This window comes from Pseudomonas fluorescens, from assembly GCF_005938625.1.
GTDB lineage: Bacteria > Pseudomonadota > Gammaproteobacteria > Pseudomonadales > Pseudomonadaceae > Aquipseudomonas > Aquipseudomonas fluorescens_BD.
Genome location: NZ_VCNJ01000073.1, coordinates 1 through 56,746, shown reverse-complemented (window position 1 = coordinate 56,746; position 56,746 = coordinate 1). Strand labels below are relative to the sequence as shown.

General features: G+C 58.9%; 52 protein-coding genes (1 of these 52 cut by a window edge). 25 read left to right on the top strand and 27 right to left on the bottom strand.

Annotated features, from left to right (window positions below; translation table 11 throughout):
* The 4 genes from FGA82_RS29030 to rpsU all read right to left on the bottom strand — a co-directional run.
* Positions 1–146 carry the beginning of a bifunctional diguanylate cyclase/phosphodiesterase gene (locus tag FGA82_RS29030; protein WP_141129749.1) on the bottom strand. The gene continues 3,601 nt to the left of window position 1, outside the view, so only the first 146 of its 3,747 coding nucleotides appear in the window; the start codon lies at positions 144–146; its stop codon lies beyond the left edge, outside the window.
* A gap of 126 nt (positions 147–272) precedes the next feature.
* Positions 273–2,117 (bottom strand): RNA polymerase sigma factor RpoD, encoded by a 1,845-nt coding sequence (rpoD, locus tag FGA82_RS29025; RefSeq protein ID WP_141129748.1) that lies wholly within the window; start codon positions 2,115–2,117, stop codon positions 273–275.
* A gap of 67 nt (positions 2,118–2,184) precedes the next feature.
* Positions 2,185–4,149, bottom strand: a complete 1,965-nt coding sequence (dnaG, locus tag FGA82_RS29015; protein WP_077574774.1) for a DNA primase — start codon at positions 4,147–4,149, stop codon at positions 2,185–2,187.
* Positions 4,150–4,635: 486 nt separating this feature from the next.
* Positions 4,636–4,851: a 30S ribosomal protein S21 gene (rpsU, locus tag FGA82_RS29010; RefSeq protein ID WP_002551877.1), complete on the bottom strand. Its 216-nt coding sequence runs from the start codon at positions 4,849–4,851 to the stop codon at positions 4,636–4,638.
* A 199-nt stretch (positions 4,852–5,050) separates the two neighbouring features.
* Here rpsU and tsaD point away from each other — a divergent pair, with 199 nt between their 5' ends.
* Complete coding sequence (tsaD, locus tag FGA82_RS29005; RefSeq protein ID WP_141129747.1) at positions 5,051–6,079, top strand: tRNA (adenosine(37)-N6)-threonylcarbamoyltransferase complex transferase subunit TsaD; 1,029 nt, start codon at positions 5,051–5,053, stop codon at positions 6,077–6,079.
* Positions 6,080–6,099: 20 nt separating this feature from the next.
* On the opposite strand, the gene plsY is transcribed toward tsaD, so the two are convergent.
* Positions 6,100–6,669, bottom strand: coding sequence for a glycerol-3-phosphate 1-O-acyltransferase PlsY (plsY, locus tag FGA82_RS29000; RefSeq protein WP_141129746.1), 570 nt, complete (start codon positions 6,667–6,669; stop codon positions 6,100–6,102).
* 74 nt (positions 6,670–6,743) lie between these two features.
* Here plsY and folB point away from each other — a divergent pair, with 74 nt between their 5' ends.
* Entirely contained in the window at positions 6,744–7,100 is a 357-nt protein-coding gene (gene folB, locus FGA82_RS28995; RefSeq protein ID WP_141129745.1) for a dihydroneopterin aldolase, read from the top strand.
* Positions 7,091–7,606, top strand: a complete 516-nt coding sequence (gene folK / locus FGA82_RS28990; RefSeq protein ID WP_141129744.1) for a 2-amino-4-hydroxy-6-hydroxymethyldihydropteridine diphosphokinase — start codon at positions 7,091–7,093, stop codon at positions 7,604–7,606. Before folB ends, folK begins: the two co-directional genes overlap by 10 nt.
* Before the next feature lie 91 nt (positions 7,607–7,697).
* Here the strand turns inward: folK and FGA82_RS28985 are convergent, their stop codons facing one another.
* The 11 genes from FGA82_RS28985 to FGA82_RS28935 all read right to left on the bottom strand — a co-directional run bounded on the left by FGA82_RS28985 (position 7,698) and on the right by FGA82_RS28935 (position 21,794).
* Positions 7,698–8,921, bottom strand: coding sequence for a multifunctional CCA addition/repair protein (locus FGA82_RS28985; RefSeq protein WP_141129743.1), 1,224 nt, complete (start codon positions 8,919–8,921; stop codon positions 7,698–7,700).
* A gap of 63 nt (positions 8,922–8,984) precedes the next feature.
* Positions 8,985–10,547 carry a SpoVR family protein gene (locus FGA82_RS28980; RefSeq protein ID WP_141129742.1) on the bottom strand — a complete coding sequence of 521 codons (1,563 nt, stop codon included), beginning with the start codon at positions 10,545–10,547 and terminating at the stop codon, positions 8,985–8,987.
* On the bottom strand, positions 10,544–11,815 hold the full coding sequence (locus FGA82_RS28975; RefSeq protein WP_137217359.1) for a YeaH/YhbH family protein: 1,272 nt from the start codon (positions 11,813–11,815) through the stop codon (positions 10,544–10,546). The genes FGA82_RS28980 and FGA82_RS28975 overlap by 4 nt, the downstream gene beginning before the upstream one ends.
* Positions 11,816–11,936: 121 nt before the next feature.
* Complete coding sequence (locus FGA82_RS28970) at positions 11,937–13,859, bottom strand: PrkA family serine protein kinase (protein WP_007910115.1); 1,923 nt, start codon at positions 13,857–13,859, stop codon at positions 11,937–11,939.
* A 297-nt stretch (positions 13,860–14,156) separates the two neighbouring features.
* The gene (glpE, locus tag FGA82_RS28965) at positions 14,157–14,486 is read right to left on the bottom strand and encodes a thiosulfate sulfurtransferase GlpE (RefSeq protein ID WP_141129741.1); all 330 of its coding nucleotides are present in this window, start codon (positions 14,484–14,486) and stop codon (positions 14,157–14,159) included.
* Between the two features lie 33 nt (positions 14,487–14,519).
* Positions 14,520–15,401 (bottom strand): symmetrical bis(5'-nucleosyl)-tetraphosphatase, encoded by an 882-nt coding sequence (locus tag FGA82_RS28960; protein WP_141129740.1) that lies wholly within the window; start codon positions 15,399–15,401, stop codon positions 14,520–14,522.
* Positions 15,401–15,781, bottom strand: a complete 381-nt coding sequence (gene apaG / locus FGA82_RS28955; RefSeq protein ID WP_064119268.1) for a Co2+/Mg2+ efflux protein ApaG — start codon at positions 15,779–15,781, stop codon at positions 15,401–15,403. The genes FGA82_RS28960 and apaG overlap by 1 nt, the downstream gene beginning before the upstream one ends.
* 113 nt (positions 15,782–15,894) lie before the next feature.
* On the bottom strand, positions 15,895–16,713 hold the full coding sequence (gene rsmA, locus FGA82_RS28950; RefSeq protein WP_064119269.1) for a 16S rRNA (adenine(1518)-N(6)/adenine(1519)-N(6))-dimethyltransferase RsmA: 819 nt from the start codon (positions 16,711–16,713) through the stop codon (positions 15,895–15,897).
* Positions 16,710–17,699 (bottom strand): 4-hydroxythreonine-4-phosphate dehydrogenase PdxA, encoded by a 990-nt coding sequence (gene pdxA, locus FGA82_RS28945; protein ID WP_141129739.1) that lies wholly within the window; start codon positions 17,697–17,699, stop codon positions 16,710–16,712. The genes rsmA and pdxA overlap by 4 nt, the downstream gene beginning before the upstream one ends.
* Positions 17,696–19,012, bottom strand: a complete 1,317-nt coding sequence (surA, locus tag FGA82_RS28940; protein WP_141129738.1) for a peptidylprolyl isomerase SurA — start codon at positions 19,010–19,012, stop codon at positions 17,696–17,698. Before surA ends, pdxA begins: the two co-directional genes overlap by 4 nt.
* Positions 18,993–21,794 carry an LPS-assembly protein LptD gene (locus tag FGA82_RS28935; RefSeq protein ID WP_141129737.1) on the bottom strand — a complete coding sequence of 934 codons (2,802 nt, stop codon included), beginning with the start codon at positions 21,792–21,794 and terminating at the stop codon, positions 18,993–18,995. The genes surA and FGA82_RS28935 overlap by 20 nt, the downstream gene beginning before the upstream one ends.
* A gap of 130 nt (positions 21,795–21,924) precedes the next feature.
* Here FGA82_RS28935 and FGA82_RS28930 point away from each other — a divergent pair, with 130 nt between their 5' ends.
* Genes FGA82_RS28930 through FGA82_RS28920 form a run of 3 tightly spaced genes read left to right on the top strand, consistent with a single transcriptional unit; the run spans position 21,925 to position 24,381 of the window.
* Positions 21,925–22,944, top strand: a complete 1,020-nt coding sequence (locus FGA82_RS28930) for an aminoglycoside phosphotransferase family protein (protein WP_141129736.1) — start codon at positions 21,925–21,927, stop codon at positions 22,942–22,944.
* Positions 22,941–23,612, top strand: coding sequence for an N-acetylmuramate alpha-1-phosphate uridylyltransferase MurU (gene murU, locus FGA82_RS28925; RefSeq protein ID WP_141129735.1), 672 nt, complete (start codon positions 22,941–22,943; stop codon positions 23,610–23,612). The genes FGA82_RS28930 and murU overlap by 4 nt, the downstream gene beginning before the upstream one ends.
* 1 nt (position 23,613) lies before the next feature.
* The gene (locus FGA82_RS28920; RefSeq protein ID WP_141129734.1) at positions 23,614–24,381 is read left to right on the top strand and encodes a TerB family tellurite resistance protein; all 768 of its coding nucleotides are present in this window, start codon (positions 23,614–23,616) and stop codon (positions 24,379–24,381) included.
* A 126-nt stretch (positions 24,382–24,507) separates the two neighbouring features.
* On the opposite strand, the gene FGA82_RS28915 is transcribed toward FGA82_RS28920, so the two are convergent.
* Positions 24,508–25,491, bottom strand: coding sequence for an alpha/beta hydrolase family protein (locus tag FGA82_RS28915; RefSeq protein WP_141129733.1), 984 nt, complete (start codon positions 25,489–25,491; stop codon positions 24,508–24,510).
* 73 nt (positions 25,492–25,564) lie between these two features.
* Here FGA82_RS28915 and FGA82_RS28910 point away from each other — a divergent pair, with 73 nt between their 5' ends.
* The 10 genes from FGA82_RS28910 to trpE all read left to right on the top strand — a co-directional run bounded on the left by FGA82_RS28910 (position 25,565) and on the right by trpE (position 38,111).
* Positions 25,565–27,961, top strand: a complete 2,397-nt coding sequence (locus tag FGA82_RS28910; RefSeq protein WP_141129732.1) for a PAS domain-containing sensor histidine kinase — start codon at positions 25,565–25,567, stop codon at positions 27,959–27,961.
* An 85-nt stretch (positions 27,962–28,046) separates the two neighbouring features.
* Positions 28,047–28,676, top strand: a complete 630-nt coding sequence (locus FGA82_RS28905; protein WP_141129731.1) for a response regulator — start codon at positions 28,047–28,049, stop codon at positions 28,674–28,676.
* A gap of 348 nt (positions 28,677–29,024) precedes the next feature.
* Positions 29,025–30,149: an ABC transporter ATP-binding protein gene (locus FGA82_RS28900; protein WP_141129730.1), complete on the top strand. Its 1,125-nt coding sequence runs from the start codon at positions 29,025–29,027 to the stop codon at positions 30,147–30,149.
* A 48-nt stretch (positions 30,150–30,197) separates the two neighbouring features.
* Positions 30,198–31,241: an ABC transporter substrate-binding protein gene (locus FGA82_RS28895; protein ID WP_016983607.1), complete on the top strand. Its 1,044-nt coding sequence runs from the start codon at positions 30,198–30,200 to the stop codon at positions 31,239–31,241.
* A gap of 195 nt (positions 31,242–31,436) precedes the next feature.
* Positions 31,437–32,684 (top strand): ABC transporter permease, encoded by a 1,248-nt coding sequence (locus FGA82_RS28890; RefSeq protein WP_064119278.1) that lies wholly within the window; start codon positions 31,437–31,439, stop codon positions 32,682–32,684.
* Positions 32,685–32,696: 12 nt separating this feature from the next.
* Positions 32,697–33,521 (top strand): ABC transporter permease, encoded by an 825-nt coding sequence (locus tag FGA82_RS28885; protein ID WP_008027084.1) that lies wholly within the window; start codon positions 32,697–32,699, stop codon positions 33,519–33,521.
* 287 nt (positions 33,522–33,808) lie between these two features.
* Positions 33,809–34,957: an iron-containing alcohol dehydrogenase gene (locus tag FGA82_RS28880; RefSeq protein ID WP_141129729.1), complete on the top strand. Its 1,149-nt coding sequence runs from the start codon at positions 33,809–33,811 to the stop codon at positions 34,955–34,957.
* 114 nt (positions 34,958–35,071) lie between these two features.
* Entirely contained in the window at positions 35,072–35,746 is a 675-nt protein-coding gene (rpe, locus tag FGA82_RS28875) for a ribulose-phosphate 3-epimerase (RefSeq protein WP_141129728.1), read from the top strand.
* On the top strand, positions 35,743–36,561 hold the full coding sequence (locus tag FGA82_RS28870) for a phosphoglycolate phosphatase (RefSeq protein ID WP_141129727.1): 819 nt from the start codon (positions 35,743–35,745) through the stop codon (positions 36,559–36,561). The genes rpe and FGA82_RS28870 overlap by 4 nt, the downstream gene beginning before the upstream one ends.
* A 71-nt stretch (positions 36,562–36,632) precedes the next feature.
* Complete coding sequence (gene trpE / locus FGA82_RS28865) at positions 36,633–38,111, top strand: anthranilate synthase component I (RefSeq protein ID WP_141129726.1); 1,479 nt, start codon at positions 36,633–36,635, stop codon at positions 38,109–38,111.
* Positions 38,112–38,281: 170 nt separating this feature from the next.
* Here trpE and estP read toward each other — a convergent pair whose 3' ends face one another.
* A complete protein-coding gene (estP, locus tag FGA82_RS28860) occupies positions 38,282–40,189 on the bottom strand; it encodes an esterase EstP (RefSeq protein ID WP_141129725.1) in 1,908 nt (635 codons plus the stop codon).
* Between the two features lie 408 nt (positions 40,190–40,597).
* On the opposite strand from estP, the gene FGA82_RS28855 reads away from it, so the two are divergent.
* From FGA82_RS28855 to FGA82_RS28840, 4 genes are all read left to right on the top strand, one after another.
* Positions 40,598–41,191 (top strand): aminodeoxychorismate/anthranilate synthase component II, encoded by a 594-nt coding sequence (locus FGA82_RS28855; protein WP_141129724.1) that lies wholly within the window; start codon positions 40,598–40,600, stop codon positions 41,189–41,191.
* 9 nt (positions 41,192–41,200) lie between these two features.
* Positions 41,201–42,250 (top strand): anthranilate phosphoribosyltransferase, encoded by a 1,050-nt coding sequence (trpD, locus tag FGA82_RS28850; RefSeq protein WP_141129723.1) that lies wholly within the window; start codon positions 41,201–41,203, stop codon positions 42,248–42,250.
* Positions 42,247–43,083 (top strand): indole-3-glycerol phosphate synthase TrpC, encoded by an 837-nt coding sequence (gene trpC / locus FGA82_RS28845; RefSeq protein WP_141129722.1) that lies wholly within the window; start codon positions 42,247–42,249, stop codon positions 43,081–43,083. Before trpD ends, trpC begins: the two co-directional genes overlap by 4 nt.
* A gap of 136 nt (positions 43,084–43,219) precedes the next feature.
* Positions 43,220–43,921, top strand: a complete 702-nt coding sequence (locus FGA82_RS28840) for a lipoate--protein ligase family protein (protein WP_141129721.1) — start codon at positions 43,220–43,222, stop codon at positions 43,919–43,921.
* A gap of 9 nt (positions 43,922–43,930) precedes the next feature.
* Here FGA82_RS28840 and crp read toward each other — a convergent pair whose 3' ends face one another.
* Entirely contained in the window at positions 43,931–44,575 is a 645-nt protein-coding gene (gene crp / locus FGA82_RS28835) for a cAMP-activated global transcriptional regulator CRP (RefSeq protein WP_008088598.1), read from the bottom strand.
* 237 nt (positions 44,576–44,812) lie between these two features.
* Here crp and FGA82_RS28830 point away from each other — a divergent pair, with 237 nt between their 5' ends.
* Together FGA82_RS28830 and speD are read left to right on the top strand one after the other, a co-directional pair.
* Positions 44,813–45,235: an OsmC family protein gene (locus tag FGA82_RS28830; RefSeq protein WP_003228794.1), complete on the top strand. Its 423-nt coding sequence runs from the start codon at positions 44,813–44,815 to the stop codon at positions 45,233–45,235.
* 237 nt (positions 45,236–45,472) lie between these two features.
* Positions 45,473–46,267 carry an adenosylmethionine decarboxylase gene (gene speD / locus FGA82_RS28825; protein ID WP_016983471.1) on the top strand — a complete coding sequence of 265 codons (795 nt, stop codon included), beginning with the start codon at positions 45,473–45,475 and terminating at the stop codon, positions 46,265–46,267.
* Positions 46,268–46,377: 110 nt separating this feature from the next.
* Here speD and coq7 read toward each other — a convergent pair whose 3' ends face one another.
* The 6 genes from coq7 to hemJ all read right to left on the bottom strand — a co-directional run bounded on the left by coq7 (position 46,378) and on the right by hemJ (position 50,893).
* Entirely contained in the window at positions 46,378–47,025 is a 648-nt protein-coding gene (gene coq7, locus FGA82_RS28820) for a 2-polyprenyl-3-methyl-6-methoxy-1,4-benzoquinone monooxygenase (protein WP_034155106.1), read from the bottom strand.
* A 138-nt stretch (positions 47,026–47,163) separates the two neighbouring features.
* Positions 47,164–47,502, bottom strand: coding sequence for a histidine triad nucleotide-binding protein (locus tag FGA82_RS28815; protein ID WP_003228789.1), 339 nt, complete (start codon positions 47,500–47,502; stop codon positions 47,164–47,166).
* Positions 47,503–47,583: 81 nt separating this feature from the next.
* Entirely contained in the window at positions 47,584–48,372 is a 789-nt protein-coding gene (locus tag FGA82_RS28810) for an SDR family NAD(P)-dependent oxidoreductase (RefSeq protein ID WP_034155108.1), read from the bottom strand.
* A 61-nt stretch (positions 48,373–48,433) separates the two neighbouring features.
* The gene (locus FGA82_RS28805; RefSeq protein WP_141129720.1) at positions 48,434–49,384 is read right to left on the bottom strand and encodes a DUF805 domain-containing protein; all 951 of its coding nucleotides are present in this window, start codon (positions 49,382–49,384) and stop codon (positions 48,434–48,436) included.
* 78 nt (positions 49,385–49,462) lie between these two features.
* A complete protein-coding gene (locus FGA82_RS28800) occupies positions 49,463–50,431 on the bottom strand; it encodes an NAD(P)H-dependent flavin oxidoreductase (protein ID WP_141129719.1) in 969 nt (322 codons plus the stop codon).
* Positions 50,432–50,464: 33 nt separating this feature from the next.
* Complete coding sequence (gene hemJ, locus FGA82_RS28795; protein WP_141129718.1) at positions 50,465–50,893, bottom strand: protoporphyrinogen oxidase HemJ; 429 nt, start codon at positions 50,891–50,893, stop codon at positions 50,465–50,467.
* Positions 50,894–51,026: 133 nt separating this feature from the next.
* On the opposite strand from hemJ, the gene argC reads away from it, so the two are divergent.
* On the top strand, positions 51,027–52,061 hold the full coding sequence (argC, locus tag FGA82_RS28790) for an N-acetyl-gamma-glutamyl-phosphate reductase (RefSeq protein WP_141129717.1): 1,035 nt from the start codon (positions 51,027–51,029) through the stop codon (positions 52,059–52,061).
* Between the two features lie 168 nt (positions 52,062–52,229).
* A complete protein-coding gene (erpA, locus tag FGA82_RS28785; protein ID WP_008077999.1) occupies positions 52,230–52,580 on the top strand; it encodes an iron-sulfur cluster insertion protein ErpA in 351 nt (116 codons plus the stop codon).
* Between the two features lie 73 nt (positions 52,581–52,653).
* Here erpA and FGA82_RS28780 read toward each other — a convergent pair whose 3' ends face one another.
* Both FGA82_RS28780 and FGA82_RS28775 read right to left on the bottom strand, forming a co-directional pair.
* Positions 52,654–53,745 carry an anhydro-N-acetylmuramic acid kinase gene (locus tag FGA82_RS28780; RefSeq protein ID WP_141129716.1) on the bottom strand — a complete coding sequence of 364 codons (1,092 nt, stop codon included), beginning with the start codon at positions 53,743–53,745 and terminating at the stop codon, positions 52,654–52,656.
* A gap of 3 nt (positions 53,746–53,748) precedes the next feature.
* Positions 53,749–55,167 carry a peptidoglycan DD-metalloendopeptidase family protein gene (locus FGA82_RS28775; RefSeq protein WP_141129715.1) on the bottom strand — a complete coding sequence of 473 codons (1,419 nt, stop codon included), beginning with the start codon at positions 55,165–55,167 and terminating at the stop codon, positions 53,749–53,751.
* A gap of 212 nt (positions 55,168–55,379) precedes the next feature.
* Between FGA82_RS28775 and tyrS the strand changes: the two genes are divergently transcribed.
* Positions 55,380–56,579 carry a tyrosine--tRNA ligase gene (tyrS, locus tag FGA82_RS28765; RefSeq protein WP_141129714.1) on the top strand — a complete coding sequence of 400 codons (1,200 nt, stop codon included), beginning with the start codon at positions 55,380–55,382 and terminating at the stop codon, positions 56,577–56,579.
* The last annotated feature ends 167 nt before the right edge of the window (positions 56,580–56,746 follow it).

The window sequence follows — 56,746 nt, the reverse complement described above, 5'->3', positions numbered from 1 at the left end:
GGCGGCCACGACGCATCGACACCCAGGCGCAAGTCCGGGTGAGCCGCCAGCCAGCTACGTTCTTCATCGGTCAGAGTCAGCGCGTCAGCCGTTGCGGTCCAGATCATCAGTGACAGCAAAAAAAGCACGGACGCCAATCTGGGCATAACGCTCTCGTTATGGCTCGGGGATGATTGTTTCGAGTGTAGACGGGGTATGCGGGGGAGGGGCGTTGCGGGGGATTTAATCTGCCATATAAACAAAACCCCCGGCCTGGGCCGGGGGTTCTGGTATCACTCGTCGAGGAAGGAGCGCAGATGCTCGCTTCGCGTCGGGTGGCGCAGCTTGCGCAGCGCCTTGGCTTCGATCTGACGGATACGCTCACGCGTTACGTCAAACTGTTTGCCCACTTCTTCGAGTGTGTGGTCGGTGTTCATGTCGATACCGAAGCGCATGCGCAGTACTTTGGCTTCACGGGCAGTGAGGCCGGACAGCACTTCGCGAGTCGCTTCTTTCAGGCTCTCAACAGTGGCGACATCGATTGGCGACTGCATGGTCGAGTCTTCGATGAAGTCACCCAGATGGGAGTCTTCGTCATCACCGATCGGCGTTTCCATGGAGATCGGCTCTTTAGCGATCTTCAATACCTTGCGGATTTTATCCTCAGGCATTTCCATGCGTTCGCCCAGCTCTTCCGGGGTCGGTTCGCGACCCATTTCCTGCAACATCTGCCGGGAAATGCGGTTGAGCTTGTTGATCGTCTCGATCATGTGCACCGGAATACGGATGGTGCGGGCCTGGTCGGCGATCGAGCGAGTGATCGCCTGACGGATCCACCAGGTGGCATAAGTCGAGAACTTGTAACCACGACGGTATTCGAACTTGTCTACCGCTTTCATCAGACCGATGTTGCCTTCCTGGATCAGATCGAGGAATTGCAGGCCGCGGTTGGTGTACTTCTTGGCGATCGAGATCACCAGACGCAGGTTGGCTTCAACCATCTCTTTCTTCGCGCGGCGGGCTTTGGCCTCACCGATCGACATGCGACGGTTGATGTCCTTGATTTCTGCGATGGTCAGACCGGTTTCGGTTTCCAGCGCGATCAGTTTCTGCTGGCAACGAATGATGTCCGGCTGAACGCGACCGATGGCTTCGGCGTACTTGCTCTTGCCTTTGGCCAGGGCGTCGGACCAGCTTTCGTCGACTTCGTTGCTCGGGAACTGACGCAGGAAATCGGCGCGTGGCATACGTGCATCACGTACACACAGTTGCATGATCGCACGCTCTTGCTGACGCAGACGATCCAGGGCACCGCGAACACGCTCGACCAGGCCTTCGAATTGCTTCGGTACCAGTTTGATCGGCATGAACAGCTCGGCCAGTGCCAGCAACTCGGCAATCGCTGCCTTGTTGTTGCGACCGTGCTTTTTCAGGGCCTTGCGAGTGACTTCCATCTGATCAGCCACGGCGCCAAAGCGCTGGGCAGCGATGACCGGATCCGGACCGCTTTCGGCTTCTTCTTCGTCATCGGAAGATTCGGCTTCATCGTCGTCGGTTTCGTCGTCGGCTTTCGCCACTTTCGCTTCGACAGGCGGCGGCACCTCGGCAGGCGGCGCAATGCCGTCGTCCGGGTCGATATAACCGCTCAGGACGTCGGACAGGCGACCACCTTCGGTGGTGACGCGGGTGTACTCGGAGAGAATGTGGTCAACCGTGCCAGGGAAGTGCGCGATTGCGCTCATCACTTCACGGATGCCCTCTTCGATACGCTTGGCGATTTCGATTTCGCCTTCACGAGTCAGAAGCTCGACCGTACCCATTTCACGCATGTACATGCGCACTGGGTCAGTGGTGCGACCGATATCGGTCTCCACCGCTGCCAACGCAGCGGCTGCTTCTTCCGCAGCGGCCTCGTCGGTATCGGCGTCGGCCAACATAAGGGCGTCCGCATCCGGAGCACTCTCGTGTACGGGGATCCCCATGTCATTAATCATGCGGATGATGTCTTCCACCTGCTCTGGATCTGAAATATCCTCGGGCAGGTGGTCGTTGACCTCGGCGTAAGTCAGATACTTCTGCTCACGACCCAGTTTGATCAACTCAATAATACGAGACTGCTGTTGCGCTTTTCCGGACATAACACCCTATCCACTGAAGGTCTTGGCGGGCAAAAAACAAGCCGAGGATTATACCTGAGCTATGACCTCACGCGCCAGTTGAGGTCGGGTTTGATGCGGAAACATTGCGACTTAGTAGGTCGCGCAGTTGATTTTTCTCTTCGATACTCAGTTCGCTTTGACGCGCTTTCCTGAGCAACTGTTCCAGATTTCGCTCGCGTTGGCGGGCTGACAAGCTAGTAATGGTGTCGAAAAACTGTTGTTCAAGGTTATCTCCGTCAATCAGCCACTCCTTTTCTGCCAGTGCCTTGAGCAAACGACCCTGCTCAGTGCCGTGCCATCGCGCGATCAACTGAAATGAGTTTAGCTTGGGATTCTTCTGTACGGCTTCGAGCAGCGCCACAAGTAACTGGGCGTTGGTCTGATTCTCGTCCGCAATGTGCCCGGCATCTTCGACGCGCTCGGCCAGTTGCGGGTGATGGAGCAGGGTGCGCAGGGCAGTCAGGGTAGGCGATTCGACGCCGATAGGCGTGCGCGGGCGCTGTTGTTCGCGATCACCGCCACGTTTGCCGTTCTTGTCCCAGGGTTTCTTGTCCCATTTCTTGCCGCCAGCGCCAGGTTTCTTTGGCGTCCACTCCTGCTGCGGCACATACATGTCCTGTGCCTGCGGCTGATGGTAGTCGCTGTAGTCCGGCATTGCGTCGTAATCGATGCCCGGATCGTAGGCGGGTGGCGCTTCCTGCGGCGCACTTTGTGCGAGCTGGCTGACGGTTTCACTGCTCAGACCAGTAATTTCGGTCAGGCGCTGACGCATCAGGATGCGCAGGTTGGCGCCCGGCACTTTGTCGATCAGTGGCGCAGCGAGGGTCGCCATATGGGCTTTACCTTCGAGCGAGCGCGGATCGGCTTCTTCGGTCAGTTGCTGGAAAAAATAGTCCGCCAGCGGCTGAGCGTGCTGATTGATTCGTGCCTTGAAGGCGTCAGTGCCTTCGGCGCGAACCAATGTGTCCGGGTCTTCGCCTTCGGGCAGAAACAAAAAGCGCGCCCGGCGACCGTCCTGCAGGCTTGAAAGCGTTGCTTCAAGGGCACGCCACGCAGCATTGCGACCAGCCTGGTCGCCGTCGAAGCAGAACAAAACGTTCGGTACCACGCGGAACAGGCGTTTCAAGTGTTCTTCGCTGGTCGCGGTGCCCAGCGTCGCGACGGCATTCTTCAGGCCTTGCTGGGCGAGGGCAATGACGTCCATATAGCCCTCGACGACGATGATTTCGTCGAGGTTGCGGTTGTTCTTGCGCGCTTCATAAAGGCCGTAGAGTTCCTGGCCTTTATGGAACACCGGGGTTTCCGGTGAGTTCAGGTACTTGGGCTTGTCATCGCCGAGCACGCGACCACCGAAAGCGATGATACGTCCACGGGTGTCGCGGATCGGGAACATCACGCGATCGCGGAAGCGGTCATAGCGTTTGCCGGTTTCGGCGTTCTCGATCAGCAGGCCGGCGTCGATCATGGCTTTCTGCTGAAGCGTGTCGCTGCTCAAGTGTTTGAACAGATTGTCCCAGCCCGGCGGTGCGAAGCCGAGACCGAAATCCCGCGCAATCTCGCCCGTCAGGCCGCGGCCCTTGAGGTAATCCACCGCAGCTTTGCGCGATGGATGGCTCTTGAGGGCTTGCCGGTAAAAATCGGCGGCAGCAGTGAGTAGCGGATACAGCGGCGAATCGGTCGGCTGGCGCGGTTTGTGCGGACGGCCGCTTTCTTCGCGAGGGATTTCCATGCCGGCGGCTTTCGCCAGATCTTCGACGGCCTGGGGGAAGTCCAGGTTGTCGTGGTCCATGAGAAAACCGAGGGCGTTACCGCCGGCGCCGCAGCCGAAGCAATAATAAAACTGCTTGTCGGGGCTGACGCTGAAGGACGGGGTTTTCTCTTTGTGAAACGGGCAACAGGCGGTGTAGTTCTTGCCGGCCTTCTTCAATTGCACGCGCGAACTGACCACATCGACGATGTCGGTGCGGTTCAGCAGGTCGTCAATGAAGCTCTGGGGAATCAGCCCGGCCATGGCGTTCTCGTCGTCTGCGCTGCAATAAGTCCGATGCGTAAGGCTGCCGGACGCGGGTCATTGTTTGAAGCGCGCAAAATATGCGGCTCGACCGGTGTCGTCTGCGTAATCGCTGTCGGGAAGTGTATCTGCCGAAAATCCACTGACGTTAGTACTCATCAGCCTTCGACTATTTGAAAGTGTTGCGCTGAATCCGCTGACGGCCGGTTAGGGGCCTCGGATAGCTCAATAAAGCGGGCACGCATGCAGGTGCTTTGGGCTGATCGTCGTAAGAGGAATCAGTGGGTGTGCTCGTCAGTAGCCTTGAAAGGCTCGTCAGAAAAGACGTGCACCGCTGGCAAAAGAGCCAGGTCTGACGTGTGAAGCAGATTCGTCTAGGTCGCGTGTGCGGCTTCGACGTTGAAGCATCAAGCGTTTTACGCAAATGCCATTAGCCCGGCTGAGAGCCGGGCTTAGGCAAAGAAGCTTGCAACGAACGTCTGTGTATTAGTACAGACGAACGGCGCGGCGCTGTTCGCGCTGAACTTTCTTGGCGTGACGCTTAACAGCGGCTGCTGCTTTGCGCTTACGCTCAGAAGTTGGCTTCTCGTAAAATTCGCGGCTACGAACTTCAGCCAGTACACCGGCTTTTTCGCAGGAGCGCTTGAAACGACGCAGAGCTACGTCGAAGGGTTCGTTCTCTTTAACTTTGACGGCTGGCATCCAGAGCTACCTTCATTCATTACCGGGGTCAACATCCTCGCGGCAAAAGAGCACTTGAAGACGTCGGTTTTTAAGGGTTGCGGATGTTAACCCCTCATCGCTCGGAATGCAAAGCCTCTGATCGAAAACCGCTGGTCGGGGCATCACGCGGCGACTATTATGCGCGCCTTCGAATTCAGCCTAAACAAGGCGCAAACCCATGCTAGTACTGGGATTAGAAACCTCCTGCGACGAAACCGGCGTCGCATTATATGACAGTGAACGTGGCCTGTTGGCTGACGCGCTGTTCAGCCAGATCGACCTGCACCGCGCTTATGGCGGGGTGGTGCCGGAGCTGGCCTCGCGTGACCACGTCAAACGCATGCTGCCCTTGATTCGTCAGGTGTTGGCCGAGGCGGACTGCGTGCCGACCGAGATCGATGCGATCGCCTATACCGCGGGTCCTGGCCTGGTTGGCGCGTTGCTGGTCGGTGCTTCCTGCGCTCAAGCGCTGGCGTTTGCCTGGGGCATTCCGGCGCTTGGCGTGCACCACATGGAAGGGCATTTGCTCGCGCCAATGCTGGAGCCAAAACCGCCGGAATTCCCGTTCGTCGCTTTGTTGGTTTCCGGCGGCCATACGCAGCTGGTTCAGGTCGATGGCATCGGTCAATACAGCCTGCTCGGCGAGACGCTCGATGATGCCGCCGGCGAAGCGTTCGATAAAACCGCGAAGATGATGGGCCTCAATTATCCGGGCGGCCCGGAAATCGCCAAACTGGCAGAGAAGGGTGTCGCAGGACGTTTTACCTTCCCGCGTCCGATGTGTGATCGCCCGGGCCTGCAATTCAGCTTCAGTGGGCTGAAAACCTCTGCTCTCAACGCCTGGCAGCAGTGTGTCAGCGCCGGGGACGAAAACGAGCAAGCCCGTTGCGACATCGCGCTGGCGTTCCAGCAGGCCGTGGTGGAGACTTTGACCATCAAGTGCAAGCGTGCCCTGAAACAGGCGGGCATGAAGCGTCTGGTGATCGCTGGCGGCGTCAGTGCCAATAAGGCCCTGCGGGTTTCGCTGGAGAAAATGCTCGGCGACATGAAGGGCGATGTGTTTTACGCCCGTCCCGAGTTCTGCACCGACAACGGCGCGATGATCGCGTTTGCCGGTTGTCAGCGTTTGCAGGCCGGTCAGCAGGAAAGTCTGGCGATCAGTGTGCAGGCACGCTGGCCAATGGAGCAGTTGTCGGCGTTGCGATGAGCAGCGCTCATGTGCGCTATTTAAAAATGCCGTTCGCGCCCGGCAAACAGGTCGCGTAGATTGCCGCGGTGGCGCCAGACGATCAGTAAGGTCAGTGCGCTCATCGGCAACAGCGCTTCCGGTTCCTGCCAGGCTAACAGTGGCAAGGTCAGCGGTGTGGCAATCAGCGCCGCCAGCGAGCTGGTGCGGGTCAGGTAGAACGTCAGTAGCCACGCGCAGATTGCTAGCAGCGCGGCGGGCGGGTACAGGCCCAGCAGCATGCCGGCAGCGGTGGCGACACCTTTGCCGCCACGGAAGCGGAAGTACAGCGGGAACAGGTGACCGATCACGGCGCACACGCCGATCCACGCCTGATCTTGTAGCGAAAGACCGACAGCCGAGGCAATCAGCACCGGCACCAGGCCTTTGCACAGATCACCCAGCAAGGTCAGGATCGCCAGTTTGCGACCGGCCAGGCGCAGCATGTTGGTAGCACCGGCATTGCCCGAGCCACTCATTCGCGGGTCCGGATTTCCGGTCAGGCGGCTGAGCAAAATGGCGAAGGACAGCGAGCCGAGCAGGTAGGCGAAAGTCGCCAGTAACCAAAACATGCTAACTATTCCGGGCGAGGACGCCCTGATTCTAACGGCGCATTGCGCCCTTGTCGTGCAGTGGAGAGAAGTGCTTGGACAGAGTGTTTATCGAGGGCCTGGAAGTCGACACCGTGATTGGTGCCTACGACTGGGAGCGCGGCATCCGACAGTGCTTGCGACTTGATCTGAGCTTCGCCTGGGACAATCGCCCGGCCGCCGCCGGTGACGACCTGACCCTGGCGCTCGATTACGCCAGCGTGTCCACGCGGATTCAGGCTTTTGCCGAGCAGGCGCAGTTTCAGTTGGTAGAGACCTTTGCCGAGCGTCTGGTCGAAGTGCTTATGAGCGAATTCAACATCACGTGGGTGCGTCTGAAGCTGACCAAGCCTGGCGCCGTTCCCGCTGCGAAGGGTGGCGTGGGTGTGGAGATCGAGCGCGGATGTCCCTGACTCAGGTCTACTTAGGGCTCGGTAGCAATATCGAGCGCGAAATCCATTTGCGCGCCGGACTCGACGCATTGGCGACGTTTCTGGTGGATATCCGCTGTTCGGCGGTGTTCGAGAGCGCGCCTGTGGGGATCAAGAGCGGGCCGTTCTTCAACTTTGTGGTGTCGGCGTTTACCGATCTGCCGTTGATGGAACTGGATCGACGCTTGAAATTCATCGAGGCGGATAACGGTCGCTACGCGCCTGATCGCAAGGGCTTGCCGCTGGATATCGACGTGCTGCTGTATGGCGAGCTGGCGGGGAATTTCGACGGGCTGGTTTTGCCACGTGCCGAGATTCTGAAAAATGCTTTTGTGCTGTGGCCGCTGTCACTGATTGCGCCGGATCGCGTGCATCCGGGTGTGGGAAAAAGCTTCGCGACATTGTGGGCTGAGGCGCAGATTGATCAGGTGCTGGCGCCGGTTGCGTTCGAATGGCGTGGCGCGCAGCTGACCCCGCAGAATCTTTAAAAGCAAAAGATCGCAGCCTGCGGCAGCTCCTACAGAGAAACGCATGTTCCCGTGTAGGAGCTGCCGCAGGCTGCGATCTTTTGATCTTGCTTTAGTTGTTTTCCTTGTAAGCCTTCAACTCTTTCAGGCGCTCACGCTTCAGCGCTTCTCCCAACTCAGGGCCCTTGAATCCCTTCTCCAGCAACGGCTTCACCGCGACTTCCCGCGCAACCTTGGCAGCTCCACGCAAATAATCCGCCTGTGGATAACTTCTCTGCTCCAGCCCTTTGCGCCCTCGAGCATCCATTTCGCATGCGGCGATAAACTCCTCAAACCGCTGCGGTCGCCTATACACGTCAAAACTCTGCAGCAGCTCCAGCAATGTCGATGCCTTCAGCTCCAGCGCCCGGTGGCCATGGGTGTGGTACTGGCCGACCAGTAGCGCCAGCTCCTGACAATCCTTCGGTGCCTTAAAGCGTTCGTTGACCGCTTTGATCGGCTTCAACCCCGTGTGCTCATGGGCGATGTGTCGCGGCCACTCTTCTTCCGGGGTCAGACCTTTGCCGAGATCATGCAGCAGGCAAGCCCAGCGCACGGTCAGCGGTTGTTTATGCAGCGCTGATTGCTCCAACACGCTGAGCATGTGCAGGCCGGTGTCGATTTCCGGATGATGGGCTTCCGGTTGTGGCACTCCAAAAAGCGCGTCGACTTCCGGAATCAGCACCTTCAGTGCGCCGCAGTCGCGCAGCACTTGAATGAACACCTGCGGCTGATCTTCCATCAGTGCCCGGGAGATTTCCTTCCAGCTGCGTTCGGCAGTCAGTGCTTCCAGTTCGCCGGAGTCGCTGAGCTGACGCATCAGTTCGAGCGTCTCTGGCGCGACGGTGAAACCAAGCCCGGCATAACGCGCAGCGAAGCGGGCAACGCGCAATACACGAAGGGGATCCTCGGCGAACGCCGGAGAAACGTGGCGCAGGATCCGGGCTTCCAGATCGCGCTGACCCTGGTATGGATCAGTCAGATTTTGCTGATCGTCCTCGGCCATGGCGTTGATGGTCAGGTCGCGGCGGATCAGGTCTTCTTCAAGCGTGACTTCGGGGCTGGCGTGAAAGGTGAAGCCACCGTAACCGCGCCCGCTTTTGCGCTCGGTGCGGGCGAGGGCATATTCCTCGCCGCTTTTTGGGTGAAGAAACACCGGGAAATCCGCACCGACCGGGCGATAACCCTGGGCGAGCATTTCCTCTGTGGTGGCGCCGACCACGACCCAATCGATGTCCGTGACCGGTTTGCCCAGCAAGCGATCACGTACGGCACCGCCAACCTTGAAAATCTGCATAAAAAACCTCCGTTAGCCCGACAGGATAACCCTTGCGCCGGACTTTCGGAGGCCAGAACCGTTTCAAAGATGAATGACGGCCAGATCCAGTCGACCGTAATCCCCTTCGCTGTGTTCGCTGCGTGGCGGAACGTGGTGGGTTTTCATGATCTGGTCGCCTTGCAGGGTTTCCAGGTGGATATCGAAGCCCCACAGGCGATGCAGATGTTTAAGCACTTCGTCAGTGGAGTCTCCCAGCGGTTTGCGGTCGTGCTGTTGGTGACGCAAGGTCAGTGAGCGGTCGCCGCGCCGATCGATGCTGTAGATCTGCACATTCGGTTCACGATTGCCGAGGTTGTATTGCGCGGCCAGGGTTTCGCGGATGATCCGGTAGCCGGGTTCGTCATGAATCGCAGGCACCAGCAAGTCGTCCTTCTGATCGTCATCCATGATGCTGAACAGTTTCAGGTCACGGATCACCTTCGGTGACAGATACTGCAGGATGAAACTCTCATCCTTGAAGCTGCTCATGGCGAACTTGATGGTCGACAGCCAGTCAGTCCCGGCAATTTCCGGGAACCAGCGACGATCCTCTTCGGTAGGCTCCTCACACATGCGCCGAATGTCGCGATACATCGCAAAGCCCAGCGCGTAAGGGTTGATGCCGTTGTAGTAGGGGCTGTCGAAACCTGGCTGAAACACCACGCTGGTGTGCGAGGTGAGGAACTCCATCATGAAGCCTTCGGTGACGAGGCCTTCGTCGTACAGGTCGTTCATCAGCGTGTAGTGCCAGAACGTCGCCCAGCCTTCGTTCATCACCTGGGTCTGGCGTTGTGGATAGAAGTACTGGGCGATCTTGCGCACGATCCGCACGATCTCGCGCTGCCATGGCTCAAGCAACGGCGCGTGTTTCTCGATGAAGTACAGGATGTTTTCCTGCGGCTCGGCCGGGAAGCGAGCGTTGTCCTTGTCGCTGTACTTGTCCGCCCCTTTGGGAATGGTGCGCCACAGATCGTTGATCTGCTTTTGCAGGTGCTCTTCGCGATCTTTCTGCCGGCGCCGCTCCTCTTCGGCGGAAATCGGGTACGGCCGTTTGTAACGGTCGACGCCGTAGTTCATCAGGGCATGGCAGGAGTCGAGCAAGTCCTCCACGGCATCGATGCCGTGGCGCTCCTCGCACTGCATGATGTACTGCTTGGCAAACACCAGGTAATCGATAATCGAACTGGCATCGGTCCAGGTGCGGAACAGGTAGTTGCCCTTGAAGAAACTGTTGTGGCCATAGCATGCGTGAGCCACCACCAGCGCCTGCATGCAGATGGTGTTTTCTTCCATCAGATAGGCAATGCACGGATCGGAGTTGATAACGATTTCGTAGGCCAGGCCCATTTGCCCGCGACTGTAGGATTTCTCGGTGCTGAGGAAGTGTTTGCCGTAAGACCAGTGGTGATAACCCAGCGGCATGCCCACCGAGGCGTACGCGTCCATCATCTGCTCGGCGGTGATCACTTCGATCTGGTTGGGATAAGTATCCAGCGCATAGCGGGCCGCGATCCGGGCGATTTCGCGGTCGTAGGTCTGAATCAGCTCGAACGTCCATTCAGAGCCGGTGGAAATGGGTTGGCGCTTCTGCTCTTTGGCGGTCATGTCACTAACCTGCGCTGGAAGAGTTCACGGAAGACCGGATAGATATCTCCGGCCGAGACCAGTTGCTGCTGGGCAAAAGTGTCAGAAAAGGCTTCGGCAATGCGTTCGTACTCGTACCACAAGGCCTGATGTTCGCGCGGGGTGATCTCCACGTAAGTGTAGTACTGCACAAACGGCATGATCTGGTTGATCAGGATGTCGCGGCAGATTGGCGAGTCGTCGTTCCAGTTGTCACCGTCGGAAGCCTGCGCCGCGTAGATGTTCCACTCGTTGCTGGGATAGCGCTCGGCCATGATCTCCTGCATCAGTTTCAGGGCGCTGGAAACGATGGTGCCGCCGGTTTCCCGCGAATAGAAAAACTCCTCTTCGTCGACTTCGCGAGCGCTGGTGTGATGGCGGATGAACACCACGTCGATCTTGTCGTAGTTGCGTTTCAGGAACAGGTACAAAAGGATGAAAAAACGCTTGGCGATGTCCTTGGTCGCCTGGGTCATGGAGCCGGAAACGTCCATCAGGCAGAACATCACGGCTTTCGAGCTGGGGTTCGGTTGCTTGATCAGCAGGTTGTATTTCAGGTCGAAGGTGTCGAGGAACGGTACGCGATGAATACGCGCGCTGAGTTTCTCGATTTCTGCTTCGAGTTCCTGAATATCGCCGAAGTTGTCCGGCTCTTCGCGTCTCAGGCGCTCAAGTTCTTCTTTGGCTTCGCGAAGTTTCGCCCGGCTGCTGCCGGACAAGGCAATGCGCCGTGCATGGGCCGAACGCAGGGTGCGGATGATGTTGATGCGTGATGGGTTGCCTTCGTTGCTGATCCCGGCGCGCACGGTTTTAAAGGTGTCGGTACCGCTGAGGTTACGCTTGACCAGATTGGGCAGCTCGAGATCTTCGAACATGAACTCGAGAAACTCTTCCTGCGTAATCTGGAAGACGAACTCGTCCATGCCCTCGCCGGAATTGCCGGCCTTGCCCGGTCCGCGTCCGCCGCCACCTCCCGGTGGGCGGGCAATATGCTCGCCGGCGGTAAACTCCTTGTTGCCGGGATGAACCACGGTCTGCTTGCCGCCGCGGCCATGGTGAAGCACCGGTTCGTCGATGTCGCGACCGGGAATACTGATCTGTTCGCCGTGTTCCATATCGGTAATGGAACGCCGGCTGACCGCCTCTTCGACAGCCTTTTTGATGTGATCACGGTAACGCCGCAGGAAGCGCTGGCGGTTCACCGTGCTCTTGTTCTTGCCATTCAGACGTCGGTCGATCACATAACTCATAGGAAGCCCTCCGGGCAGCTTCAAGTTGTGAGCTTCAAGCTGCAAGTAAAAGCAGGTTCCCGGGCATCTCTGGGTTACGCGCTTTGTTCTTGCAGCTTGTAGCTAGAAGCTTGCAGCTGCTTCACTGCGACTTCCGTACCCGTAGGTACCATTCGGAAAGAAGCCGTACCTGTTTGTCGGTGTAGCCGCGTTCGACCATTCGAGTGACGAAGTCGTTGTGCTTTTGCTGATCCTCCTTGCTGGCCTTGGCGTTGAAGCTGATGACCGGCAGCAGATCCTCGGTGTTCGAGAACATTTTCTTCTCGATGACCACCCGCAGTTTTTCGTAGCTGAGCCAGGTCGGGTTCTTGCCGTTGTTGTTGGCCCGCGCGCGCAGGACGAAGTTGACGATTTCGTTACGGAAATCCTTCGGATTGCTGATGCCGGCCGGCTTCTCGATTTTCTCCAGTTCTTCGTTCAGCGCCACGCGGTTGAGAATCTCGCCGGTTTCCGGGTCGCGGTACTCCTGATCCTGAATCCAGAAGTCGGCGTACAGCACGTAGCGGTCGAAGATGTTCTGGCCGTACTCGCTATAAGACTCGAGGTACGCGGTCTGGATCTCCTTGCCGATGAATTCGATATAACGCGGTGCCAGGTACTCTTTCAGGTAGCGCAGGTAGCGCTCGCGGGTTTCGGCCTGGAATTGTTCCTGTTCGATCTGCTGTTCCAGCACATAGAGCAGGTGCACCGGGTTGGCAGCGATTTCATGCGGATCGAAGTTGAATACCTTGGAGAGGATCTTGAACGCAAAGCGGGTCGACAGACCGTTCATGCCTTCGTCCACCCCGGCCGAGTCGCGGTATTCCTGAATCGACTTGGCCTTCGGATCGGTGTCCTTGAGGTTTTCGCCGTCGTAGACGCGCATCTTCGAGTAGATGTTGGAGTTTTCCGGCTCCTTGAGGCGTGAGAGGACAGTGAACTGGGCCAGCATCTTCAAGGTGTCGGGCGCGCAATGCGCCTTGGCCAGAGAGCTGTTGAACAGCAGTTTGTCGTAGATCTTCACTTCATCGCTGACGCGCAGGCAATACGGCACTTTGACGATGTAGATCCGGTCGATGAACGCCTCGTTGTTCTTGTTGTTGCGGAAGGTGTGCCATTCCGATTCGTTGGAGTGGGCGAGCAGGATCCCGGTGAACGGAATCGCACCGAGACCTTCGGTACTGTTGTAGTTGCCTTCCTGAGTCGCGGTCAGCAATGGGTGCAGCACCTTGATCGGTGCCTTGAACATTTCGACGAATTCCATCAGGCCCTGGTTGGCCCGGCACAGCGCACCGGAGTAGCTATAAGCGTCGGCGTCGTTCTGTGGGTATTCCTCAAGTTTGCGGATGTCGACTTTACCGACCAGCGCGGAGATGTCCTGGTTGTTCTCGTCGCCCGGTTCGGTTTTGGCCACGGCGATCTGATTGAGAATCGACGGGTACAGTTTGACCACGCGGAACTGGCTGATGTCGCCGCCGAATTCGGCCAGACGTTTGGTCGCCCATGGCGACATGATGGTGTTCAGGTAGCGCCGTGGAATACCGAAGTCTTCTTCGAGGATCGCGCCATCTTCGGTGGCGTTGAACAGACCCAGAGGCGATTCGAATACAGGCGAGCCCTTGATCGCGTAGAAGGGCACTTTTTCGATCAGTTGTTTCAGCTTCTCGGCCAGCGACGATTTACCGCCACCGACGGGGCCGAGCAGATAGAGGATTTGTTTCTTCTCTTCCAGGCCTTGGGCGGCATGGCGGAAATACGAGACGATCTGGTCGATGCATTCTTCCATCCCGTGGAAGTCTTCAAAGGCCGGATAGCGACGGATCACCTTGTTGGAAAAGATGCGGGACAGCCTCGAATTGGTCGAGGTGTCGAGCAGCTCCGGCTCACCGATGGCCAGTAATAGACGCTCGGCGGCGGAAACATAAGCGCTGCGGTCCTTCTTGCACAGCTCCAGGTACTCTTGCAGCGAGAGTTCTTCCTGGCGTGTGGACTCGAAGCGTTGTTGGAAGTGGCTAAAGATACTCATGACGTCACCTCGCTCGATACGTGGAGCCGACGCCGGATCACTCAGTCGATGCTGGCAAGCAGCCGCAGTAGCAGCTGATTGTTTACCCCCCAGAACACTTCCACGATCGACAATCGTGAAAGTCACTCCCGATGACCCGTGCGCCGGTGTACCGGCTCTCCCCTGTTTTGGATGGCCTGGGCTTAAGGATAGTTGGGAATTCGGGAGGTAAAGGCGAGATACGTAATTAGTTGTGGCAAGACCGTTCGTCTGCCCGCGCAGGCCCGCGGCAGCCGGGGCCTGCGCGTGACAAAAAAATTATTCGGCGATGCCTTGCGCGGTTTCCGCAGGATAAATCGTACGCCACAGCTCGAAGCCGCCGTCCATGCTGTAGACGTCGGAAAAGCCTTGGCTGATCAGGTAGGCCGCAGCGCCCTGGCTGGAATTGCCGTGGTAGCAGACGACCACGGTCGGTGCATCGAGGTCAGCGCCTTGAATGAAGGCGTGCAGCGAATGATTGTCCAGATGCTTCGAGCCGCTGATATGCAGGGCGGCAAAAGTCGCCGGGTCGCGCACGTCGACGACGACAGCACCTTGTTCACGCAGGGCCTGGGCCTGTTCCGGGGGGATTCGTTTGAATTCGCTCATGGCGGGTTCCTGTTGCTCGGCTGAAAGCGCAGTCTAACGCGGTGCGCTGACTGGCGAAGTTTCGGGGATAAGTGGTGCGACGTTCGGGGCCAGGCCGCCGTGTTCATCGCATTTGCACGACAGGCGTTCACCGCTGTCGACATTCATCAGGGTCAGGCTGCCGCCCCAGACACAACCGGTGTCCAGCGCCGAGATGCCCGGCTCCTGGATATTGCCTTCGAGTGCCGCCCAATGGCCGAAAATGATCCGCAGGCCTTTGGTCTTGCGATCCTTGTGCTGGAACCACGGTTTGTAGCCGGGCGGGGCGGTGTCGAGGCCTTCCTTGCTCTTGAGGTCGAGCTTGCCTTCTGCGGTGCAGAAGCGCATGCGCGTGAAGTAGTTGGTGATGACGCGCAGGCGGGTCACGCCTTTGAGGTCGTTGTCCCATTTCGCCGGATCGTTGCCGTACATGCCGTCGAGGTAGGCGGGGAACAGGTTGTCGTCACGCAGCGCGGTTTCGACTTCTCCAGCGCACTTCAGCGCGCGGCTCAGCGACCATTGTGGCGGAATGCCGGCGTGGACCATGGCGACATTACGCTGCTCGTCGTAGTGCATGAGCTTTTGCTGTCGCACCCATTCAAGCAATTCAGCGCAGTCCGGCGCTTCGAGAATCTCGCGCAGGGTGTCGGACTTCTTTAAGCGCTCAATGTTTTTAGCCGCAGCCAGCAGGTGCAGATCGTGGTTGCCCAGCACGCAGACCAGCGATTCACGCATGCCATACAAAAAGCGCAGGGTTTCCAGTGATTGCGGGCCACGGTTGACCAGGTCACCGACCAGCCACAGTCGATCAAGCTTTGGGTCGAACGCCACTTGCTTGAGCAGGCATTTCAGCGGTTCAAGGCAGCCCTGCAGGTCGCCGACGGCATATGTCGCCATCAGTGCAAAGATCCGGGCACGGCGAGACGGAACGGCTTGATGATGGCGTCGAAATGTTTGCCATCGTCGGCGACCATTTCGTAGGTGCCCTGCATGGTGCCGACTTTGGTGGTCATTACCGTGCCGCTGCTGTAGGTGTGGCTTTGGCCGGCATCGATCAACGGTTGCTGACCCACCACGCCGGCGCCACGCACTTCTTCGACATGGCCATCGCCATCGGTGATCACCCAGTGCCGCGACAGCAGCTTGGCCGGGATCGCGCCATTGTTCTGCACGGTGATGGTGTAGGCGAAGGCGAAGCGGTCGTGCTCGGGTTGCGATTGGTCTGCCAGATAGCGGGTGACGACGCTGACATCGACCTGGTAACGGGAATCGGACATGCAAGAGGCCTTAAACGAAGCGGAACGCGGGGCGTAGCTGATGGGGAATCAGTCTAGGCAAGTATCGGGCAGTAAACCAGAGTGGCGTCCTGCCCGATAGCGTTCATCGTTTATCAGTCGGCGGCGGGGGAGGCCGGGACTTGTACTGCGAGCTGGTCGGCCAGGCGTACGAATGCGGCCAGATCCAGTTGCTCCGGACGCAGACTGCCATCGACGCCGGCGGCCTCGATCTCGGCATTGCTGAGCAATTGCTTGAGGGTGTTGCGCAAAGTCTTGCGGCGTTGGTTGAAGGCTTCGCGCACAACGCGCTCCAGCAGCTTGTGATCCTTGGCCGGGTGCGGCAGCACGGCGTGCGGCACCAGACGAACGATCGCCGAATCGACCTTCGGCGGCGGGTTGAACGCGCCCGGGCCAACGTTGAACAGGTGCTCTACGCGGCAGTGGTACTGAACCATGATCGACAGACGACCCCAGTCACCGCCGCCAGGGCCTGCGGCCAGACGCTCGACCACTTCTTTCTGCAGCATGAAGTGCATGTCGCGAATGATGCTGGCGTTGTTCAGCAGATGAAAAATCAGTGGTGTCGAAATGTTGTACGGCAGGTTGCCGACCACACGCAGACTATTCGGCGCGGCGTTCAGGCTGTTGAAGTCGAACTTCAGTGCATCGCCCTGATGCAGGTTGAAATTGCTCTTGCCGGCAAACTGCTGGTTGAGGATCGGGATCAGATCCTTGTCCAACTCCACCACGTCCAGTTGTGCGCCGGATGACAGCAGGCCGGCGGTCAGTGCACCCTGGCCCGGGCCGATTTCCAGCAGGCGGTCTTCAGACTTGGCGCTGATGGAGCGCAGGATGCGGTCGATAACCCCGGCATCGTGCAGGAAGTTCTGGCCAAAGCGTTTGCGCGCCTTGTGTTGGTATTGCTCGGTCATAAACGGGTCTCGGCCATCTGGTAGGCGGTTTCCAGAGCGACTTGCAGGCTGCCGGTGTCGATCTTGCCGCTGCCGGCCAGATCCAGGGCAGTGCCATGATCGACCGATGTGCGGATGATCGGCAAACCCAGGGTCACGTTGACGGCAGCGCCGAAGCCTTTGTACTTGAGCACAGGCAAGCCCTGGTCGTGGTACATCGCCAGCACTGCGTCGCAGTGCTCCAGATATTTGGGGGTAAACAGAGTGTCGGCAGGCAGCGGGCCACGAAGGTCCATGCCCTCGCCGCGCAGGCGCTCTAATGTCGGTTCAATGATGTCGATTTCTTCATGGCCCAAATGGCCGCCTTCACCGGCGTGCGGGTTGAGTCCGCAGACCAGGATGCGTGGCTGGGCAATGCCGAATTTGTTTTGCAGGTCGCTGTGCAGAATCCGCGTCACTCGCTCCAGCCGCTCCGGTGTGATCGCGTCGGCAATCTCGCGCAGAGGCAGGTGAGTGGTGACCAGCGCCACGCGCAAACCGCGGGTGGCGAGCATCATCACCACTTGGGCGGTGTGGGTCAGGTCAGCGAGGAATTCCGTGTGCCCGGAAAAGGCGATACCTGACTCGTTGATCACGCCCTTGTGCACAGGGGCGGTGATCATCCCGGCGAAGTCGCCGTTGAGGCAGCCATTGCCGGCGCGGGTCAGGGTTTCGAGTACGAACGCGGCGTTGGCCTTGTCCAGTTGCCCGGCTACCACTGGGGCGCTGAGCGGTGTGTCCCAAACGTACAGGCTGTTGGCGGGCGCCGGAGCATCCGGCCAACGGCCAGGAGCAACATCCAGCAAAGTGACGGCCAGCCCCAACTGCGCGGCCCGCTCGGAGAGCAGGTCGCGGCTGGTAATGGCAATCAGGGGATGTGGCTGGGCTTGCGAGGCGAGCAGCAGGCACAGGTCGGGACCGATGCCGGCTGGTTCGCCGGGTGTCAGCGCGAAACGCTTGGGTTTCACTGCGCTGCCTGGTCTGCACCAGGGAGTTTGATCTCTACATACGCTTCGTCACGGATCTGACGCAGCCAGGTTTGCAGCTCTTCGTCGTATTTGCGGTTACGCAGTACGGTCATGGCTTGCTGCTCGCGGGCCTGTTCGGTGCTGTCGGTGGCGCGACGGCCAAGGACTTCCAGAACGTGCCAGCCGTATTGGGTCTGGAATGGCTTGGACAGCTGACCTTGTGGGGTCTTGGCCATCACTTCGCGGAACTCCGGTACCAGTGCGTTCGGGTCGATCCAGTTCAGGTCGCCGCCGTTGAGCGCCGAGCCCGGGTCTTCGGAGTAGCTTTTCGCCAGGGTGGCGAAATCTTCACCGGCGATGATGCGCTCATAAAGCGATTGCACCAGGGCCTTGGTCTTGGCTTCGTCGCGAATCGGGCTTGGCTTGACCAGAATGTGGCGAACATGCACTTCGTCGCGCATCTGGGCTTCGCCGCCGCGTTTGGCCAGCAGCTTGAGGATGATGAAGCCACCCGGTGTGCGTGCAGGCTGCGTGATGTCGCCGACGGCCATGCTGCTCAACTCGCGGTCGAACGGCGGTGGCAGTTGCGCGGCTTTACGCCAGCCCATGTCGCCGCCTTCCAGCGCGTTGTCGCTGCCGGACTTGGCAACGGCCATCTGGCCGAAGTCAGCACCTTGCTTGAGTTGCTGGTAAACCTCCATGGCCTGACGGGCAGCGCTTTGAATCGCTTCAGAGTTGGCGCTTTCCGGCGTCGGGATCAGGATGTTGGCCAAGTGCAGTTCTTCGGACAGTTGCATTTTGCCCAGATCGGAGGCGAGGAAGTTTTTCACTTCCTGTTCGGAGACCTGAATGCGCTCTGCCACACGACGCTGACGTACACGGCTGATGACCATTTCGCGCTTGATCTGATCACGGGCGTCGTCATAGTTCAGGCCGTCGCGAGCCAGAGCTGCACGGAATTGCTCAACCGACATGTTATTGCGCTGGGCAATGGTGCCGACTGCCTGGTTCAGTTCTTCATCGGTGATGCGGATGCCGGAGCGTTCGCCGATCTGCAGTTGCAGGTTTTCGACGATCAGGCGCTCAAGCACCTGTTGATCCAGGACGCCAGGAGGCGGCAAGCCGCCACCACGTTTGGCGATGGTCTGCTGCACTTCGTGGACGCGCTGGTCCAGTTGGCTTTGCATGACCACGTCGTTGTCGACGATCGCTACCACTTTGTCGATGGATTGAACTGCGGCGTTAGCCGCAGTACCCAGGAACAACGCGCCCAGCATCAGCGGGCGCAGACAATCAGAAAGCTTGGTCTTCACGTTCACGATAACCTTGAATGCCTTTGTCGAGGAAGCTCTCTACCTTGGCGCCAGTGAGGCCGCCGAGTCCCTTCAGAACAATTTGGAGGAAGACGCCATGGTCGCCTTTTTCGTTTTGCGGAGCTTCCTGGCTGAACTCGTCATAGGAAACCCAGTAACGGTTGATCAGGCGCAGTTTCCAGCAGCAGTTGTCGTACTCGAAGCCACCAAAGGCTTCCAGGGTACGGTTACGGTTGTAGTCGTACTGCCAGCGGCTGATCGCGTTCCACTGTGGAACGATCGGCCAGATGACCGAGAAGTCATGCTGCTGGATCTTGTAGTAGTCCTTCACGTAGCCAGGCTGGCCAGGAGTGCCGTAGTCACCACCACCGACCGACCATTTACCGGTGTTCTGGTCGTAACGAACCTGGTCATTGCGATAGCGATAGCCGGCGTTGATAACCTTGTTCGGGTTGTCTTCAGGCTGGTAGTGGAACATCGCGCTGCCGGAACGTGGGCTGCGGCTGTCCGGATCCCAGTTGTAGTCGGCCGTGGTGCGCCAATCGCGGTTCCAGCGATATTCGTATTCCAAAGCATATGGCGAAACGTTGGATTTCGCGTCGTCACGGGTTTTGGCATCGATACCTGGCAGTTGAACTTCACGATCCTTGAAGTACAGAGCCTGGCCGACACTGATGCGTTGACGTTCGAAGCCGTCGTCTTCGATCCAGCGGCTGGTCACGCCCAGCGACAGCTTGTTCTCGTCGCCGACACGGTCGGAGCCAGAGAAACGGTTGTCGCGGAACAGCGATGCGTAGTTGAAGGTGTATTCGCTGGTATCGAACACCGGAATATCCGACTGGTCTTTCTCGGGTACATAGAGATAGAACAGGCGTGGTTCCAGGGTTTGTCGGTAATTCTTGCCAAAGAAGGAAGTATTACGGTCAAAGTACAGGCCGCCGTCGATGCTGGCGATCGGTACACCTCGGTTCTGGTTGCTGTCGAACTTGCCGTAGAGATTCTGGTTTTCCGGGGACATTGCAGCAATCTGCGATTTGCCGGTGTTGTCCAAGTCCAGCTGGTACTGAGTGTACTGGTACTTGAGCGACGGTTTGAGGAAGCCGTAGGTCCAGTTCATCGGCAGGCTGACGCCCGGTTTGAGGTTTAAACGGTCGCCATTGGCACGCGCCAGCCCCGTGATGTTGTTGTCCAGGCGCGGCTCGGTTGTTACACCGTCTTCCTGCACAAAAGTGCCACTTCTCAGATCACGGTCGAAACGGACCAGTTCGGTTTCGTAATCGAAATTCAAGCCTTCCGGATGATACGGCAGCTGACCATTGAAGGTGATCTGCGGCAGGCGGTCGTAAGGCGTGATGTTCGAAACGGTCGCGAGCTGATAGGCCTGAGCATTCAGGCGCGCGGTATAGCTGTCACCACGATAGGTAACCGAACCCTGCTGATTGACGAAATCTTCGGATTTCACACCAATCTGATCGGTCTGCAGATCCTGGAAGTAATAAGGATCGCTGATCTTGGTGTAGTCAACCTGGGTGAGCACGCGGGAGTCGAGACCGCCCTTGTGCTGCCAGTTGTACATGTAGCGAGTCTCGCTGTAGTCGGACTGACGCTTGCGATCATCGTCTTCGTCATTGAGGTACGCTGCACCGAACTGACCTTCACTCGACTTGGTCAGGTAACGGAATTCGCCTTCCACCAACATGCCACGCTTGCTCATGTAGCGCGGGTACAACGTGGCGTCGTAGTTCGGTGCCAGGTTGAAGTAGTACGGCGTGACCAGCATGAAGCCGGTATCGCTGCCGCTGCCGATGGTCGGCGGCAGGAAGCCCGACTGACGACGGTCGTCGATCGGGAAATAGATGTACGGCGTGTACAGAATCGGAATGTCTTTTACGCGCAGCGTCACGTTGGTCGCGGTACCGAAACCGGTGGCCGGGTTCAAGGTGATGTTGTTGCCCTTGAGCTGCCAGGCATTGCTGTTCGGTTCGCACGTGGTGTACGTGCCGTCCTTCAAGCGAATGATGGCGTTTTCCGCACGTTTGGCGTACAGCGCGTTACCGCGGATGCGCGATTTGTGCATCACGTATTCGGCGTTGTCGACCTTGGCTTCACCGGTGTCGAGCTGCACATCGGCGTGGTCGCCGACGATCAGCGCGCCGTTGTCGCGGATACGTACATCGCCATTGAGTTCGGCGCGGCTCTCGGCCTGATACAGGCTGGCCTCGTCGGACTCGACCTGCATGCTGCCCTGACGCAGGACGACATCGCCGGCCAGCGTACCGACTTGATCATCGGTGTTATAGCGCGAGGCTTTTGCGCCGATAAAGGTCGGAGCATCGCTTTTATTCGTCTTGTCATTCATGCCAGGACGAATCGGTTCGATATAGGCACCAGAGCAATAAGGCCCGGTCTCGGCCAATTGAGCGGCGGTGAGCTTCTCGCGCGGAACCCAGTCGAGGTGACTGAAGTCTTCGCTACGGGATTTCAAGCCGCGGCCCTTGGCTTCGGTGACCAGCGCCGTTTTAGGGGCTGTGTCGGCAACCGAACCGTTCTCGGCCGCAGCTTCGCCGGTAGCGCTGACGGCACTGCCGTCATGCACCGGACGCGGCGGCAACGCAGCAGCGGTTGATTTGGGCGCACAGGCCCAACCACCCGAAGCCGAGACGGAGCAGTCATACTGCTCGGCGGCAACAACGAATTGACTGGCCAGAGGTTGCATAGCCAGCAGACTGCCGGTTACCAACAACGGAAATTTTTTACGAAACGCGGGGGATTTCAATGCCATCTTATTAGTCCGGGCTTCCTGCGTGCCATCTGCCCGCGGTGTGGGCCGCACGCCTCTCGATGGTCTGAAAAAGATGCTGGATAATAAAGCATGACCCGCTTGACGGCTAGCGCCGTCGGAGACCCTTGCAATGCCTGACCAAGATGTACGCTTGCAACACCTGAAAGTTTGGCTCGATGAGCAGTTGGCAATCCTGTTTGCAGATCAGGGCTGGGGGGCTGTCCCCCCGGCCACGTTGACCGCGGCCAGCAGCGACGCGAGTTTCCGCCGTTACTTCCGTTGGGAAGGCGCGGGCAAAAGCTTCGTCGTGATGGACGCTCCACCACCTCAGGAAAACTGCAAACCGTTCGTGGATATCGCTTTTTTGCTGGCGAAATCCGGAATAAATGTGCCGAAAGTTTATGCCGAAGACCTCGAAAGCGGATTTCTTTTGCTCAATGACCTGGGCAACAAGACCTATCTCGACGTGATCGATGGCGAAAATGCCGATCAATTGTTCAACGATGCCCTGCAAGCGCTGCTGGCTTTTCAGCAGTTGCCGATGGTTGCACCGCTGCCGAGTTACGACGTCGCGTTGCTGCGTCGTGAGCTGGAACTTTTCCCCGAGTGGTATGTGAAGCGTGAACTCGGTGTCGAATTCGATTCGACCCAGCAACAGCAGTGGCAGCAGGTCAGTGAGCTGCTGATCGACAGCGCGCTCGCCCAGCCCAAAGTACTGGTGCACCGCGACTACATGCCGCGCAACCTGATGCTCAGCGAGCCGAACCCGGGCGTGCTGGATTTCCAGGATGCGGTCTACGGCCCGGTGACCTACGACGTGACCTGCCTGTTCAAGGATGCCTTTCTCAGTTGGCCTGAAGCGCGTGTGCGCGGCTGGCTGCAAAGCTACTGGCAACAAGCCTCGGCGCTGAACATTCCGGTGCAGCCGGACTTCGAGGACTTCCTGCGTGCCAGTGACCTGATGGGCGTGCAGCGACACCTGAAAGTCATCGGTATCTTCGCGCGCATTTGTCATCGTGATGGCAAGCCGCGTTATCTGGCCGACGTACCGCGTTTCTTCTCTTATATAGAGGCGGTGATTGCGCGCCGTCCTGAACTCGCCGAGCTGCAAGCGCTGTTCACCAGCCTGCGGGGTGGAGCAACAGCATGAAGGCAATGATTCTGGCGGCAGGCAAAGGCGAGCGCATGCGCCCGCTGACCCTGACCACACCGAAACCACTGGTGCGTGCCGGCGGCGTGCCCCTGATCGAATATCACCTGCGCGCTCTCGCGGCCGCAGGGTTTAACGAGATCGTGATCAACCACGCCTGGCTCGGTCAGCAGATCGAAGACTATCTGGGCGACGGTTCGCAGTTTGGCGTGAGCATTCAGTACTCGCCGGAAGGTGAGCCGCTGGAAACCGGCGGCGGGATTTTCCGTGCGCTGCCGTTGCTTGGCGATGATGCGTTTCTGGTGGTGAACGGTGATATCTGGACCGATTACGACTTCAGCGTGCTGCACCAGCCGATCACCGGTCTGGCGCATCTGGTGCTGGCGGACAACCCGGCGCATCACCCGAACGGAGATTTCACTCTGGTTGATGGCAAGGTACACGACGCTCAGCCGGACGCTGCAACCCTGACCTACAGCGGCATCGCCGTGCTGCATCCACAGTTGTTCGACGGCTGTGCAGATGGCGCTTTCAAACTGGCGCCGTTGTTGCGCAACGCCATGGCGGCTGACGAGGTCACGGGCGAGCGACTGAAAGGTCACTGGGTGGATGTCGGTACGCACGAGCGTCTGGCCGAAGCTGGAACCTTGATAGAAGCGAGTCGCTGACATGTTGTGGCCAGGGACTCTGATTGGAGCCGGAGCGGGTTTTGCGATCGCCAGCATTCCGGGGGCCATGCTTGGGGCATTGTTGGGGCAGGCGCTGGATCGGCGCCTGCACTTGCAGAGCTGGGGACACTTGCGGGAAAAACTCGGCGGTCGGCCAATGTTGCGTAACGACGAACTGTTGTTTGTGTTGCTCGGACGTCTGGCCAAAAGTGACGGTCGAGTCACCGATGGCCATATCCAGCAGGCGCGCAACGAGATGCGCGCGCTGGAAATGAGTGAGCCGGCGACGCGTCGGGCGATTGCCGCGTTCAACCGCGGCAAGTCGGAAAATGACAATCTGCGTGGCTATCTGCGGCGCTTGAGCGCGCAGCCTCATGCCGCCGAGGGTGTGTTGCGGGCGTGCTGGCGGATGGTCTGGGCCGATGGTCGTGCGGGTGTCAGCGAGCGTGAATTGCTGGCGCAGTGGGGCAAATGGCTGGGCTGGACGACGCATCAAGTGCAGGCGCTGGCCAGTGATTACGAGCCGGGCAAACGACCGATCGTCAGCGCTGCGGTGAGTTATCAGGAGGCGATGCGTTTATTGGGCGTGTCGGCGTCCAGCGAACCGGCGCAGATCAAACGTGCCTATCGGCGCCTGCTCAGTCGTCATCATCCGGACAAGATTGCCGGGACGGGGGCGACGCCAGCACAGGTGCGTGAAGCGACCGATAAAACCCGGGAGCTGCACAATGCCTACACATTGATTCGTGAGCGGCGGGATTTTCGCTAACCGTTAGAGCTGTGTTGCCAGTGATGGCCCCTTTGCGAGCAAGCTCGCTCCAACATTGGATCTGCGTACACAATCCATTGTGGGAGCGAGCTTGCTCGCGAATGAAGGCGCCTCGGTCTTATTCGGTCAGTCCGTGTTCTGCGGATTCAACCAGCCCCGCACCCGGCGGAACAATTGCTCTTGCTCAGCCTTGTTGTCCGGCAAAGCCTTGAGCGCAACCTGGCTGAACGCCGAGGTTTTCAAACGCTTGCTCGCCTGCATACGCTCCAGCGCCGCATTGCGATCCAGCGTCTTGTCCATGTAGAAAATATCGGCGGTCGGCAGCTTCAGTGTCGGCGTCACTTCGGCCAGTGGCGGCTTGGCCTTGGTCGGCATTTGCGCATCGACCATGACGAATTTCTCCACCTGCGCCGTTTGTTTCTCGCTCAAGTAGCGCGCAGCCCAATAAGCACCGGTGCCGTGCCCAAGCACGACAATGCTGCGTGCGCTCTGCTGCTCAGCGTAGGCAATCGCGGCGTCGATACGCGCGAAGATGCGTTCGGCGTCGGCCTTGGATTGTTCTTCAGTGGTTTCGGCGACCACTTGATCCGCCACTTCGGCTTCACCGCCAGCGGCTTGCTCGATCGGTTGCGCGGTGGTGGAGTCCTTGCTGCCGGACTCCGGGGCTTTCGGCACAGCAGGTGCCTCGACCACGCGCGGTGCAATGGCGTCGCTTTGCAGGTCGGGCAGGGTGATACTCAGGCTGCTCCACTTTGCATCCGGCAGTTTGCGCCGCAGCGGGCCGATTGCTTGCGGCCAGTCAGCGGTTTCGCCAGCGCCAGGAATGATGATCACTGCGCCTTTCGGTTCGGCGGTGTTGGCCGGTTTCCACAGGGCGAGGAAGGTGTCGCTGCCGGCCTGCAACTGTTGCTGTTCTTGTGCCGGGACTTTACGTTCCAGTGCAGCGGCTTCTTCCTGACTACGCTCAAGCAGTGGCTGGCGTTCGGCCGGTTTTTCTTCTGCCGGTTTTTCCGCGGCAGGGGCGGGGTCGGCGGCGTTGACGGAAAACGCACAAGGCAGGATCAGCGACAGGCACAATGCTGGCATTGCCAGGCGGTAAACAGAGGGCATCGGTTATTCCAGGCCAGAAAGTATCCCGGCAGCCTAATGGGTTGGTCAGAATTTGTCAGTGTATGAGACTTCAATGAAGCGATTTTGCTGCCTGTGGGTTATCGGCTGTTTGTGTTTTCCCTTGATGGGCTGGGCGGCGCCTGCACCGCCGGCACATCTCGCACAGTTGTCGGCGAGCCAGCAGCAATGGCTGGCACAGCACAATGAATTGCGCGTCGGTCTGGTGTTGCAAGCGCCCTATGCGCAATACGACCGGCGTCTGCAACGCCTGTCCGGGGCCAACGTCGAGTTGATGAAGTTGCTGGCCAAGGCGCTCAATGTCGAATTGAGCTGGCGCAATTTTCAGGATCTCGCGCAACTGGAAACCGCCGTTCGCGAGGGCGAGATCGATATCGCCCCGGGTCTGAGCCAAACCCCGAGCGCCCTGCGTCTGTGGCAATTTTCCGATCCCTATATGCGCGTGCCGCAACTGGTGGTCAGTGATCAGAAAGCCAGTGGCGTGGTCGATCTGGAAAAGCTCGATGGCCAGGTCCGCGTCGCCGTGCGTATGCCTAGCAGCACCGCTGACTATCTGCGCGGCAACTATCCACATCTGAACTTGCAAGGCGTGCCGCTGGAACGTCAGGCCTTGCAGTTGCTGTTGAGTCAGCAGGCTGCCTACGCCGTGATCGACGAGGCACAACTCGGACGCTTGTCGGTAGAACCGGAGTTCGCCGAACTGGTGGTGGTCGGTGATATCGGCCTGCCGCAACTGCTGCGAGTCGGCTCACGCCGCGATTGGCCAGAGTTGGCCGGCATCGTACAAAGTGCCTTGCGTGCGATCCCGGCCAAGGATCTGGAGCAATTGCACAACCAATGGCTGCAACCGAAATACCCGCGATTGTCGGAGTCGCCGGGCTTTTGGCAGAACCTCAGCCTGTTGTTTGCGGTGATGCTGCTCAGTTGTGTCGCGATCGTATTCTGGCAGCGCCGCCAACAGCACAGCCTTGAGCAGCGACTGCTGGCCGCCCGGGAAGACATCGCCATGCGCGCGGCCAGCGAAGAAGCCTTGCGGTTGACGCAGTTTTCCATCGACCAAAGCACGGTCGGCATTCTCTGGGTCAACTGGGACAGCCATGTGCGCTACGCCAATCGCGCGGCGGAAAACATGCTCGGGTATCCCTCGGGGGGGGTGATCGAAAGGCCATTGATTGACTTCGAACCGGGTCTGCACATGGACCGCTGGCTCAACCTGTGGAAGCGTGCGCGGGCCAGCGAAGAAGGGCCGCTGAGTTTTGAAACCAGTTGCGTGCGCGCTGATGGCAGTATTTTGCCTGCAGACGTGTCGCTGAGTTTCCTGCGCTTTCGCGACAGCGAATACCTGGTGGTTTACCTCAACGACGTTACCGAGCGCCGTCGCGCCTTGGCGGCGTTGCAGGAAAGCGAGGCGCGTCTGCAGGGCATCGCCGCCAACGTGCCGGGTTTGGTGTTCCGCTTGGAGCGGGCGCCGGTGAGCGGGCAGATCGACTTTGCCTACATCAGTGAAGGCAGCGAAAGTCTGGTCGGCTATGCGCCGGCTGCTATCGCCCATCGCGACATGGGTTTGCGCAGCCTGGTGCATCCGGACGACAAGGCCAGTTATCACCGCACTCAAGATCAGGCGCTGGACACTGACAGCGACTGGTCGTGGCAGGGCCGAATCCTCACGCGTCAGGGCGACCAGCGCTGGGCCGAGATCAAGGCGATCACCCGGCAGTTGGAGGATGGCGCCTACGTGTGGGACGGCATCGTTTGGGACATCACCGAGAGCAAGCGTATCGAGCTGGAGCTGGCGGCATCGCGCGAGCAACTGCGCGAACTGTCGGCGCACCTTGAAAGCGTGCGTGAGGAAGAGAAGGCGCGGATCGCCCGCGAGGTGCACGATGAGCTGGGGCAGATGTTGACGGTGCTGAAACTGGAAACATCGATGTGCGAGCTGGCCTACGCGCAACTCGACCCCGGTCTTAACGAACGCCTCAACAGCATGAAACGCTTGATCGCCCAGTTGTTCCAATTGGTGCGTGATGTGGCGACAGCGTTGCGACCGCCGATTCTCGACGCCGGGATCGCTTCGGCGATCGAGTGGCAGGCGCGGCGATTTGAAGCGCGTACGCAGATTCCATGTCTGGTGCAGGTGCCGGACAATCTGCCGGCGCTGAGCGATGCCAAGGCGATTGGCTTGTTCCGGATTTTGCAGGAGGCGCTGACCAATGTGATGCGCCATGCTCAGGCGCATACTGTGGAATTGACACTGGCGCTGGAAGGCGATGAATTGTGTCTGACGGTCAGTGATGATGGCGTAGGATTTGTCGCCGCTGCCGGTCGGCCGACTTCGTTTGGACTGGTTGGCATGCGCGAGCGGGTGCTGATCATGGGCGGGCGGTTGACGCTGGAGAGTGAGCCGGGGGAGGGCACCAGTCTGAATGTTTGGGTGCCGGTGAGTGAGGTCTGAAAGTCTGTAGTGTTTGGGCTGACGCTATCGCGAGCAGGCTCACTCCTACAGGGAATGGTGTGTACCTGAAATCTGGAGAAAAGATTTGATCCGTGTACTGGTAGCCGAAGACCACACCATCGTCCGCGAAGGCATCAAGCAATTGATCGGCCTGGCCAAGGATCTGCAAGTGGTGGGCGAGGCGAGCAATGGCGAGCAACTGCTCGAAACCTTGCGTAGCGTGCCATGCGAAGTGGTCTTGCTCGACATCTCCATGCCCGGCGTCAATGGCCTCGAAGCAATCCCGCGCATCCGTGCGTTGAACAATCCACCGGCAATTCTGGTGCTGTCGATGCACGACGAAGCGCAGATGGCCGCGCGGGCGCTGAAGGTTGGCGCCGCCGGATATGCGACCAAGGACAGCGATCCGGCGCTGTTGCTCACCGCCATTCGTAAAGTCGCGGCCGGCGGGCGATACATTGATCCGGATCTGGCGGATCGCATGGTGTTTGAAGTCGGCCTGACCGATGCGCGGCCGTTGCATTCGTTGCTGTCGGAACGCGAATTCTCGGTGTTCGAACGCCTGGCCCAAGGCGCCAACGTCAACGACATCGCCCTGCAACTGGCCTTGAGCAGCAAAACCATCAGCACCCACAAGGCGCGGTTGATGCAGAAGCTCAACATCACCTCGCTGGCCGAACTGGTCAAATACGCGATGGAACACAAACTCCTTTAGATACATCACAAAACCTTGTGGGAGCTGGCTTGCCAGCGATGACGGAATGTCATTCACATCCATGCAGGCTGAACCACCGCTATCGCTGGCAAGCCAGCTCCCACAGGATTCTCTGTGTAGCCTGAGAATGTCGGCATATCCATTAGCGACAGGCGCTTTTGCTTGTTCTTGTGGCTCGCAGCTTGTCGCTTGTCACTGCCTTATCCATTAGCGCCATCCTTGTAGGGCAATCCCTACCCCCAACCTTCCATCCGGCTGAGGCGATTCTCTCCTGCGCCCCGATTTGCGTGGCTGTCAGCAGCCACTAGGCTTAACCCACAAGCAGTCATCAACAACAAAGGTGTGGGTATGAGCCAGGTCGATACAAACGCAGGGGCCAGTGATGTGCTGGTCAGCTTTCGTGGAGTGCAGAAGAGCTACGACGGCGAGAACCTGATCGTCAAAGACCTCAACCTCGACATTCGCAAAGGCGAATTTCTTACCCTGCTCGGGCCGTCCGGTTCCGGGAAAACCACCAGCCTGATGATGCTCGCCGGTTTCGAAACGCCGACTGCCGGCGAAATCCTCCTCGCCGGGCGCTCGATCAACAATGTGCCGCCGCACAAACGCGACATCGGCATGGTGTTCCAGAACTACGCACTGTTCCCGCACATGACAGTGGCAGAAAACCTCGCCTTCCCGCTGACCGTCCGTGGCCTGAACAAAAGCGACGTCAACGATCGTGTGAAGAAAGTCCTCAGCATGGTTCAGCTCGATGCGTTCGCCTCGCGTTACCCGGCGCAGTTGTCCGGTGGTCAGCAACAACGTGTGGCGCTGGCCCGCGCGCTGGTGTTCGAGCCACAACTGGTGCTGATGGACGAACCCCTCGGCGCCCTCGACAAACAACTGCGTGAACACATGCAGATGGAAATCAAACACCTGCATCAGCGCCTCGGCGTGACCGTGGTTTACGTGACCCACGATCAAGGTGAAGCGCTGACCATGTCTGACCGCGTCGCGGTATTTCATCAGGGCGAAATCCAGCAGATTGCTCCGCCGCGCAGCCTCTACGAAGAACCGAAAAACACCTTCGTCGCCAACTTCATCGGCGAGAACAACCGCCTCAACGGCCGACTGCTCAGCCAGAGCGGCGAGCGCTGCGTGGTCGAGTTGGGCCGTGGCGAAAAGGTCGAGGCACTGGCGGTCAATGTCGGCAAGACCGGCGAACCGGTGACCCTGTCGATCCGTCCGGAGCGCGTCAGCCTCAACGGCTCGAGCGATCAATGCGTCAACCGCTTCTCAGGGAGGGTGGCGGAATTCATCTATCTGGGCGACCACGTCCGGGTGCGCCTGGAAGTCTGCGGCAAGACCGACTTCTTCGTGAAACAACCGATTGCCGAGCTCGATCCTGCGCTCGCTGTCGGCGACGTGGTTCCGCTTGGCTGGCAGGTCGAGCACGTACGCGCACTCGATCCTCTTCTAGAGGCGAACTGATCGCCCCGGCAACACCAACACCAACCCTGCACGTGGAGAGAACAATAAATGTTGAGATCCCTGAAGTTCACCGCCCTGACCCTGGGCCTGATGGGTGCGGCCAGCGCAATGGCCGCTGGCCCGGATTTGACCGTGGTGTCGTTTGGCGGGGCGAACAAGGCGGCGCAAGTCAAAGCCTTCTATGCACCGTGGGAAGCGGCGGGCAACGGCAAGATCGTCGCCGGCGAATACAACGGCGAAATGGCCAAGGTCAAAGCCATGGTCGACACCAAAAGCGTGTCGTGGGACTTGGTCGAAGTTGAATCGCCAGAGCTGTCCCGTGGTTGCGACGAAGACATGTTCGAGCAACTCGACCCGGCACTGTTCGGCAAGACCGAAGACTACGTCAAAGGCGCGATTCAGCCGTGCGGCGTGGGTTTCTTCGTTTGGTCGACTGTACTGGCTTACAACGCCGACAAGCTGAAAACCGCACCGACCAGTTGGGCGGATTTCTGGGACACCAAGAAATTCCCGGGCAAACGTGGCCTGCGCAAAGGCGCCAAGTACACCCTCGAATTCGCCTTGATGGCCGACGGTGTGGCGCCGAAAGACGTCTACAAGGAACTGGCGAGCAAGGGCGGCCAGGATCGCGCATTCAAGAAGCTTGATGAGCTGAAACCGAATATCCAGTGGTGGGAAGCCGGCGCGCAACCGCCGCAATACCTCGCTTCCGGTGACGTGGTGATGAGCTCGGCCTACAACGGTCGCATCGCGGCGGTGCAGAAAGAATCCAATCTGAAAGTGGTGTGGAACGGCGGCATCTACGACTTCGATGCGTGGGCCATCCCGAAAGGTCTGGACGCCAAACGTGCGGAAGCGGCGAAGAAATTCATCGCCTACTCGGTACAGCCGCAGCAGCAGAAGACCTATTCGGAAAACATCGCCTACGGCCCGGCCAACACCCAAGCCGTACCGCTGCTGGCCAAGGACGTCCTGAAAGACATGCCGACCACCCCGGAAAACATCGCCAACCAGGTGCAGATCGACGTCAGCTTCTGGGCTGACAACGGCGAGCAACTGGAACAGCGCTTCAACTCTTGGGCTGCGAAATAACCCGAGCATACGGGCGACGGCTTTCCGGATGATCGTTCCCACGCTCTGCGTGGGAATGCCGCCCGGGACGCTCCGCGTCCCTGTGACGCAGAGCGTCACAGGATGCGTTACCACGCAGAGCGTGGGAACGATCAGTAGCTAAAGTTCGAGGTGGTTCACCACCTCTGTAACGATCAAAGATTTGCGGAGTACGTCATGGCCATCGCCGTTCCCCTGAACGAGGGCAACAGCCCCACCTTGAAGCAGAAGCTCAAGCGCGCCGAGCGGGTCAACCGCTGGAAGGCGCAAGCGCTGATCGCGCCGTTGGTGCTGTTTCTGTTGCTGGTGTTTCTGGTGCCGATCGTGGCGCTCCTCTACAAAAGCGTCGGCAACCCCGAAGTGGTCGGCGGCATGCCGCGCACCGTGGCGGCCATCGCCAGTTGGGACGGCCGCGGCCTGCCCGCTGAACCGGTCTACAAAGCCGCCGGCGAAGACCTCGCCGAAGCGCGCAAAAACCAGACGCTGGGCGATCTGTCCAAGCGCTTGAACATGGAGTTGGCCGGCTATCGCAGCCTGTTGACCAAAACCGCCCGGGCGCTACCCTTCGCCAGCGAACCAGCCTCTTATAAAGAAGCGCTGGAAGGTCTCGACGAACGTTGGGGCGACCCGGCCTATTGGCAAGCGGTCAAACGCAACACCAGCAGCATAACTCCGTATTACTTGCTGGCAGCGGTCGACCACCGCATCGACGACCTAGGCGAAATCGCCCCGGCCACCCCGGATCAGGCGATCTACCTCGACATCTTCGCCCGCACCTTCTGGATGGGCCTGATCATCACGGTGATCTGTCTGCTGCTCGCCTATCCATTGGCTTACCTGCTGGCGAATCTGCCATCGCGGCAAAGCAATCTGCTGATGATCCTGGTGCTGCTGCCGTTCTGGACCTCGATTCTGGTGCGCGTCGCCGCGTGGATCGTGCTCCTGCAATCGGGCGGCCTGATCAATAGTGGTCTGATGGCTATGGGCATTATCGATAAACCGCTGGAACTGGTGTTCAACCGCACCGGCGTGTACATCTCGATGGTGCACATCCTGCTGCCGTTCATGATCCTGCCGATCTACAGCGTGATGAAAGGCATCTCGCCGACCTACATGCGCGCGGCGATTTCCCTTGGCTGCCATCCGTTCGCCAGTTTCTGGCGGGTGTACTTCCCGCAGACCTACGCCGGTGTCGGCGCCGGTTGCCTGTTGGTGTTCATTCTCGCCATTGGCTACTACATCACCCCGGCGCTGCTCGGCAGCCCGAACGATCAAATGGTCAGCTACTTCGTCGCCTTCTACACCAACACCAGCATCAACTGGGGCATGGCCACCGCACTGGGCGGGCTGTTGCTGCTGGCGACCGTGGTGCTTTATCTGATTTACAGCTGGCTGGTGGGCGCCAGTCGCCTGCGCCTGAGCTAAGGGGAATTCGAGATGCTGAGTCCTTACATGTCGCCCATTGAACGGGTGTGGTTCTACAGCCTGCGGATTCTCTGCGGCCTGATTCTGTTGTTCCTGATTCTGCCGGTGCTGGTGATCATTCCGCTGTCGTTCAACTCGGGCAGTTTTCTGGTCTATCCGCTGCAGGGTTTCTCGCTGCACTGGTATCAGGATTTCTTCGCCTCGGCGGAATGGATGCGTGCACTGAAGAACAGCATCATCGTCGCACCGGCGGCCACGGTGCTGGCGATGGTCTTTGGCACGCTGGCGGCGATTGGCCTGACCCGTGGCGACTTCCCTGGCAAAGCGCTGGTGATGGCGCTGGTGATTTCGCCGATGGTGGTGCCGGTGGTGATCATTGGTGTGGCGAGTTATCTGTTTTTTGCGCCGCTGGGTTTGGGTAACAGCTTCTTCTCGCTGATCGTGGTTCACGCGGTGTTGGGTGTGCCGTTTGTGATCATCACGGTGTCGGCGACGTTGCAGGGGTTCAACCACAATCTGGTGCGGGCGGCGGCAAGTCTCGGTGCATCACCGCTGACCGCGTTCCGTCGGGTGACCTTGCCGCTGATTGCGCCGGGGGTGATTTCCGGGGCGTTGTTTGCCTTCGCGACGTCGTTTGACGAGGTGGTGGTGACGCTGTTTCTGGCAGGGCCTGAGCAGGCGACGTTGCCTCGGCAGATGTTCAGCGGGATTCGCGAAAACCTCAGTCCGACGATTGCCGCTGCGGCGACCTTGCTGATTGCCTTCTCGGTCATCCTGCTGCTGACCCTGGAATGGCTACGCGGCCGTAGCGAAAAACTGCGCACTGCTCAGGTTTAAGGGCCAGATCAAAAGCTTACCCCCTCACCCCAGCCCTCTCCCCCAAAGGGGGCGAGGGGGAAGGGAGCAGATCGTTGTGCTTTTCAAAACCTGAGTTCGACTCGGTATCGCACGTCGGTGTACCTCTTCCATCCACCGCGGTCAGTCCCCTCTCCCTCTGGGAGAGGGCTAGGGTGAGGGGCTCTTGCTCTTCCCCTCGATGGTCATTCACCACCTGAATAGCAGACAACCCCAAATCCCCAGCTAATCTTGTGCCCAGCTCCCACATCTATAAGAGGCTGCGCACGATGAGTCTGTCCCAGTTCAAAATCGCTCACAAACTGATCACCGGTGCCGCCGCCATCGAGCAACTGGCCGCCGAACTCTCACGCCTCGACATCGACAACCCCCTGATCGTCACCGATGCAGCGCTGGTCAAATCCGGTACGGTCGAGCTGGCGCTGTGCCAATTGGGCGGGCGCGAGTACGAGATTTTCGACCGCGTGCTGCCAGACCCGGAAATCGCCATCGTTGAAGACTGTATGCGCGTCTACCGCGAGGGTGGGCATGACGGTTTGATCGGCCTCGGTGGCGGCAGTGCCATCGACATCGCCAAGAGTGTCGCTGCGTACGCCGGTTACCACGGCGCACTGGAGGATCTGTTCGGTGTCGACCAAGTGCCACGCAAAGGCCCGCCGCTGATTGCCATCCCGACCACCGCCGGCACCGGTTCCGAAGTCACCAACGTGGCGATCCTTTCCGACAAAGTCGCGCAGTTAAAAAAAGGCATCGTCAGCGACTATCTATTACCGGACGTCGCGCTGGTCAGCCCGCAGATGACCCTGACCTGCCCGCGCAGTGTCACCGCCGCCAGTGGCGTCGACGCGCTGGTGCACGCCATCGAATCCTATCTGTCGGTGAATGCCTCGCCGATCACCGACGCGCTGGCCATTGGCGCAATCAAGCTGATCGCCAAAGCCTTGCCCAAGGCCTACGCCAACGGCGCCAACCTGCAAGCGCGCGAAGACATGGCCACCGCCAGCCTGATGGCCGGCATGGCGTTCGGCAATGCCGGGGTCGGCGCGGTGCATGCGCTAGCGTATCCGCTGGGTGGGCGTTTCAACATTGCCCATGGCGTCAGCAATGCCTTGCTGCTGCCGTATGTCATGACCTGGAACAAGATGGCCTGCGTCGAACGCATGCAGGATATTGCCGAAGCCATGGGGGTGAATACCGCTCATCTGAGTGCAGCCGAGGCGGCGGACAAAGCCGTGCAGGCGATGACTGATCTGTGCGCGGCCGTGGAAATTCCTGCCGGGCTGCGCAGTTTCGGAGTACCGGAAGACGCAATCCCGGCGATGGCCGTGGAAGCGGCGGGCATTGAGCGCCTGATGCGCAATAACCCGCGCAAACTTAGCGCTGTGGACATCGAGAAGATTTACCGCGCGGCTTATTGAGTCTGTGCCGGTCATCCGTCATGGCACAACCCAATCATCGCGGTCACGGTGCGCGCTTGGAAACTTGAGGTATACAATGCGCGCCATCGTGATTTAGCTCAGAAAAGGTGCGTCATGCAGCCCTTCGTAATTGCTCCGTCGATTCTCTCCGCCGACTTCGCCCGCCTCGGTGAGGAAGTCGACAACGTTCTCGCCGCTGGCGCCGACTTCGTCCACTTCGACGTCATGGACAACCACTACGTACCCAACCTGACCATCGGCCCGATGGTGTGCGCGGCGTTGCGCAAGTACGGCGTCACCGCGCCGATCGACGCACACCTGATGGTCAGCCCGGTGGATCGCATCGTTGGAGACTTCATCGAAGCCGGCGCGACTTACATCACCTTCCACCCGGAAGCCACGCTGCACGTCGATCGTTCGCTGCAACTGATCCGTGAAGGCGGTTGCAAATCCGGTCTGGTGTTCAACCCGGCGACCCCGCTGGACGTGCTCAAGTACGTGATCGACAAGGTCGACATGGTCTTGCTGATGAGCGTCAACCCGGGCTTCGGCGGGCAGAAATTCATTCCCGGCACCCTCGACAAACTGCGCGAAGCACGGGCGATCATCGATGCCTCGGGCCGTGACATTCGTCTGGAAATCGACGGCGGCGTCAACGTCAACAACATCCGCGAAATCGCCGCGGCTGGCGCTGACACCTTTGTTGCCGGCTCGGCAATCTTCAATGCGCCGGATTATCAGGAAGTCATCGACAAGATGCGTTCCGAACTGGCGCTGGCGCGCCCATGAGCGGGTTCGAGCAGCTGTTCCCGGGAAAACTGCCTCGGCTGGTGATGTTCGATCTGGATGGCACGCTGATCGACTCGGTTCCAGACCTGGCAGCCGCGGTGGACACCATGCTGCTCTCCCTCGGCCGTCAACCAGCGGGCATCGATTCGGTGCGTGAATGGGTGGGCAACGGCGCGCCAGTACTGGTGCGCCGTGCTTTGGCCGGTGGCATTGATCATTCGGCGGTGGATGACGTCGAGGCCGAGCATGCGCTGGAAGTGTTCATGGAGGCTTACGGCGCCAGCCATGAGCTGACCGTGGTCTATCCCGGTGTGCGCGACACTCTCAAGTGGCTGCAAAAGCAAGGCGTGGCCATGGCGCTGATCACCAACAAGCCGGAGCGCTTCGTCGCGCCGCTGCTGGATCAGATGAAGATCGGTCGCTACTTCAAGTGGATCATCGGCGGCGATACCTTGCCGCAGAAGAAGCCTGACCCGGCGGCGCTGTTCTTTGTGATGAAAATGGCCAATATCCCGGCCTCGCAATCGTTGTTTGTCGGCGACTCGCGCAGCGACGTGCTGGCGGCGAAAGCGGCGGGGGTCAAATGCGTGGCGTTGAGTTACGGCTATAACCATGGCCGACCTATTGCCGAAGAATCGCCGGCGCTGGTGATCGACGATCTGCGCAAGCTAATTCCCGGTTGCCTCGGTTCGGCCGCTGAGATAACGTTGCCCGACGCTGCTCAATCCCATTCTGGAAACGCCATCGTGGTGGTCACTCGCAAACTCTGGATGAAAGTCATCAAGGCCCTGGCCCGCTGGCGTTGGCGCGCCTGACTTGTTCCTGGCCGGCCTGCCGGCGCGTTTGCATACCTGACTGATTTGCCCCTCACACCACGAGGCACCTTATGATCCGCGAAGAATTCCTGCGCTTGGCCGCTGACGGCTACAACCGCATTCCGTTGGCATGCGAAACCCTGGCCGACTTCGACACACCGCTGTCGATCTACCTGAAACTGGCCGACCAGCCCAACTCCTACCTGCTCGAATCGGTGCAGGGCGGCGAGAAATGGGGCCGTTACTCGATTATCGGTCTGCCATGCCGCACGGTTATGCGCGTTCACGATCATCACGTCAGCATCACCGTTGATGGCGTCGAGACCGAAAGCCATGACGTTGAGGACCCGCTGGCCTTCGTCGAAACCTTCAAGGCGCGCTACAACGTGCCGACTATCGCCGGTCTGCCGCGTTTCAACGGTGGTCTGGTCGGTTACTTCGGTTACGACTGCGTGCGTTATGTCGAGAAGCGCTTGGGCAAGTGCCCGAATCCGGATCCGCTGGGCGTGCCGGACATTCTGCTGATGGTTTCCGACGCCGTCGTGGTGTTCGATAACCTCGCCGGCAAGATGCACGCGATCGTGCTGGCCGACCCTGCGCAGGCGGATGCCTTCGAACAAGGTCAGGCGCAACTGCAAGCGTTGCTGGAAAAGCTGCGTCAGCCGATCACCCCGCGCCGTGGCCTGGACTTCAGCAAGCAGCAAGCGGCTGATCCAGTGTTCCGCTCCAGTTTCACCCAGAACGATTACGAAAAAGCCGTCGACACCATCAAGGAATACATCCTTGCCGGTGACTGCATGCAGGTTGTGCCGTCGCAACGCATGTCGATCGACTTCAAGGCTGCGCCGATTGATCTATACCGCGCGCTGCGTTGCTTCAATCCGACGCCGTACATGTACTTCTTCAACTTCGGTGACTTCCATGTCGTCGGCAGTTCGCCGGAAGTGCTGGTTCGCGTTGAAGACAACCTGATCACCGTGCGCCCGATTGCCGGCACGCGCCCGCGCGGCGCGACCGAAGAAGCGGATCTGGCGCTGGAAGAAGATCTGCTGTCGGATGACAAAGAGATTGCCGAGCACTTGATGCTGATCGACCTCGGTCGTAACGACACCGGTCGCGTTTCGGAAATCGGTTCGGTGAAGCTCACCGAGAAAATGGTCATCGAGCGTTATTCCAACGTGATGCACATCGTCTCCAACGTCACCGGCCAGTTGAAAGAAGGGCTGACGGCGATGGACGCACTGCGGGCGATTCTGCCGGCGGGCACCTTGTCCGGTGCGCCGAAGATTCGCGCGATGGAAATCATCGACGAACTGGAACCGGTCAAGCGTGGCGTCTACGGCGGTGCGGTCGGTTACTTTGCCTGGAACGGCAACATGGACACCGCGATTGCCATTCGCACCGCAGTGATCAAGAACGGCGAACTGCACGTGCAGGCCGGTGGCGGTATCGTCGCCGACTCGGTGCCGGCGCTGGAATGGGAAGAGACCCTGAACAAACGCCGCGCGATGTTCCGCGCCGTGGCGCTGGCCGAGCAAACCCCGGACTGATCACTGATCTTCTCTGTGGGAGCGAGCTTGCTCGCGAAGAGGCCCCGTCAGTCAATATTTATGCTGGCTGACCCACCGCTTTCGCGAGCAAGCTCGCTCCCACATTCGATTTGTGTGTAGCCATAAAAAAAGCGGCGCCTGTGAGGGCGCCGCTTTTTTGTGCGTGGGATTTAGAAGTCGAGCACAACCCCGACATTCACACCCTGCTGGGTAAAATCATCATCCTTGCGCAACGAATACCCGCCGCGCAGCGCCAGATCAGCCGTCAGCTTGTGGCTCACACCCAGACTCAAGCGGTTCAAATGGCTCTGCGGCGTATAGCCTTCGAGTTTGAAGTCGTTGGCCGGCAAGGTATTGAGCGCGATGTTGACCTTCTGCACGTCATCTTCGTACTCACGCTCATGAGCATATTCGCCGAACACCTGCGTTTGCGGGGTGATGTTGTATTTGCCCTGCAAGCCCAACCCCAGGCGTTTCGAATCGCGAGCCTGATCATCGAAGGTCAGCGCAGTAGCTCGGTTGCTCTTCTCTGAATAACCATCGACATCGACGCTGGCGTAGTCAGCGCTGACGAATGGCGACAGGTGCCACTCGCTGCCCGGTTGGGCAATGTCATAACCGACACGGGCGCTGAAGGCCCAGAGGCTACCGTCGGTGTCGCCTTTTTCAGCCCCTTCGCTGACGCCCAGATCGAACTTGCGCTTGAGGTTGTCGTAGTCGAGTTTGCCGCCGGTCAACGCCGCGTCAGCCCACCAGCGGTTTTGCTGGTACTGGGCAAATGCCGTGGCCATGTAGCTGTTGAGTTTGTAGTCCGAGTCGTTATGGCCCGCTTCCAGATTCTGCCGGTAGAAACCGCCCGCCACACCGATGCGCCAGGCTTCATTCAAGCGATAGCTGCCGCCAACGTTGAGGTTGTAACCGCTGCCATCGGCGCTGACGCCGCTGCTCTGGCTGTCGACATCCAGATGCTGACCACCGGCCGAAACAATGGCGCGCCATTGGCCTACCGCTTGCCAGTTTTCCCAGTCCGCTTGCCATTGGTTGCGCAGTTCATCCTGATGCGCGCGCAGCGTGGCGTGGGCCATTTCCGGTAGCAGCGTCAGTTCCCACGGTGCGGCGAGCAGAGAATAGGCATAGTCGGAGATCAGCTTTTGCCCGGCTTCCGTCGGGTGCACGCCGTCGTTGTAGATCAGCTTGGTCGGATCCGGCGTTGCACTGTTGATCCCGTAACGAGCGTTTTCGGTGCAACCGCTGCCACTGAAGCAGGTCGCGGTCAGATTCTGATCGGTCGCGAGGCCAAAGCGTCCCGGGTCGGCAAACACTTCCGACAGCAGCACCGGAATGTTCAGCGGAATGATTTCGGCGTTGATGCCTTGCAGACGAGTGACCAACTGGCTGTTGAACTGCGTGGCGAGTTGGCTACTGAAGGCTTGCAGCGGCGTACCGTTGATGGCGGGCGTCAGGCCGACGTCAGGCAACAGCCAGACCATCACGTATTTGGCGCCGGCGGTTTGCAGGGTTTGCACACTGTCGGCCAGTCGATCCGCGGCGGCGTTGGCTTGCGGCAGGCTGAGAATGCGCCCTTGCAGGAAGTCGTTGCCGCCGCCGGAAATGTAATACAGCGCATTCGGGTCGGCGCGGAAGCCGTTCGAGGGCAGGTAACCGGCACGGGTGCGTTCACCGGTGGCGGATTGCGTGGTGATCGAGTCGAGGATCTGGTCGGTGCGATAACCGCCTACCGCCCAGTTGTTGCCGTCCGGCAAACCTTCGTTGGCGCGCACCGCCGAGCTGGAAGAAGCGGTCTGATCCGCTGTGTAGCCCAGGCGCCCGCCGAGCAATTGTGTGGAGTTCAGCGAGCGCAGCTCACCGCTGCCATCCAGATACACCGGCCCCGTCCGGTTGGTGTAGCGTTGAGTGGCGCCGGCCGGGCCGCCAGTGTCGGTAAAAGTCCCGGCATCGTTCAGGCTGTCGCCGAAAACAATAAAACTCGAATAGGGATTGGGTGCAGCATTGGCCTGAGTACAAGCCAGTGCGAGCAGGCAGCCAGCCAGCGGTACAAACAACGTCTGTTTGATCATGAGCAAGTCCGTTTATTTATTGTTGTAGGTGAACGAAACGACAGTACCAAAAACTCCCGGCGTTTTGCCATCGGTCGCGAATCCTTCCCCGGTTTTATCTCCCGCAGCCCCGGCCATATTGCACGCTCCGCCCAGCTAAGTTACTGTGCCGGAACGTATGAACGAGACCTTCCCCGTGTTGATCACCAGCAAACTTCTGGATCAAGTCATCAAGGCACACGCCCGCTGGCGTTGGCGCGCCTGAATCTTTTCTGCCGGCCCCGCCGGATCTGTATCGCTTTGCCTTCCTTGCCTGTTTGAAATGCCGCTTTGCCGACGCGTCTACCTGCGTCCGACATCGTGCAGCGCCCTGCGGGCAAGTCATCTGAAGGCTGTCTCCAAGTCAGAATTCAAGAGGTTCGAAACGCCATGTTGCTGATGATCGACAACTACGACTCCTTTACTTACAACGTTGTGCAGTACCTCGGCGAGCTGGGTGCCGAAGTCAAAGTCGTGCGCAACGACGAACTGACCATCGCCGAAATCGTAGCCCTCAAGCCTGAGCGCATCGTGGTTTCCCCTGGTCCGTGCACGCCGACCGAAGCCGGCATCTCCATCGAAGCCATCAAGCACTTTGCCGGCAAGCTGCCAATCCTCGGCGTCTGCCTCGGCCACCAGTCCATCGGCCAGGCCTTCGGCGGCGATGTAGTGCGCGCGCGTCAGGTAATGCACGGTAAGACTAGTCCGGTATTCCACGAGGACAAGGGCGTTTTCCAGGGGCTGAATCATCCGTTGACGGTCACCCGTTACCACTCGCTGATCGTCAAGCACGATACTTTGCCCGATTGCCTGGAACTGACTGCGTGGACCCAACACGACGACGGTTCAGTCGACGAAATCATGGGCCTGCGTCACAAGACCCTGAACATTGAGGGCGTACAGTTCCACCCCGAGTCGATCCTGACCGAGCAGGGCCATGAACTGTTTGCCAACTTCCTCAAACAAACCGGCGGCACGCGCTAAGGACTTCCCATGAATATCAAGACAGCCCTGAGCCGTATCGTCGATCACCTCGACCTCAGCACCGATGAAATGCGCGATGTGATGCGCGAAATCATGACTGGCCAATGCAGCGACGCGCAGATTGGCGCGTTCATGATGGCCATGCGGATGAAGAGCGAGAGCATCGACGAGATCGTCGGTGCCGTGTCGGTGATGCGTGAGCTGGCCGATCAAGTCGAACTGAAAACCCTCGACGGCGTGGTCGATGTGGTTGGCACCGGCGGTGACGGCGCAAACATCTTCAACGTGTCGACGGCTTCTTCGTTCGTCGTTGCGGCAGCCGGTTGCACCGTGGCCAAGCACGGCAACCGCGCAGTCTCGGGCAAGAGTGGCAGCGCCGACCTGCTGGAAGCTGCCGGCATCTATCTGAACCTGACGCCGGTGCAGGTCGCCCGTTGCATCGACAACGTCGGCATCGGTTTCATGTTCGCCCAGACTCACCACAAAGCCATGAAGTACGCCGCCGGCCCGCGCCGCGACCTCGGCCTGCGTACGCTGTTCAACATGCTCGGCCCGCTTACGAATCCGGCCGGTGTGAAACATCAGGTGGTGGGGGTGTTTACTCAGGCGCTGTGCCGGCCATTGGCCGAAGTCTTGCAGCGCCTGGGCAGCAAGCATGTGCTGGTGGTGCATTCGAAGGATGGCCTGGACGAGTTCAGTCTCGCCGCGCCGACCTTTGTTGCCGAGCTGAAGAACAACGAGATCAGCGAATATTGGGTCGAGCCGGAAGACCTCGGCATGAAAAGCCAGAGCCTGCACGGTTTGTCGGTCGAAGGCCCGGAAGCCTCGCTGGCACTGATCCGCGATGCATTGGGCAAGCGCAAGACCGAAAACGGCCAGAAAGCTGCCGAAATGATTGTGCTTAACGCCGGCGCTGCGCTGTATGCCGCTGACGTGGCCAGCAGTTTGAAACAGGGTGTCGAGCTTGCGCACGACGCTTTGCACACTGGTCTTGCTCGGGAAAAACTCGAGGAGCTGGGTGCCTTTACCGCGGTATTCAAAGTGGAGAATGAGGGATGAGTGTACCGACGGTTCTGGAAAACATTCTGGCCCGCAAAGTTCAGGAAGTCGCCGAGCGTAGTGCTCGCGTCAGCCTGAGCGAGCTGGAAAGTCTGGCCAAGGCGGCCGATGCACCCCGCGGTTTTGCCCAGGCATTGCTGGCGCAAGCCAAGAAGAAGCAGCCTGCGGTGATTGCCGAAATCAAAAAGGCTTCGCCAAGCAAAGGCGTGATCCGCGAGAACTTCGTTCCCGCCGACATCGCCAAAAGTTACGAGAAGGGTGGGGCGACCTGTCTTTCCGTACTGACCGACATCGATTACTTCCAGGGCGCCGATGCGTACCTGCAGCAGGCCCGTGCCGCGTGCAGCCTGCCGGTGATCCGCAAGGACTTCATGATTGATCCGTACCAGATCGTCGAAGCCCGTGCGCTGGGCGCCGACTGTGTGCTGTTGATCGTCTCCGCGCTGGATGACGTGAAAATGGCTGAACTGGCTTCGGTTGCCAAAGGTGTTGGTCTTGATGTGCTGGTCGAAGTGCACGATGGCGATGAGCTGGAGCGCGCATTGAAAACCCTCGACACGCCGCTGGTCGGGGTCAACAACCGTAATCTGCACACCTTCGAGGTCAGCCTTGAAACCACACTTGATCTGTTACCGCGCATTCCGCGCGATCGTCTGGTGATCACTGAGAGCGGCATCCTCAACCGCGCCGATGTCGAGTTGATGGAAATCAGTGACGTGTACTCGTTCCTGGTCGGCGAAGCGTTCATGCGTGCGGAAAATCCGGGCACTGAACTGCAGCGACTGTTCTTCCCGGAGCGTGGTACTTCGATCAGCGGTTCGACCCTCGACTGATATTCTTTCAGACTGAGTCGACCCTTTCGCGAGCAAGCTCGCTCCCACATTGGAATGCATTTCTCCTGTGGGAGCGAGCTTGCTCGCGAAGAGGCCCTAAAATCCGCTAAAGATGTTCACTCTGCCGGAGCCCTCCATGTCGCTGCCAATCCCCCTGACCATCGAAGCCGGCCTGCAAGCCGAACAGGATTTGCTGGCCTCGGTCTGCGCCGGCGACTCCGAATTCGGCCTGCTGTTCTGGCAACCCAGCGATTGCGCCTTGGTCATGCCACGTCGCCTCAGTCGTCTTCCGGGCTTCGATTACGCCTGCGAAGTCTCTGCCGCCGCTGGCTGGCCCGTCCTGCTACGCGAAACCGGTGGCGAACCCGTCCCGCAATCAGCCGCCACGATCAATATCGCTCTGGTCTACGCACCCCCACGCAGCGAAGGCGATCTGAACCGCATCGAAACCGGCTACCGCCGTCTGTGCGATCCGATCTGTCAGTTGCTGGACGAGTTGGGTGGCACATCATCGCTGGGCGAAATCGACGGCGCCTTTTGCGACGGACGTTTCAACGTCAATCTCGACGGCCGCAAAATGGTCGGCACCGCCCAGCGCTGGCGCCAGAGTCAGGGCGGACAGCGTCCGGTCGGTCTGGTGCACGGTGCGATGCTGATGGATAACGAGCGCGAATCGATGGTCGCCGCGGTCAATCGCTTCAACGAAGCGTGCGGCCTGGAGCAGCGGGTGCGGGCGGAGAGCCACATCGCCCTGCATGAGAAATTCAACGCGCCACAGGCCTTGGCGCGTCTCGATGAGCTGTTTCGTCTAATGCTGGCGCAGATGTACAGCGCCTGATATTCGGGCTTAGCGCGTGCCGAAGACCACCATGGTCTTGCCTTTCACATCGACCAGGTTGCGTTCTTCAAGATCCTTGAGGACGCGACCGACCATCTCCCGCGAACAACCGACAATCCGGCCGATTTCCTGACGGGTCACCTTGATCTGCATACCGTCAGGGTGAGTCATCGCATCGGGTTGTTTGCACAGTTCCAGCAGACAACGCGCAACTCGACCGGTGACATCGAAGAACGCCAGATCGCCAACCTTGCGTGTGGTGTTGCGCAGACGTTGTGCGATTTGTCCGCTGAGTACGTAAAGAATGTCTGGATCCTGCTGCGACAATTCGCGGAACTTGGCGTAGCTGATTTCCGCCGTTTCGCATTCGACCTTGGCCCGCACCCAGGCGCTGCGTTCCTGTTCTTGACCCGCTTGCTCGAACAGACCCAGCTCACCAAAGAAATCTCCAGCGTTGAGGTAAGCGATGATCATCTCGCGGCCATCGTCATCCTCGATCAGGATCGTTACCGAGCCTTTGATGATGAAGTACAGCGTGTCCGAGCGATCGCCGGCACAGATGATGTTGCTCTTGGCCGCATGGCGACGGCGCTGACAATGCATCAACAGCTTGTCGAGGTTCTTGATCTTGGGTGTGGGGGTAATAGCAACCATGGTTGTATCCCGAAAAGACTGCACGGTGATGTTTGATTTTTTTATGAGGCGCTGAAGGCGGTCGCTACACAGCTGGCATGGGCGCCAGCGAATTGGCGCCAGCTTAACAGACACTTCGTCGAAAATTCGAGAAATTACCTACGTCCCGAAGGCATCCGTCCTAGGATCTGCGCTCGCTGTCAGGCCGGGGCGCTGTGCTAAGCTGGCGACCCTTTTTTCTACAGTGGAGTCTTGGCGATGAAGGCACGCATCCAATGGGCTGGCGAAGCCATGTTCCTCGGCGAATCCGGCAGCGGTCATGTCGTGGTGATGGACGGTCCACCGGACGCCGGTGGTCGTAATCTGGGTGTTCGCCCGATGGAAATGCTCCTGCTGGGCGTTGGCGGTTGCAGCAATTTCGACGTGGTCAGCATTCTGAAGAAGTCCCGCCAGGCTGTTGAAAGCTGCGAAGCCTTCCTTGAAGCAGAGCGCGCGACCGAAGATCCGAAGGTATTCACCAAGATCCACATGCATTTCGTGGTCAAGGGCCGTGGCTTGAAAGAAGCCCAGGTCAAGCGCGCCATCGAGTTGTCCGCCGAGAAGTATTGCTCGGCCTCGATCATGCTCGGCGCGGCCGGCGTCGCAATCACCCACGACTACGAAATCGTCGAACTCGGTTGATCCGACATTCAACTATCATAAAAGCAGTGCAGACTCTGGCGATCCCCCGCTGACGTCTGCATAATGCGCCACTTTTTTCAGGGCAGTGATCGGTCAGCCGACGGATCAGCCGCCTGAACAGATAACCAAAATCGCCATCGCGAAGAGGTGTTAACCGTCCTACGCAGGTGCGTCGTTCGCACTTGACGGGCATGCTTGATCACGCGGCCGGGCCGCATACATAGAGAGTTTTTAACGGTGAAAAGCAAACTCAAGCTCCACGGGTTCAATAACCTGACAAAGACCTTGAGCTTCAACATCTATGACATCTGCTACGCGGAAACCCCGCAAGACCAGCAGGCTTACGTTGAGTACATCAATCAAGAGTACAACGCGAAACGCCTGACGCAGATTCTCACAGAAGTTGTCGAGATCATTGGTGCCAACATCCTGAACATTGCCAGTCAGGACTATGAACCTCAGGGCGCCAGCGTCACGATTCTGATTTCTGAAGAGCCGGTAACCCCGACAGAAAGCCAGATCGAAGAGTCGCCGGGCCCATTGCCCGAAATTATCCTGGCCCACCTCGACAAGAGCCACATTACGGTGCACACCTACCCGGAAATCCATCCGGACGACGGTATTGCAACGTTCCGTGTGGACATCGACGTGTCGACTTGTGGTGTCATCTCACCGCTGAAAGCGCTCAATTTCCTCATTCACCAGTTCGATTCGGACATCGTGACTGTGGATTACCGTGTGCGCGGCTTCACCCGTGACGTTGAAGGCAACAAGCACTTCATCGACCACGAGATCAATTCGATCCAGAACTACCTCTCCGAAGACACTCGCGACGCGTATCAGATGACCGACGTGAACGTGTACCAGGAAAACCTGTTCCACACCAAAATGCTGCTGAAGAACTTCGAACTGGATAACTACCTGTTCGGCGACGCCACCAGCAACCTGTCTCCCGAGCAACGCGCTCAGGTGACCGACCGGGTGAAACACGAAATGCTCGAAATCTTCTACGCGCGCAACATGCCGACCTAAGATCCCCGGGCACAAAAAAGGCGACCTTTCGGTCGCCTTTTTCATTTCTGCCACGAACCCCTGTGGGAGCGAGCCTGCTCGCGAAGGGGCACTCTGCAGCAATACCGTTCTCAGATCCGATAAGTACTCTTGGTCATCACCTTGGCCAGAATACTCATCCCGAACTTCACCGGTGCCGGAAAACGGAACCCCCCAGCCTCCAGCGCACTTTCCGCATGATGTTCTTCATCAATGCGCATCTGCTCCAGAATCGCACGGGACTTTTCGTCCTCAGCCGGCAACTGTTCCAGATGCTCGTTCAGATGCTTGCACACCTGATGCTCGGTCGCCGCGACAAACCCGAGGCTGACCTTGTCGCTGATCAATCCGGCCACCGCGCCAATCCCGAACGACATCCCGTAAAACAGCGGATTCAAAACGCTGGTATGGCTGCCCAACTGGTGAATGCGTTGCTCGCACCAAACCAGATGATCAATTTCTTCTTCGGCAGCGTGCTCCATGGCCTCGCGTACCTGCGGTAGCTTGGCAGTCAACGCCTGCCCTTGATACAGCGCCTGGGCGCAGACTTCACCGGTATGGTTGATGCGCATCAGGCCGGCAACGTGGCGGGTGTCCTCGTCGCTCATTTGCGTTTCCGGTTGCAGAATCGCTGGCGACGGACGGTACGGCTGGCCACTGAAGGGCAGCAGGGTACGCATCGCGGCATCGGCTTGCAGCAGAAGACGGTCAATCGGCGAGTAGTGACGTTGGGTAGTCATGCTGACCTCCGGGAAGAATCTCGGCGGCCAGTTTAACCGAATCGGCCGGGGAAGGTTTGCGCTGGGTCATTTGCCACCGTTGATGCGCTTGATGCAGGAGCAGCCTTCGGCAGCTCCTACACGCAGGTTTGCTGGGTATCAGCCCGGTGGCCAGTTCATCTGGCGCTGACCGAGTACGTGCATATGAATGTGGTAGACGGTCTGCCCACCCTTTTCATTGCAGTTCATCACCACGCGGAAGCCTTCCTCGCAACCTAGCTCCAGCGCCAGACGCTGCGCGGTGAACAGAATGTGCCCGGCCAGTGCCTTGTCGTCTTCAGTCAGGTCATTGAGGGTGCGCACCGGTTTTTTCGGGATCACCAGGAAATGCACCGGTGCCTGAGGGGCGATGTCGTGGAACGCCAGGACCTGGTCGTCCTCGTAAATGATCTTGGCCGGGATTTCCCGGTTGATGATCTTGGTGAACAGAGTATCCACTGCTGTTTTCTCCGTTGTTTGGGCTGGTCTGAGTGTACGCAGGGCGGCTTATCCCGCCCAGTGTTTTACCTGTAGGGCATTTCAGCGCGGGCAGTAAGCCTTGTTGACCATGCCGACAATGGTGCGATTAAGCCAGCGCGAACCGAGTCGCGGCAAAAAGGCGAACCAGCGGTTGCGGCGTCCCGGAATGATGATCGCCCGGTTCTTGTCGAGGGCGCGCACGGTGTACAGCGCGACCTCCTCGGGGCTCATCAGCAATTTGCTGTCTTTGAGTTTGTCGCTGTTCAGTTGCGCCGTACGGAAAAATGCCGTGCGTGTCGGCCCTGGGCAGAGCACCGAGACCTTCACAGCACTCTGTTTTAGCTCAACTCGCAAGGCTTCGGAGAAGTGCAGCACATACGCCTTGCTGGCGTAGTAAGTGCTCATCCATGGGCCGGGATTGAACGCGGCCACCGAGGCGACATTGAGAATCTGCCCGCCACCCTGCAACGCCATGCTGTTGCCAATGGCGTGGCAGAGACGGGTAAGGGCGAGGATGTTCACTTCGATCAGATCCTGCTCGGTCATCCAGTCCTGCGCGAGAAACGGGCCGCAGGTGCCGATACCGGCGCAATTGACCAGCAAGTCGATCTGCCGGTCACCTTCTTCCAGTTCCAGCAGGAAGCCGGACAGACGCAGTGGCTCGCCCAGATCGCAGGCGCGGAACAGCACTTCTACGCCAAAGCGTTGAGTCAGTTCTATTGCAATACTTTCCAGCTGATCACGCTGTCTTGCCACCAGTATCAGGCTGCGGCCACGCCGGGCCAGTGCTTCGGCCATCGCCAGGCCGATGCCGCTGGAGGCGCCGGTGATCAGTGCGTAACGGGTCATGCAATTCTCCATCGCAACAGCTCCGCGCCGGCGACGCGGGTGTCACGGCGGGGAGCGCTGTTCATTCTTTCGCAGAGTCTACAGGGGCCTGCGCCGCTTCGGCTGCCTCGTCGGCGGAATCCGCAGGCGCTTCGACCTCTACTTCGACTTCATCAGTGGTCACCGAGCCACTTTCGTAGCTGCTTTCCAGATTGTTTTCGTATTCCTGCTGGATGGCGGAAATTCCACCGAGCATGCCGCCGGCGAACACCAGCGCGAAGAACACGATCCACAGGGAGCACAGTACTTTCACGGCGGTACTGTTGGGCGGCGGAGGAGGGCCATAGCGATTGGCGCCGGTATTGCCGGGCACGACCATGATCACCAGCGGAAAAAAACTGCCCACGAATGGCACCAGGTTCAGTAGCCAGAGCCAGCCCGACCAACCGATGTCGTGCAGCCGCTGAACGCTGAACAGAATGCTGACAATCAGGAAAGCGATAAACAGGAAGAACGCGAAGATCCCGCCAATGATCAGGCCAGTGGTGGAATCGCCGGCGACCAGTCCCAAAGCCAGCAGGGCGAACACGCCGACAATGGGCAAGGTCACCAGGCTCAGGACCATTGTCCACGCGAGAAAGCGCAGGCGCCCGATTCGGCCTTCGACGCTGAACGGCTTGAGCGTGGCGAACGCCGGCAGACTCTCGCCGACGCTGGCACGAGGTGGCGCGTAAGGCGAATCAGGTTCCGCGACAACCGGAACATGCTCATGAACATCGGCCAGATTCAGCTCGATGGCTGTTTCCGTTTCGATCCGCGCTGCGATCCCGGTTTTGCTCAGTGCCTGCAGGTACGTTTGAGCATCACTGTGGGAGAGATCGCGCTTGAGTGCGACGACGCTGCCATTGAAAAGCCGTTCAATGGCGGCCACATCGCTTTTGAACAGATCCGCCAGATTGAGTTTGGCTGTGGTGATATCGACACCGGGCTGTAGAGCACCGTCGAACACGATCTTGTAACGGGGTTCGCTCATGGCCGAGGCATCCTTGTCGCGAAAAAATTGAAAGTTCAGCAGTGTAAGGCCAGTCCGCTGGGGCTGGCCTGATTTTTCTTAGCGTGGCCAGCGTTGCGGTAGCTGGGCTGCGCGTTCCTGTGCCTGGCGATACTCGGCATCCAGCCGTACGATCAATTGATCCACACTCGGCAGGTCATCGATCTGCCCTACGCCCTGGCCGGCCGACCACACGGTTTTCCAGGCTTTGGCTTCATCGCTGATCGGCTTGAGCTTGTCACCGAAATTCACTTCGCCTTTGCCTTGCAGAGCGGCCATATCGAAACCGGCCGCCTCCAGGCTCTGGCGCATAAAGCTCGCAGGCACTCCCGAGACCGCTGGAGTATGGATGATGTCGGACGCCTTGGCTGTCAGCAGCATCTCCTTGTAGGCGTCGGGCGCATGACTTTCTGTAGTGCCGATAAATCGCGTACCGAAGTAGGCCAAATCCGCGCCGAGCAGCTGCGCGGCGAGAATCTCATGACCGTGGTTAAGACATCCTGCAAGCAGCAGGGTTTTATCGAAGAACTGGCGGATCTCGGCTATCAGCGCAAACGGACTCCAGGTCCCGGCATGCCCCCCGGCGCCGGCCGCCACGGCGATCAAACCGTCGACACCCGCCTCGGCGGCTTTCTCTGCATGTCGGCGAGTGGTGACGTCATGGAACACCAGGCCGCCATAGCTGTGCACCGCGTCGACCAATTCCTTTACCGCGCCGAGGCTGGTGATGACGATCGGCACTTTGTGCTCGACGCAGATGTTCAAATCCGCCTGCAAGCGCGGGTTGCTGTTGTGCACAATCAGGTTCACCGCATACGGCGCCGGGTTGTCCAGTGTCGCCAGGCCCGCTTCGATCTGTTCCAGCCAGGCTTTGAACCCGCTGCTTTCGCGCTGGTTCAAGGCTGGAAAACTGCCGACCACGCCATTGCGGCAGCAGGCGAGCACCAGCTCAGGGTTGGAAATCAGAAACATCGGCGCTGCTACTACAGGCAGACGCAGGCGTTGTTCGAGCAAAGCGGGCAGCGACATTATGGATACCCCAAAGATCTGTAGTTGTTGAAGTTAGAACGGCTTGACCACGACCAGAATTACGATAGCCAGCAATATCAGAACCGGCACTTCATTGAACCAGCGATAAAAGACATGGCTGCGGGTGTTTTCGCCACGGGCAAAACGTTTTACCTGAGCGCCGCACATGTGGTGGTAGCCGATCAGCAAGACGACGAGGGTCAGTTTGGCGTGAATCCAGCCACCCATGCTGAAGATGCTCGGGTTTAGATAGATCAACCAACCACCGAAGATCAGCGTCGCGATCATCGCCGGGCCCATGATGCCGCGATACAGCTTGCGCTCCATGATGCTGAAGCGTTCTTTGCTGAGCGTGTCTTCGCTTTGCGCGTGATACACGAACAGACGCGGCAAGTAGAACAGCCCGGCAAACCAGCAAACGATGCTGACAATGTGAAAAGCTTTGATCCATAGATAGAGCATTTTTAGTTATTCCAGGTTCACGGTAAGCCGGATAGTAGAGGCTTGAGCGTCCGCGCGTCACCTTGACGGTTGTCGCAGGCGCGCGCGGCCCCTATTATCGACGGCTTTCCAGTGGGTTCTTTGAGGGCAGGTTATGGTCAAGGTCGGTATCGTCGGCGGCACGGGTTACACCGGTGTCGAACTGCTGCGTCTGTTGGCGCAGCATCCGCAGGCAGAAGTGGTTGTCATCACTTCCCGATCCGAGGCCGGTCTGGCCGTGGCTGACATGTACCCGAACCTGCGCGGCCACTACGACGGCCTGGCCTTCAGCGTGCCGGACATCAAGACCCTCGGCGCTTGCGACGTGGTGTTCTTCGCCACGCCGCACGGTGTAGCTCACGCATTGGCAGGCGAATTGCTGGCAGCGGGCACCAAGGTGATCGATCTGTCGGCGGACTTTCGCCTGCAAGACGCTGAAGAGTGGGCCAAATGGTACGGCCAGCCGCACGGCGCGCCGGAGTTGCTGGACGAAGCGGTTTACGGTCTGCCGGAAGTCAATCGCGAGCAGATCAAGAAAGCTCGCCTGATCGCCGTGCCGGGTTGCTATCCGACTGCGACGCAGCTGGGTTTTCTGCCGCTGCTTGAAGCCGGTCTGGCCGACACTGCGCGCCTGATCGCCGATTGCAAATCCGGTGTCAGCGGTGCCGGTCGTGGTGCGGCTGTAGGTTCGTTGTACTCCGAAACGTCGGAAAGCATGAAGGCCTACGCGGTGAAAGGTCACCGCCACCTGCCGGAAATTCGTCAGGGCCTGCGTCGTGCAGCGGGTAAGGACGTTGGTCTGACCTTCGTTCCGCACCTGACCCCGATGATCCGTGGCATACATTCCACGCTCTACGCGACGGTGGTTGATCGCTCAGTGGATCTGCAAGCGTTGTTCGAGAAGCGTTATGCCAACGAACCGTTCGTCGATGTGATGCCGGCCGGCAGCCATCCGGAAACCCGCAGCGTGCGCGGCGCCAACGTTTGCCGTATCGCCGTTCACCGTCCGCAGGATGGCGATCTGGTGGTGGTGCTGTCGGTGATCGACAATCTGGTCAAGGGCGCGTCGGGCCAAGCGGTACAGAACATGAACATCCTGTTCGGGCTGGACGAGCGCTTCGGTCTGGCCCACGCCGGTATGCTGCCGTAACACTTTAAGCCGCGTAGCGAAAAGGCCCGTCAAACGGGCCTTTTTGCATTGTGAACAGCTCGTCGGCTTTATTGATATACCGTAACAATAGTTGACCGATTTTCTCGGACAAGCGGATAATGCGCGTCATCACGCATTATGGCGGCGTAACGCCGGGAGATAGTCAGCATGAGCGTCGAATCCTTCACCCCCACGGCTTTGCAATTCACCCACGGTGCCGCGCACAAGGTGAAGAGCCTGGTCGATGAAGAGGGGAATGATCGCTTGAAGCTGCGCGTATTCGTTACGGGCGGCGGTTGTTCAGGGTTTCAGTACGGTTTCACCTTCGATGAGGATGTGGCCGAGGACGACACCATCGTCGAGCGCGAAGGCGTGAGTCTGGTGGTGGATCCGATGAGCTTCCAGTACCTGGCCGGTGCTGAGGTGGACTACCAGGAAGGTCTGGAAGGTTCGCGCTTCGTGATCAAGAACCCGAACGCCACCACGACGTGTGGTTGCGGGTCTTCGTTCTCGATCTGATCGCGCCGCGCTTCAGATAACAAAACGCCGCAGAGCCTTACGGTTCTGCGGCGTTTTGCTGCGTGCGATTTAATCAGGCCGGGTAGATGGCGCCGAGTACCCGAAGGCCGCGTGCGCCGGTGACGCTTGGGCGGTTGGCGGCGATGCCTTCGAGGCAGCAATGGGCGAGCCAGGCGAAGGCCATGGCTTCAACCCAGTCCGGATCAACGCCATGAGTGGCAGTGCTTGCGACTGTTGCGTTTGGCAGCAGGTTGGCCAGACGCTTCATCAGTGTGGCGTTGTGTGCGCCGCCGCCGCAGACCAGCAGTTCCTGAGTGTCGGATTGAGCGCTTTGCAGCGACTCGATGATGGTCAATGCGGTCAGTTCAAGCAACGTGGCCTGCACATTCTCAGCGGCAAAGGCTGGCAGGCGCGCGAGATGTTGCTCCAGCCAAGGCAAGTTAAACACCTCACGGCCGGTGCTTTTTGGGCCTTTGGTGACGAAGAACGGATCGCTGAGCATTGACTGCAACAGGGTTGGCTCAACAGAGCCTGACTTCGCCCAGTCGCCATTGCGATCGTAGTTTTCGCCGCGCTGCTGCTGAATCCAGGCGTCCATCAGCACATTCCCAGGGCCGCAGTCGAAACCGGCTACAGGCTTGGTCGGCTCTATCAGACTGAGATTGCTGAAACCGCCGACATTCAAGACCGCCTGATTGCCGGTACGCTCTTCGAACAAAGCCTCATGGAACGCGGGAACCAGCGGAGCACCTTGGCCTCCGGCTGCGACATCGCGGCTGCGGAAGTCGCTGACTACGGTAATACCCGTGAGTTCGGTCAGCAAAGCAGGGTTGCCGATCTGCACGGTGAACCCGCGCGCCGGTTCATGGCGGATAGTCTGGCCGTGGCTGCCGATCGCAAGAATGTCTTGAGGTTTGAGTTGCTGCAGATCGAGGAGGGTATGAATGCCCTGCGCAGCAAGTTTTACCCAATTCTGCTGGGCAATCGCCGACCGGGCGATTTCGTCAGGGCCGCTGGCGCACAAGCCAAGCAGCTCGGCGCGCAGGGATTCAGGCATGGGAATGTAGTGCGTGGCGATCAGTTTGATCGCCGAGGTCTGTTCGATCAGAGCAATGTCCAGACCGTCGAGACTGGTTCCGGACATCACACCGATATAAAGAGCCATGGCTTAACGCTTGCTCGAAGCCAGCATGGTGGCCTTCTCTTGATCCATGCGCGCCATCAGCGGTTGGCTCTGTGCGAGGAAGCGAGCGCGCTCGGCCTTGGCAATCGGATCGGCCATTGGCAGCTTCTGGCCCAGCGGGTCGACGTGAACACCGTTGACCTGGAACTCATAGTGCAAGTGCGGGCCGGTGGACAGCCCGGTGGTGCCGATGTAGCCAATCACTTGGCCCTGTTTCACGGTACCGCCAGTCTTCACGCCTTTGGCAAAGCCTTGCATGTGGCCATACAGCGTACGGTAGGTGTTGCCGTGCTGGATGATCACGGTGTTGCCGTAGCCACCGCGCCGCCCGGCCAGCAGTACTTTACCGTCACCGGCAGCCTTGATTGGTGTGCCGCGTGGCGCAGCGTAATCGACGCCTTTGTGGGCGCGGATTTTGTTGAGGATCGGGTGTTTACGGCCCATGGAGAATTTCGAGCTGATGCGGGCGAAGTCCACCGGTGTACGGATGAACGCCTTTCGCATGCTGTTGCCGTCAGCGGTGTAGTAGCTGCTGTTGCCTTGTTTATTGGTGTAACGCACGGCGGTGTACGTCTTGCCGCGATTGGTGAAGCGGGCGGAGAGGATAGGGCCATTGCCGACTGCTTTGCCGTTAACCACTTTCTGCTCGTAGATCACATCGAATTCGTCGCCTTGGCGGATGTCCTGAGCGAAGTCGACGTCGTAGCCGAAGACGCTGGCCATATCCATGGTCAGGCTGTGGGATAGGCCGGCACGGGCGGCGGATTGTGAAAGTGAGCTGTTGATCACGCCGTGTACGTAAGCGGTGCGTACGGTTGGTTTTGCGGTAACCCGGTTGAAGGCATAACCCTTGTCATTCTTGGTCAGAGTAATGGTTTCGACATCGCTGACCTTGCTGTGCAGGCTGGTCAGTTGGCCTTCAGGGTTCAATTCGAATTCGAGTTTCTGGCCGTGCTTGAGCTGGCTGAACTGCTTGGCCTGTTTGTCGCTGGCCAGGACCTCATGGACGGACGCAGCCGGCAGGCCGACTTTTTCGAACAAGGTCGACAGCGTATCGCCCTTGGCGACGACAACTTCACGATGCCCCGGGGCTTTCGGCTTTTCGGTGACTGGCGCAGGTGCGGCTTCTGCGGTTTGGGCGGTGTTTTCGTCAGTGTTTTCGATTTGAGCAAACGGAGAAGCTACTGGCTCATTTGTGGCTTGAGCCGCGTCAGCAGCGTCTTGATCTTGTGTCAGTTGTTCAGCAGGACTTTCCAGTTCAAGACTCAGGGTTGTCTTTTTGGCTTCAACATCACTGGAAGGGAATACCAGGAGAGCCAGGCTAAGAAGGGCGGCGATTCCACTTGCGGCGAGCAGGTGGGTCTTCGGGTAAAGCGGCGGCGCTTTAGACGGTTCTGTGGTCATAGGTAATTTTGACTTTGAAAAATGATGAATTGGAAAAGATGAATGACATGATGAAGATGAAATAACTGTATAAAATATAACCAAATCATCTCTGAAGCAAGTCTACAGACAGCGCGTCTGTGGATTGGTGTCCGTGCGCCGGGCAAAACTTGTAATTGGTGCGCGATCTTGTATGGTTGTTTCCCTTTGAATCTGAGCCTTGCGGGTCTGTTATGAAGTCGGTTGAAGAGCAGCTAGCGCTGATTAAACGTGGTGCGGAAGAACTATTGGTCGAGTCCGAGCTGATCGAGAAGCTCAAGCGCGGCCAGCCGCTGCGTATCAAGGCTGGTTTTGATCCAACCGCTCCGGATCTGCATCTGGGTCATACCGTGCTTATTAATAAGCTGCGCCAGTTCCAGGAGCTGGGGCATCAGGTGATCTTCCTTATAGGTGACTTCACCGGGATGATCGGTGATCCGAGCGGGAAGAGTGCCACCCGTCCTCCATTGACCCGCGAGCAGGTTCTGGAAAACGCCGAGACCTACAAGACTCAGGTGTTCAAGATTCTTGATCCGGCGAAAACCGAAGTTGCATTCAACTCCACCTGGATGGATCAGATGGGGCCGGCGGACTTCATTCGTCTGACTTCGCAGTACACCGTGGCGCGCATGCTTGAGCGTGATGACTTTGACAAGCGTTACAGCACCAATCAACCGATCGCTATCCACGAGTTCCTATATCCGCTGGTTCAGGGTTACGACTCGGTGGCGCTGCGCGCGGACGTCGAGTTGGGCGGCACCGATCAGAAGTTCAACTTGCTGATGGGGCGTGAGCTGCAGCGTGGTTATGGTCAAGAGGCTCAATGCATTCTGACCATGCCGCTGCTCGAAGGTCTGGATGGTGTGAAGAAGATGTCCAAGTCGTTGGGCAACTACGTCGGTATTCAGGAAGCGCCGGGTGTCATGTACAGCAAGCTGGTTTCGATTCCGGATGCATTGATGTGGCGTTACTTCGAGCTGCTGAGCTTCCGCTCGATGGATGAGATCAATGCGCTGCGTGCCGATGTAGAGGCAGGTGCCAATCCGCGTGACGTCAAAATCAAACTGGCGGAAGAGATCGTTGCGCGTTTCCATGGTGAGGAGGCTGCGGCGAATGCTCATCGCGCGGCGGGCAACCGTATGAAAGATGGTGAGCTGCCGGATGATCTGCCGGAGGTCGAGTTGGCCTCTGCTGAAGATATGCCGATCGCTGCTGTCCTTAATAAGGCAGGCCTGGTGAAGAACTCTGCGGCGGCGCGCGATCTGCTGGCGTCCGGCGGTGTGCGTGTTGATGGTGAGGTGGTAGATCGCTCCTTTATATATGTACTGGGTGCGACTCACGTTTGCCAGGCGGGCAAGAAGGCTTTTGCGCGTATCACGCTGAAATCTGAGTGATACTGAAAATAAGTGTTGACGGCGAATTTCAGATGTCTATAATTCGCCCCACTTCCGGCGCAGTCGAAACGGAAAACTCCTTGAGATTCAATGAGTTATGTAGATTTCGACAGCAGGCTGCTTCAGTTCATCGAAGCCGAAAGGAGGTTGAAAAAGAGGTGTTGACA

Bases quoted from the DNA above. Each gene is read 5' to 3' on its own strand.
- rpoD (WP_141129748.1), bottom strand. From the start codon at position 2,117: ATGTCCGGAAAAGCGCAACAGCAGTCTCGTATTATTGAGTTGATCAAA.
- dnaG (WP_077574774.1), bottom strand. From the start codon at position 4,149: ATGGCCGGGCTGATTCCCCAGAGCTTCATTGACGACCTGCTGAACCGC.
- rpsU (WP_002551877.1), bottom strand. From the start codon at position 4,851: ATGCCAGCCGTCAAAGTTAAAGAGAACGAACCCTTCGACGTAGCTCTG.
- tsaD (WP_141129747.1), top strand. From the start codon at position 5,051: ATGCTAGTACTGGGATTAGAAACCTCCTGCGACGAAACCGGCGTCGCA.
- plsY (WP_141129746.1), bottom strand. From the start codon at position 6,669: ATGTTTTGGTTACTGGCGACTTTCGCCTACCTGCTCGGCTCGCTGTCC.
- folK (WP_141129744.1), top strand. From the start codon at position 7,091: ATGTCCCTGACTCAGGTCTACTTAGGGCTCGGTAGCAATATCGAGCGC.
- FGA82_RS28985 (WP_141129743.1), bottom strand. From the start codon at position 8,921: ATGCAGATTTTCAAGGTTGGCGGTGCCGTACGTGATCGCTTGCTGGGC.
- FGA82_RS28980 (WP_141129742.1), bottom strand. From the start codon at position 10,547: ATGACCGCCAAAGAGCAGAAGCGCCAACCCATTTCCACCGGCTCTGAA.
- FGA82_RS28975 (WP_137217359.1), bottom strand. From the start codon at position 11,815: ATGAGTTATGTGATCGACCGACGTCTGAATGGCAAGAACAAGAGCACG.
- FGA82_RS28970 (WP_007910115.1), bottom strand. From the start codon at position 13,859: ATGAGTATCTTTAGCCACTTCCAACAACGCTTCGAGTCCACACGCCAG.
- glpE (WP_141129741.1), bottom strand. From the start codon at position 14,486: ATGAGCGAATTCAAACGAATCCCCCCGGAACAGGCCCAGGCCCTGCGT.
- FGA82_RS28960 (WP_141129740.1), bottom strand. From the start codon at position 15,401: ATGGCGACATATGCCGTCGGCGACCTGCAGGGCTGCCTTGAACCGCTG.
- apaG (WP_064119268.1), bottom strand. From the start codon at position 15,781: ATGTCCGATTCCCGTTACCAGGTCGATGTCAGCGTCGTCACCCGCTAT.
- rsmA (WP_064119269.1), bottom strand. From the start codon at position 16,713: ATGACCGAGCAATACCAACACAAGGCGCGCAAACGCTTTGGCCAGAAC.
- FGA82_RS28935 (WP_141129737.1), bottom strand. From the start codon at position 21,794: ATGGCATTGAAATCCCCCGCGTTTCGTAAAAAATTTCCGTTGTTGGTA.
- FGA82_RS28930 (WP_141129736.1), top strand. From the start codon at position 21,925: ATGCCTGACCAAGATGTACGCTTGCAACACCTGAAAGTTTGGCTCGAT.
- murU (WP_141129735.1), top strand. From the start codon at position 22,941: ATGAAGGCAATGATTCTGGCGGCAGGCAAAGGCGAGCGCATGCGCCCG.
- FGA82_RS28920 (WP_141129734.1), top strand. From the start codon at position 23,614: ATGTTGTGGCCAGGGACTCTGATTGGAGCCGGAGCGGGTTTTGCGATC.
- FGA82_RS28915 (WP_141129733.1), bottom strand. From the start codon at position 25,491: ATGCCCTCTGTTTACCGCCTGGCAATGCCAGCATTGTGCCTGTCGCTG.
- FGA82_RS28910 (WP_141129732.1), top strand. From the start codon at position 25,565: ATGAAGCGATTTTGCTGCCTGTGGGTTATCGGCTGTTTGTGTTTTCCC.
- FGA82_RS28900 (WP_141129730.1), top strand. From the start codon at position 29,025: ATGAGCCAGGTCGATACAAACGCAGGGGCCAGTGATGTGCTGGTCAGC.
- FGA82_RS28895 (WP_016983607.1), top strand. From the start codon at position 30,198: ATGTTGAGATCCCTGAAGTTCACCGCCCTGACCCTGGGCCTGATGGGT.
- FGA82_RS28890 (WP_064119278.1), top strand. From the start codon at position 31,437: ATGGCCATCGCCGTTCCCCTGAACGAGGGCAACAGCCCCACCTTGAAG.
- FGA82_RS28885 (WP_008027084.1), top strand. From the start codon at position 32,697: ATGCTGAGTCCTTACATGTCGCCCATTGAACGGGTGTGGTTCTACAGC.
- FGA82_RS28880 (WP_141129729.1), top strand. From the start codon at position 33,809: ATGAGTCTGTCCCAGTTCAAAATCGCTCACAAACTGATCACCGGTGCC.
- rpe (WP_141129728.1), top strand. From the start codon at position 35,072: ATGCAGCCCTTCGTAATTGCTCCGTCGATTCTCTCCGCCGACTTCGCC.
- FGA82_RS28870 (WP_141129727.1), top strand. From the start codon at position 35,743: ATGAGCGGGTTCGAGCAGCTGTTCCCGGGAAAACTGCCTCGGCTGGTG.
- trpE (WP_141129726.1), top strand. From the start codon at position 36,633: ATGATCCGCGAAGAATTCCTGCGCTTGGCCGCTGACGGCTACAACCGC.
- estP (WP_141129725.1), bottom strand. From the start codon at position 40,189: ATGATCAAACAGACGTTGTTTGTACCGCTGGCTGGCTGCCTGCTCGCA.
- FGA82_RS28855 (WP_141129724.1), top strand. From the start codon at position 40,598: ATGTTGCTGATGATCGACAACTACGACTCCTTTACTTACAACGTTGTG.
- trpD (WP_141129723.1), top strand. From the start codon at position 41,201: ATGAATATCAAGACAGCCCTGAGCCGTATCGTCGATCACCTCGACCTC.
- trpC (WP_141129722.1), top strand. From the start codon at position 42,247: ATGAGTGTACCGACGGTTCTGGAAAACATTCTGGCCCGCAAAGTTCAG.
- FGA82_RS28840 (WP_141129721.1), top strand. From the start codon at position 43,220: ATGTCGCTGCCAATCCCCCTGACCATCGAAGCCGGCCTGCAAGCCGAA.
- crp (WP_008088598.1), bottom strand. From the start codon at position 44,575: ATGGTTGCTATTACCCCCACACCCAAGATCAAGAACCTCGACAAGCTG.
- FGA82_RS28830 (WP_003228794.1), top strand. From the start codon at position 44,813: ATGAAGGCACGCATCCAATGGGCTGGCGAAGCCATGTTCCTCGGCGAA.
- coq7 (WP_034155106.1), bottom strand. From the start codon at position 47,025: ATGACTACCCAACGTCACTACTCGCCGATTGACCGTCTTCTGCTGCAA.
- FGA82_RS28810 (WP_034155108.1), bottom strand. From the start codon at position 48,372: ATGACCCGTTACGCACTGATCACCGGCGCCTCCAGCGGCATCGGCCTG.
- FGA82_RS28805 (WP_141129720.1), bottom strand. From the start codon at position 49,384: ATGAGCGAACCCCGTTACAAGATCGTGTTCGACGGTGCTCTACAGCCC.
- FGA82_RS28800 (WP_141129719.1), bottom strand. From the start codon at position 50,431: ATGTCGCTGCCCGCTTTGCTCGAACAACGCCTGCGTCTGCCTGTAGTA.
- hemJ (WP_141129718.1), bottom strand. From the start codon at position 50,893: ATGCTCTATCTATGGATCAAAGCTTTTCACATTGTCAGCATCGTTTGC.
- argC (WP_141129717.1), top strand. From the start codon at position 51,027: ATGGTCAAGGTCGGTATCGTCGGCGGCACGGGTTACACCGGTGTCGAA.
- erpA (WP_008077999.1), top strand. From the start codon at position 52,230: ATGAGCGTCGAATCCTTCACCCCCACGGCTTTGCAATTCACCCACGGT.
- FGA82_RS28780 (WP_141129716.1), bottom strand. From the start codon at position 53,745: ATGGCTCTTTATATCGGTGTGATGTCCGGAACCAGTCTCGACGGTCTG.
- FGA82_RS28775 (WP_141129715.1), bottom strand. From the start codon at position 55,167: ATGACCACAGAACCGTCTAAAGCGCCGCCGCTTTACCCGAAGACCCAC.
- tyrS (WP_141129714.1), top strand. From the start codon at position 55,380: ATGAAGTCGGTTGAAGAGCAGCTAGCGCTGATTAAACGTGGTGCGGAA.